The sequence below is a fragment of the Pseudoxanthomonas sp. UC19_8 genome, assembly GCF_042700505.1.
GTDB lineage: Bacteria > Pseudomonadota > Gammaproteobacteria > Xanthomonadales > Xanthomonadaceae > Pseudoxanthomonas_A > Pseudoxanthomonas_A winnipegensis.
This window is the reverse complement of the sequence record NZ_CP170559.1, coordinates 4,238,640-4,295,223: the sequence shown is the minus strand read 5'-3', so window position 1 is coordinate 4,295,223 and position 56,584 is coordinate 4,238,640. Positions and strand designations below refer to the sequence as shown.

At 70.1% G+C, this 56,584-nt stretch carries 45 protein-coding genes and 5 pseudogenes (2 of these 50 only partly in view); 30 read left to right on the top strand and 20 right to left on the bottom strand.

Annotated elements, in window-relative coordinates; translation table 11 throughout:
- Nucleotides 1–559: the 3' portion of a pyridoxamine 5'-phosphate oxidase family protein gene (locus tag ACFJIT_RS18890; protein WP_379654585.1), read on the top strand. The gene continues 452 nt to the left of window position 1, outside the view; the window shows 559 of its 1,011 coding nt (coding positions 453–1,011); the start codon falls outside the window, past its left edge; it ends in the stop codon at nt 557–559.
- A gap of 337 nt (nt 560–896) precedes the next feature.
- Here the strand turns inward: ACFJIT_RS18890 and speA are convergent, their stop codons facing one another.
- Complete coding sequence (gene speA, locus ACFJIT_RS18885) at nt 897–2,786, bottom strand: arginine decarboxylase (protein WP_379654584.1); 1,890 nt, start codon at nt 2,784–2,786, stop codon at nt 897–899.
- A gap of 61 nt (nt 2,787–2,847) precedes the next feature.
- Complete coding sequence (locus tag ACFJIT_RS18880) at nt 2,848–4,725, bottom strand: M48 family metalloprotease (RefSeq protein WP_379654583.1); 1,878 nt, start codon at nt 4,723–4,725, stop codon at nt 2,848–2,850.
- Between the two features lie 89 nt (nt 4,726–4,814).
- Between ACFJIT_RS18880 and speE the strand changes: the two genes are divergently transcribed.
- The 8 genes from speE to ACFJIT_RS18840 all read left to right on the top strand — a co-directional run bounded on the left by speE (nt 4,815) and on the right by ACFJIT_RS18840 (nt 14,522).
- The gene (speE, locus tag ACFJIT_RS18875) at nt 4,815–5,675 is read left to right on the top strand and encodes a polyamine aminopropyltransferase (RefSeq protein ID WP_131660992.1); all 861 of its coding nucleotides are present in this window, start codon (nt 4,815–4,817) and stop codon (nt 5,673–5,675) included.
- 563 nt (nt 5,676–6,238) lie between these two features.
- Nucleotides 6,239–7,354 (top strand): glycerophosphodiester phosphodiesterase, encoded by a 1,116-nt coding sequence (locus ACFJIT_RS18870; protein ID WP_379654582.1) that lies wholly within the window; start codon nt 6,239–6,241, stop codon nt 7,352–7,354.
- A gap of 154 nt (nt 7,355–7,508) precedes the next feature.
- The gene (locus tag ACFJIT_RS18865) at nt 7,509–9,803 is read left to right on the top strand and encodes a TonB-dependent receptor (RefSeq protein WP_379654581.1); all 2,295 of its coding nucleotides are present in this window, start codon (nt 7,509–7,511) and stop codon (nt 9,801–9,803) included.
- A 471-nt stretch (nt 9,804–10,274) separates the two neighbouring features.
- Nucleotides 10,275–10,934, top strand: coding sequence for a kinase (locus ACFJIT_RS18860; protein ID WP_130535469.1), 660 nt, complete (start codon nt 10,275–10,277; stop codon nt 10,932–10,934).
- Nucleotides 10,935–11,214: 280 nt separating this feature from the next.
- Nucleotides 11,215–11,964 (top strand): DUF998 domain-containing protein, encoded by a 750-nt coding sequence (locus tag ACFJIT_RS18855; RefSeq protein WP_379654580.1) that lies wholly within the window; start codon nt 11,215–11,217, stop codon nt 11,962–11,964.
- Between the two features lie 43 nt (nt 11,965–12,007).
- The gene (locus ACFJIT_RS18850) at nt 12,008–12,523 is read left to right on the top strand and encodes a GNAT family N-acetyltransferase (protein WP_379654579.1); all 516 of its coding nucleotides are present in this window, start codon (nt 12,008–12,010) and stop codon (nt 12,521–12,523) included.
- A 193-nt stretch (nt 12,524–12,716) separates the two neighbouring features.
- On the top strand, nt 12,717–12,971 hold the full coding sequence (locus ACFJIT_RS18845; protein ID WP_130521742.1) for an accessory factor UbiK family protein: 255 nt from the start codon (nt 12,717–12,719) through the stop codon (nt 12,969–12,971).
- A gap of 36 nt (nt 12,972–13,007) precedes the next feature.
- The gene (locus tag ACFJIT_RS18840; protein WP_379654578.1) at nt 13,008–14,522 is read left to right on the top strand and encodes a YifB family Mg chelatase-like AAA ATPase; all 1,515 of its coding nucleotides are present in this window, start codon (nt 13,008–13,010) and stop codon (nt 14,520–14,522) included.
- Nucleotides 14,523–14,815: 293 nt separating this feature from the next.
- Here ACFJIT_RS18840 and ACFJIT_RS18835 read toward each other — a convergent pair whose 3' ends face one another.
- The 4 genes and pseudogenes from ACFJIT_RS18835 to aceB form a co-directional block, all read right to left on the bottom strand.
- Nucleotides 14,816–15,922: a DUF2884 family protein gene (locus ACFJIT_RS18835; protein ID WP_379654577.1), complete on the bottom strand. Its 1,107-nt coding sequence runs from the start codon at nt 15,920–15,922 to the stop codon at nt 14,816–14,818.
- Between the two features lie 257 nt (nt 15,923–16,179).
- A complete protein-coding gene (locus ACFJIT_RS18830; RefSeq protein ID WP_130525160.1) occupies nt 16,180–16,551 on the bottom strand; it encodes a hypothetical protein in 372 nt (123 codons plus the stop codon).
- 252 nt (nt 16,552–16,803) lie between these two features.
- A pseudogene (gene aceA, locus ACFJIT_RS18825) lies at nt 16,804–18,136 on the bottom strand (isocitrate lyase).
- Between the two features lie 101 nt (nt 18,137–18,237).
- Nucleotides 18,238–19,872 carry a malate synthase A gene (aceB, locus tag ACFJIT_RS18820; protein ID WP_379654576.1) on the bottom strand — a complete coding sequence of 545 codons (1,635 nt, stop codon included), beginning with the start codon at nt 19,870–19,872 and terminating at the stop codon, nt 18,238–18,240.
- Between the two features lie 117 nt (nt 19,873–19,989).
- Here aceB and ACFJIT_RS18815 point away from each other — a divergent pair, with 117 nt between their 5' ends.
- Complete coding sequence (locus ACFJIT_RS18815) at nt 19,990–20,952, top strand: LysR family transcriptional regulator (protein WP_130521732.1); 963 nt, start codon at nt 19,990–19,992, stop codon at nt 20,950–20,952.
- Here the strand turns inward: ACFJIT_RS18815 and ACFJIT_RS18810 are convergent.
- On the bottom strand, nt 20,882–21,706 hold the full coding sequence (locus tag ACFJIT_RS18810; protein ID WP_379654575.1) for a hypothetical protein: 825 nt from the start codon (nt 21,704–21,706) through the stop codon (nt 20,882–20,884). The genes ACFJIT_RS18815 and ACFJIT_RS18810 overlap by 71 nt on opposite strands.
- Before the next feature lie 106 nt (nt 21,707–21,812).
- Nucleotides 21,813–22,735: pseudogene (locus tag ACFJIT_RS18805) on the bottom strand (alpha/beta fold hydrolase).
- 89 nt (nt 22,736–22,824) lie between these two features.
- Between ACFJIT_RS18805 and ACFJIT_RS18800 the strand changes: the two are divergent.
- A complete protein-coding gene (locus ACFJIT_RS18800; protein ID WP_379654574.1) occupies nt 22,825–23,217 on the top strand; it encodes a MerR family transcriptional regulator in 393 nt (130 codons plus the stop codon).
- On the opposite strand, the gene rsgA is transcribed toward ACFJIT_RS18800, so the two are convergent.
- Nucleotides 23,214–24,302: a ribosome small subunit-dependent GTPase A gene (gene rsgA, locus ACFJIT_RS18795; RefSeq protein ID WP_379654573.1), complete on the bottom strand. Its 1,089-nt coding sequence runs from the start codon at nt 24,300–24,302 to the stop codon at nt 23,214–23,216. The two genes, ACFJIT_RS18800 and rsgA, sit on opposite strands and share 4 nt — an antisense overlap.
- 139 nt (nt 24,303–24,441) lie before the next feature.
- Between rsgA and ACFJIT_RS18790 the strand changes: the two genes are divergently transcribed.
- The 3 genes and pseudogenes from ACFJIT_RS18790 (at nt 24,442) to ACFJIT_RS18780 (ending at nt 27,103) form a co-directional block, all read left to right on the top strand.
- Nucleotides 24,442–25,722 (top strand): pyridoxal phosphate-dependent aminotransferase, encoded by a 1,281-nt coding sequence (locus tag ACFJIT_RS18790; protein WP_379654572.1) that lies wholly within the window; start codon nt 24,442–24,444, stop codon nt 25,720–25,722.
- A 5-nt stretch (nt 25,723–25,727) separates the two neighbouring features.
- Nucleotides 25,728–26,375: an SGNH/GDSL hydrolase family protein gene (locus ACFJIT_RS18785; protein WP_379654571.1), complete on the top strand. Its 648-nt coding sequence runs from the start codon at nt 25,728–25,730 to the stop codon at nt 26,373–26,375.
- 52 nt (nt 26,376–26,427) lie between these two features.
- Nucleotides 26,428–27,103: pseudogene (locus ACFJIT_RS18780) on the top strand (methyltransferase domain-containing protein).
- Between the two features lie 72 nt (nt 27,104–27,175).
- Here ACFJIT_RS18780 and ACFJIT_RS18775 read toward each other — a convergent pair.
- Together ACFJIT_RS18775 and ACFJIT_RS18770 are read right to left on the bottom strand one after the other, a co-directional pair.
- Nucleotides 27,176–29,350, bottom strand: coding sequence for a TonB-dependent siderophore receptor (locus ACFJIT_RS18775; protein WP_379654570.1), 2,175 nt, complete (start codon nt 29,348–29,350; stop codon nt 27,176–27,178).
- 179 nt (nt 29,351–29,529) lie between these two features.
- Nucleotides 29,530–30,312 carry a polysaccharide deacetylase family protein gene (locus ACFJIT_RS18770; protein WP_379655808.1) on the bottom strand — a complete coding sequence of 261 codons (783 nt, stop codon included), beginning with the start codon at nt 30,310–30,312 and terminating at the stop codon, nt 29,530–29,532.
- Nucleotides 30,313–30,370: 58 nt separating this feature from the next.
- On the opposite strand from ACFJIT_RS18770, the gene grxD reads away from it, so the two are divergent.
- Entirely contained in the window at nt 30,371–31,300 is a 930-nt protein-coding gene (gene grxD, locus ACFJIT_RS18765) for a Grx4 family monothiol glutaredoxin (RefSeq protein WP_130535454.1), read from the top strand.
- Nucleotides 31,301–31,583: 283 nt separating this feature from the next.
- Here the strand turns inward: grxD and ACFJIT_RS18760 are convergent, their stop codons facing one another.
- Nucleotides 31,584–32,138 (bottom strand): DUF924 family protein, encoded by a 555-nt coding sequence (locus ACFJIT_RS18760; protein ID WP_379654569.1) that lies wholly within the window; start codon nt 32,136–32,138, stop codon nt 31,584–31,586.
- A gap of 329 nt (nt 32,139–32,467) precedes the next feature.
- Here ACFJIT_RS18760 and ACFJIT_RS18755 point away from each other — a divergent pair, with 329 nt between their 5' ends.
- Complete coding sequence (locus ACFJIT_RS18755) at nt 32,468–33,412, top strand: DegV family protein (protein ID WP_286575662.1); 945 nt, start codon at nt 32,468–32,470, stop codon at nt 33,410–33,412.
- A 63-nt stretch (nt 33,413–33,475) separates the two neighbouring features.
- On the top strand, nt 33,476–33,811 hold the full coding sequence (locus ACFJIT_RS18750) for a hypothetical protein (RefSeq protein WP_130525173.1): 336 nt from the start codon (nt 33,476–33,478) through the stop codon (nt 33,809–33,811).
- Between the two features lie 195 nt (nt 33,812–34,006).
- Here the strand turns inward: ACFJIT_RS18750 and ACFJIT_RS18745 are convergent, their stop codons facing one another.
- On the bottom strand, nt 34,007–34,924 hold the full coding sequence (locus ACFJIT_RS18745; protein ID WP_379654568.1) for a DMT family transporter: 918 nt from the start codon (nt 34,922–34,924) through the stop codon (nt 34,007–34,009).
- A 102-nt stretch (nt 34,925–35,026) separates the two neighbouring features.
- On the opposite strand from ACFJIT_RS18745, the gene ACFJIT_RS18740 reads away from it, so the two are divergent.
- The 3 genes from ACFJIT_RS18740 (at nt 35,027) to ACFJIT_RS18730 (ending at nt 39,285) form a co-directional block, all read left to right on the top strand.
- On the top strand, nt 35,027–36,442 hold the full coding sequence (locus ACFJIT_RS18740; protein ID WP_379654567.1) for a PLP-dependent aminotransferase family protein: 1,416 nt from the start codon (nt 35,027–35,029) through the stop codon (nt 36,440–36,442).
- Between the two features lie 329 nt (nt 36,443–36,771).
- Entirely contained in the window at nt 36,772–37,917 is a 1,146-nt protein-coding gene (gene cfa / locus ACFJIT_RS18735) for a cyclopropane fatty acyl phospholipid synthase (RefSeq protein WP_379654566.1), read from the top strand.
- A gap of 192 nt (nt 37,918–38,109) precedes the next feature.
- On the top strand, nt 38,110–39,285 hold the full coding sequence (locus tag ACFJIT_RS18730) for an arabinose transporter (RefSeq protein ID WP_379654565.1): 1,176 nt from the start codon (nt 38,110–38,112) through the stop codon (nt 39,283–39,285).
- Nucleotides 39,286–39,307: 22 nt separating this feature from the next.
- On the opposite strand, the gene fghA is transcribed toward ACFJIT_RS18730, so the two are convergent.
- Genes fghA through ACFJIT_RS18715 form a run of 3 tightly spaced genes read right to left on the bottom strand, consistent with a single transcriptional unit; the run spans nt 39,308 to nt 41,593 of the window.
- Nucleotides 39,308–40,141 (bottom strand): S-formylglutathione hydrolase, encoded by an 834-nt coding sequence (gene fghA, locus ACFJIT_RS18725; protein WP_379654564.1) that lies wholly within the window; start codon nt 40,139–40,141, stop codon nt 39,308–39,310.
- Nucleotides 40,142–40,151: 10 nt separating this feature from the next.
- Complete coding sequence (locus ACFJIT_RS18720; protein WP_130521714.1) at nt 40,152–41,261, bottom strand: S-(hydroxymethyl)glutathione dehydrogenase/class III alcohol dehydrogenase; 1,110 nt, start codon at nt 41,259–41,261, stop codon at nt 40,152–40,154.
- A gap of 56 nt (nt 41,262–41,317) precedes the next feature.
- Nucleotides 41,318–41,593 (bottom strand): metal/formaldehyde-sensitive transcriptional repressor, encoded by a 276-nt coding sequence (locus ACFJIT_RS18715; RefSeq protein WP_130521713.1) that lies wholly within the window; start codon nt 41,591–41,593, stop codon nt 41,318–41,320.
- A 293-nt stretch (nt 41,594–41,886) separates the two neighbouring features.
- On the opposite strand from ACFJIT_RS18715, the gene ACFJIT_RS18710 reads away from it, so the two are divergent.
- Nucleotides 41,887–42,600, top strand: coding sequence for a response regulator (locus tag ACFJIT_RS18710; RefSeq protein ID WP_130521739.1), 714 nt, complete (start codon nt 41,887–41,889; stop codon nt 42,598–42,600).
- On the top strand, nt 42,597–44,132 hold the full coding sequence (locus ACFJIT_RS18705; RefSeq protein WP_130525179.1) for an ATP-binding protein: 1,536 nt from the start codon (nt 42,597–42,599) through the stop codon (nt 44,130–44,132). Before ACFJIT_RS18710 ends, ACFJIT_RS18705 begins: the two co-directional genes overlap by 4 nt.
- A gap of 191 nt (nt 44,133–44,323) precedes the next feature.
- On the opposite strand, the gene ACFJIT_RS18700 is transcribed toward ACFJIT_RS18705, so the two are convergent.
- A complete protein-coding gene (locus ACFJIT_RS18700) occupies nt 44,324–45,742 on the bottom strand; it encodes a glutamate--cysteine ligase (protein ID WP_379654563.1) in 1,419 nt (472 codons plus the stop codon).
- A 405-nt stretch (nt 45,743–46,147) separates the two neighbouring features.
- Between ACFJIT_RS18700 and ACFJIT_RS18695 the strand changes: the two genes are divergently transcribed.
- Nucleotides 46,148–46,855 (top strand): VIT family protein, encoded by a 708-nt coding sequence (locus tag ACFJIT_RS18695; protein WP_379654562.1) that lies wholly within the window; start codon nt 46,148–46,150, stop codon nt 46,853–46,855.
- 285 nt (nt 46,856–47,140) lie between these two features.
- Here ACFJIT_RS18695 and yihA read toward each other — a convergent pair whose 3' ends face one another.
- A complete protein-coding gene (gene yihA / locus ACFJIT_RS18690) occupies nt 47,141–47,779 on the bottom strand; it encodes a ribosome biogenesis GTP-binding protein YihA/YsxC (RefSeq protein WP_131659162.1) in 639 nt (212 codons plus the stop codon).
- 220 nt (nt 47,780–47,999) lie between these two features.
- Here yihA and ACFJIT_RS18685 point away from each other — a divergent pair, with 220 nt between their 5' ends.
- From ACFJIT_RS18685 to ACFJIT_RS18660, 6 genes and pseudogenes are all read left to right on the top strand, one after another.
- A complete protein-coding gene (locus ACFJIT_RS18685) occupies nt 48,000–48,827 on the top strand; it encodes a c-type cytochrome (RefSeq protein ID WP_379654561.1) in 828 nt (275 codons plus the stop codon).
- A 137-nt stretch (nt 48,828–48,964) separates the two neighbouring features.
- Nucleotides 48,965–49,606: a thiol:disulfide interchange protein DsbA/DsbL gene (locus ACFJIT_RS18680; RefSeq protein ID WP_379654560.1), complete on the top strand. Its 642-nt coding sequence runs from the start codon at nt 48,965–48,967 to the stop codon at nt 49,604–49,606.
- A gap of 89 nt (nt 49,607–49,695) precedes the next feature.
- Nucleotides 49,696–50,506: pseudogene (locus tag ACFJIT_RS18675) on the top strand (thiol:disulfide interchange protein DsbA/DsbL).
- Between the two features lie 40 nt (nt 50,507–50,546).
- Complete coding sequence (locus tag ACFJIT_RS18670) at nt 50,547–51,287, top strand: endonuclease/exonuclease/phosphatase family protein (RefSeq protein ID WP_130525215.1); 741 nt, start codon at nt 50,547–50,549, stop codon at nt 51,285–51,287.
- Between the two features lie 239 nt (nt 51,288–51,526).
- Nucleotides 51,527–53,489, top strand: a pseudogene (locus ACFJIT_RS18665) (transglycosylase SLT domain-containing protein).
- A gap of 97 nt (nt 53,490–53,586) precedes the next feature.
- Entirely contained in the window at nt 53,587–54,816 is a 1,230-nt protein-coding gene (locus tag ACFJIT_RS18660) for a multifunctional CCA addition/repair protein (protein ID WP_379654559.1), read from the top strand.
- Between the two features lie 63 nt (nt 54,817–54,879).
- Here the strand turns inward: ACFJIT_RS18660 and ACFJIT_RS18655 are convergent, their stop codons facing one another.
- Nucleotides 54,880–55,380, bottom strand: a complete 501-nt coding sequence (locus ACFJIT_RS18655; protein ID WP_379654558.1) for a hypothetical protein — start codon at nt 55,378–55,380, stop codon at nt 54,880–54,882.
- Nucleotides 55,381–55,445: 65 nt separating this feature from the next.
- Nucleotides 55,446–56,336, bottom strand: coding sequence for a LysR substrate-binding domain-containing protein (locus ACFJIT_RS18650; protein WP_379654557.1), 891 nt, complete (start codon nt 56,334–56,336; stop codon nt 55,446–55,448).
- A 97-nt stretch (nt 56,337–56,433) separates the two neighbouring features.
- Between ACFJIT_RS18650 and ACFJIT_RS18645 the strand changes: the two genes are divergently transcribed.
- A protein-coding gene (locus tag ACFJIT_RS18645) for a YeiH family protein (RefSeq protein WP_379654556.1) crosses the window boundary here: on the top strand, nt 56,434–56,584 show its 5' portion. 905 nt of this gene lie beyond the right edge of the window; only the first 151 of its 1,056 coding nucleotides appear in the window; the start codon lies at nt 56,434–56,436; its stop codon lies off the right edge, out of view.

Here is a 56,584-nt window from a genome sequence, read left to right as displayed (position 1 = left end):
GCTCACGCCCGTCCAGGCGGCCGCCCGCAGCCGCTTCCTGGTCCTGGCCACGGTCAATGGCGCCGGCCAGGCCGACCTCAGTCCCAAGGGCGATCCGGCCGGCGCCCTGCTGCAGGCGGACGAGGCGGCGCTGTGGCTGCCCGACCGCCCCGGCAACCGGCGCGTGGACAGCTTCCGCAACCTGCTCGAACAGCCGCGCCTGTCGCTGGCCGCGCTGGTGCCGGGACAGACGCGGCTGCTGCACGTCCGTGGCACGGCCACGCTGACCACCGATGCCGCGGCCCGGGCCCGCCTGGCCGTCGGCGACAAGCCGCCCAAGCTGGTGACCCGCATCGCCCCGGCGCACTGGACGGTGCGCGACAGCGCCGCCCTGGCCGCCGCCGCGCTATGGCCGGCAGCGCAGCCTCCCGACGACCTGGCGCCCGCGGAAATCTTCAAGGCCCATGTGCGGCTCAACCGCAGCAGCGGCCTGCAGGCGGCGATGGTGCGTGCGGCGGTCGCGGTGCCGGGGCTGGTGCGGCACGGGCTGGATCAGGACTACAAGAAGAACCTGTATTAGGCGGCGCGATGGCCTGCCAGCGTCGTTCCCGCGTTCGCGGGAACCCATGGACGTTGGCGCAGGGCGCGCAAGGCGCTGGTTTCCCGCGTTCGCGGGAACGACGGCGGGGGGATCGTGCAGGTCAGCGCGTCACTGCGTGTCGTGCATGGCGCGGACGTCCATGGATCCCCGCTTTCGCGGGGATGACGAGGTGAAGTATTGCTGCGGCTTTGGTGTCGCTTCGGCGTGATGTCGCTTGGGCTTCTAATCCCTAATCCCTAATCCCTAATCCCTAATCCCTAATCCCGAATCCCCAATCCCAAACGCGCACCGCCCCAGATCGCAGGCAAAAACAGCCCTACGCCAACGGCTCATCCGAAAGATACGTATACCCCGTCAGCCCCGCCTCCAAGGCAGCAGACAGCTCCTGCGCGCGTTCGGCCGACAGGTCGGCGGCGGCCACACGCTGGGCGTAGGCGCTGCGCAGCTCGGCCAGGGAATAGCCCACGTAGTCGAGCATCACGTCGGTGGTATCGCCGCGGCGCTGCTGGGTGATGCGCGTGGTGCCGTCCTGGCAGGTGACCTCCACCGCGTCGGTGTCGCCGAACAGGTTGTGGATGTCGCCCAGGATCTCCTGGTAGGCACCGACCAGGAAGAAACCGATGCGGTAGGACTCGCCCGGCTTCATCGCATGCAGCGGCAGCGAGCTGTCCAGACTCTCGTTCTCGACATAGGTCTTGACCATGCCGTCCGAGTCGCAGGTCATGTCGCAGACGATGCCGCGGCGCTGCGGGCGCTCGTCCAGGCGCTCGATCGGTACGATCGGGAACACCTGGTCGATGGCCCACACGTCCGGGATCGACTCGAACACGCTGAAATTGACGAAGTACTTGTCCACCAGCCGGTCGTTGAGCTCGTCCAGCACCGGGCGGTGGCTCTTTTCCTCGTGGCTCAGGCGCGCGCGCACGCCGTGGGCGATGGCGTAGAACAGATCGTCGATGCGCGCGCGGTGGGTCAGGTCGATCTGCCCCAGCGCGTAGGCGGCCAGGCCCTCGGCGTGGAAGTGCTGGGCTTCCTGGAACAGCTCCACCGCCGGGCGCGTGTCCAGCTCGTCGTGGATCTCGCGCAGGTGGCGCACCGCGGCCGGTTCGTCGTCGTGCGCGTCGGGCACGCGGCCCTCCGGCGCCTGCTCGACCTCGGACACGTTGGCGATCAGCACCGCGTGGTGGGCGGTCATGGCGCGGCCGCATTCGGTGACGATGCGCGGCGGGGCCAGGCCGTGTTCCTCGCAGGCCTCGGCCAGCGGCTGGACGATGTTGCCGGCGTAGGAGCCCAGCCCGTAGTTGATCGAGTAATAGCTGCGCGAACGCGTGCCTTCGTAGTCGATACCGAGCCCGCCCCCGACATCGACATGGCTGATCCGGGCGCCCAGCGCGGAGAGCTCGACGAAGTAGCGCACCGCCTCGCGCATGCCGTTGGCGATGTCGCGCACGTTGGAGATCTGGCTGCCCATGTGGAAATGCAGCAGGTTCAGGCAGGCCGCGTACTCGGTGTCGCGCAGGGTCTTCCACAGGTCCAGCACCTGGCGCGGGGACAGGCCGAACTTGGCCTTGTCGCCACCGCTGTTCTGCCACTTGCCCGCGCCCAGCGAGGCCAGGCGCATGCGCACGCCCAGGCCGGGCATCACCTCCAGCGCCTTGGCCTCCTCCAGCACCAGCTTCAGCTCGGAGGGCTTCTCGATGACGATGAAGGTCTCCAGGCCCAGCTTGCGGCCGATCAGCGCCAGCCGGATGTACTCGCGGTCCTTGTAGCCGTTGCACACGATCAGGCCGCCGGGGCGCGAGAGCGCCAGCACGGCCATCAGCTCGGGCTTGCTGCCGGCCTCCAGGCCGAAGCCCTCGCCATGGTGCGAGGCCAGCGTGCCGGCCACGCCGCGGTGCTGGTTGACCTTGATCGGATAGACGGCGGTGTAGCCGCCGGCGTAGTTCCAGTCCGCCTGCGCCTGGGCGAAGGCCGCCTGCAGCTTGCCCAGGCGCTGGCCCAGGATGTCGGGAAAGCGCACCAGCAGCGGCAGCTTGGCGCCCTCGGCGCGCGCGGCGTCGACCACCTCCGGCAGCGCCACCACCGGGCCGCCCGGGCCCTGCGGGGCCACCGTGATGCGCCCGGCCGCGTCCACGTCGAAATACCCATCGGCCCAGTGCGGGATCGAATAGGTCTTGCGTGCCTGGTCGGTGGACCACTGCGTCATCGGTGCTGCCTGGAAACGTGAGGGGCGCGCATTCTATCGCCCCCCTCCTTTCGCCGCTGTGTCAGCGCCCCCGCCGCCAGATCGGCGTCCCGGCCGCCTTGCGCAATCGACCGGCATAGCGACGGCGATCGGCACCGTCGAACACCTGGATCGAACCGGGTAGTTCCACCGCATCCAGCACGCGCTGCAGCGCTTTTCCGCGGCTGAATATCAGGCCGCGCAGCTGTACCAGCAGCAGAAAGTGCTCGCCTGCATCGTCGTCGGGCAGGGCCTTGCGCACCAGCCAGGCGCGCCGCACCACGTTGGTCTTGACCAGCGCCTGTCGCAGTCGCGCGAGCGCCTCGCCCTGGAGGCCGTGCGGCAGGAACCGATCCTCTCCCGACAACGTGAAGCGGCGCTTGGTCAGTGCGCGCTGCCGCCGCTGCCAGCCCTCGAACTCGGCTTCCACGGCCCGGGCCAACGGCGCGTCACCCCTCGCCTGGTAGAAGGCATGGAGGCGCTGCAGGACCGCACCGGTATAGCCGGCATCCAGCGTAATGGCCTGCCGCAGATGCGCCACACCGGCCGCGTCGTCCCGGTCCAGCAGCAGCGCCCCAAGGCGGAGCTGGCCTTGCAGATGCGTCGGCACCTGCGCGACCGCCGCCTGCAGCGCCGCAAGCTGGTCCTGCTCGTCCTGCTGGAAATGCCCGGCCAGCAGCAGGTATTCCACCTCCTGCTCCGGCGAGCGCTGCATCCGGGCCAGCTCGGCCACGCGCAGGGCCTGCTCCTGGCGCCGCTGGTATTCGGCCATCCAGTTGCCCTGCACCTCAGCCTGCCAGCGCTGGCTGAATTGCTGCTCCAGGCGCGGTAACAGGTCGCCCAGCAGGGCCTCGGCTGCCGATTGCGCCGGCTCGGTCAGGGCGATCTGCGTCGCGCCAAGGGCAGAGAGGCGGACGCTAAGCGGTGGGTGCGTGTCGTCCAACCCGGCATCATGGGCCAGCGCGCCTTCCAGCCATTGGGCGTCGCCCGGATGCCCATGACGCAGCGCCGCGCCCATGTCGCGATACAGCAGCTCGGGCGGGTGCGGCCGTTCTCGCACGGTCTCATGCACCGCGGGCAGGAAGTCCTGATGCAGGCGAGCGCCCAGCACGCTGGTCTTGACCAGGGCATCGGCCACCGTCTGGCCACCGGACACCCGTGCGGCGATCCGGTCCGCCGCCAGCTCGTTATCGCGCGCCAGTACGAAGCTGTAGGCATTGAAGTAAGGCGCGTACCAGCCGAAGAACTTGCGGAACATGCCCGCCGCCCAGGCGTCGCGTACCTCCAGCGCGTGCAGCAACCTGAACCAGCTCAGCCGCACCCGATAGATCCACGCCCCGAAACGGCCGTGACCGCCGCCCAGGTGGCCGAATTCGTGGGCGATCACCGCAGCCAGCTGCTCGCGGCTCAGCGCCTGCATCAGAGGCAGGCCGAGCACCAGGAAGTGTCGATGCCCCAACAGCCCCAACACGCGCGGCACGCTGGCCGCCGCCGCATTCAGGTCGGTATCCACGATGATGCCCGCCAGCGCCGGCGCGCCCGCCGCCCTGCGCAGGCGCTCGACCTCGGCCTCCAGCAGCGGCGCCTCGCCCGGCGCGATCCGGTAGCCGTCCGGGGGCTCGATCCGCACCCACAGCGCGCGCAGCACCGAATAGCCGAAGATCAGCGGAATCAGGATCAGCTTGAACAAATGGGCGACCAGCGCCGGCTTGATCGCCGCCAGCACCACCACCAATCCGACCGAAACGCCCAGCGCCCCGACCACCGAGCCGGCCAGCACCGCGAATCCCAATCCCGCCAGCCCGGCCAGCTGAAGCCGGTACAGCAGCGGCGCGGCCACCGCGCGGCGCTGCAGGCGCTCCACGAGCGCTCGATATGCCTCGACAGACTGCATCCTGCGTCCCCTGTTCGTGAACTCCATCCCCCACGGCGGATGCTAAGCCACAGACCCGGGAACGCAACAGGCGGTGGGCTACAATTGCGCCCCTTTTTTGCCCGGACCGCCCCCCGATGAGCGACAACGACGCCTGGTACATCGAACACTTCCAGCCCACCGGCTCGGCGATCGGTTTTCGCCTGAAGGGCAAGCTGGACGAAGTGCAGTCCCCGTTCCAGAAAATCGAGATCTACGACAGCACCGACTGGGGCAAGTTGATGGTGATCGACGGGGCGATGATGCTCACCACCAAGGACAACTTCTTCTACCACGAGATGATCAGCCACCCGGTGCTGTTCACCCACCCGAACCCCAAGCGCGTGGTGATCATCGGCGGCGGCGACTGCGGCACCCTGCGCGAGGTGCTCAAGCACCCGGGCGTGGAAAGCGCGACCCAGTGCGACATCGACGAGCAGGTCACGCGCATGGCCGAGAAGTACTTTCCCGAGCTGTGCGAATCCAACGGCGATGCCCGCGCCGAGCTGCTGTTCGACGACGGCGTGGCCTACATGGCCAACTGCCCGGCGGGCAGCGTGGACGTGGTGATCGTGGACTCCACCGACCCGATCGGCCCGGCCGAGGGGCTGTTCAACCAGGCCTTCTTCGAAAGCTGCTTCAAGGCGCTCAAGCCCGACGGCCTGCTGGTGCAGCAGTCCGAATCGCCGCTGGCGCTGCTGGACCTGATCCGCGACATGCGCGCGGAGATGGGCAAGGCGGGCTTCAAGTCGTTCAAGACCCTGCCCTTTCCGCAGCCGTGCTACCCGACCGGCTGGTGGAGCGTGACCATCGCCTCCAAGGACGCCGGCGCGGACTTCGCGTTCCGCGTCCAGGACGCGCAGGCCAAGCCGTTCCAGACCCTGTACTACACCGCCCACCAGCACACCGGCACGCTGGTGCCGCCGCCGTTCGTGGCCCAGGCGCTGGGCGAAGGCTGATCCCAGCGCGCGCCCGGACAGGACGCGAGCGATGCAACCCAACGCCGCGCGGGGCAGCCCGCGCGGCGTTTTTCGTTGCGAGCATCTGTTGGCGAAGCTTGGCAGCGGATGGAACCAAGTCCTTTGGGTCTTGCGGGCTTCGCCCGCGTCCTCCCCCCAGTCGCTAGCCGCGACTTCGAGCTCTCCCGGTGGGAGGGGGCTCACAAAGAAAAGGGATCAGAACTTCTTCCGACCGAAGCCTTATGACTTGACGCGCGAGGCGGCGGGCCGGCGGGCGGGGGCCGCGCCTAGCGAGGCAGGAAGCCGAGCGCCCGAGTCAGGGCAGGATGCCCTGACCGAGGGAAAAGCGGACGCCGCCCGCCGGCCCACTGCCCTTCCGAAGCCGAGACGCCCACTCGCCGCGCCGTGCTGCGATCCCACGATCCCGCGATCGGCAAAAGAATCCCTGTCTCCGGAGGAACTCCGGCCCAGCAAGTAACGCAATGTCACCCACGCGCCATCCCCGCATGCGAGGCTGCACGGTCACGCAGGGGCGACCACGCGCGCCTGCTTCCAAGGAGTGCATGATGCGATCGACCCTGTTCTTGATGGCCTGCATGGGCGCCACCCTGTCCTTCCACGCCGCCGCACAGGACACGCCACCGACCCCGGTGCCGAACGACCGGCCCCTGGTGATCGGACACCGCGGCGCCAGCGCCCTGCGGCCCGAACATACCCTGGCCTCCTACGCCAAGGCCATCGCCGACGGCGCCGACTACATCGAGCCCGACCTGGTCTCCAGCAAGGACGGCGCCCTGCTGGCGCGCCACGAGAACGAGATCGGCAGCACCACCGACGTGGCCGCACACCCCGAGTTCGCCGCCCGCCAGACCACCAAGACCATCGACGGCCATGCCGTCACCGGCTGGTTCACCGAAGACTTCACCCTGGCCGAACTGAAGACCCTGCGCGCGCGCGAACGCCTGCCCAAGCTGCGCGGCACCGCCTTCGACGGCCAGTTCCAGCTGGTCACCCTGGACGAGATCATCGACTTCACCGCCGCCGAGTCGGCCGCGCGCGGGCGCGTGATCGGGCTGATCCCGGAGATCAAGCATTCGACCTACTTCCAGCAGCAGGGCCTGCCGATGGAGGCCAAGGTCGTGGCCACGCTCGATGCGCACGCCTACACGCGCAGCGCGCCGGTCGTGATCCAGTCCTTCGAGATCGCCAACCTCAAGCGGCTGCACGCCCTGCTGGGCGATACGCATCCCAACGTGCGCCTGGTCCAGCTGATCGACGCGCCGAACGAGCGCCCCGGCGACGTGCTCGCCGCCAACGGCAGCACCACCTATGCGCAGATGCTCACCCCGCAGGGCCTGAAGGCCATCGCCCAGTACGCCCAGCTGCTTGGCCCCGCCAACCGCATGCTGCTGCCGCTGGACGCCCAGGGCAACCTGGGCAAGCCCACCGCGATCATCGCCGACGCGCATGCGGCCGGACTGAAGGTGGTGCCCTACACCTTCCGCCCCGAGAACGCCTTCCTGCCCAAGGACCTGCAGCAGGGCCGCGCACCGGCCACGCGCAGTGATGCCGGTTCGATCCGCGAGATGCGCGCCTTCCTCGATGCCGGCGTCGATGGCTTCTTCACCGACGACCCGGCCCTGGGAAGACAGGCAGTAGACGACTGGCATAAACCCTGAGGAACGCGTAGCGCCTGCGCCGCAGTACGTCACAACGCGCGTATCGCCCGACACGCGCGCAACGCCGCGCCAACTTCGTAAGAAAGTCTTCATGTTCGTCGGTCAAGGTGTTCGGGCGCCTACGCGCCCTCCCTTGACCAACGACGCTTCGAACATGCACATCCGCTCCCTGACGGTCGCGGTGTCGCTCGCCCTGTGCGCTGCGAACGCCTACGCCACCGACGACACCCCGCCCGCCGCGCCGGCCGACGCCGACACCACCGCCAAGACGCTGGACAGCGTGTCGGTCATCGGCCGCGGCGAAACCCGCCAGGTGCAGCGCATCACCCAGGTCGACAAACAGGTGCTGCCGCCGGGCACCAGCGGGCAGAAGCTGCTGGACAAGCTGCCGGGCGTGTCGGTGCAGTCCAACGACGCCTTCGGCGCCAACGAGGAATCGCAGTCCATCACCCTGCGCGGCTTCGACAAGAGCCGCCTGGGCTACACGCTCGACGGCATCCCGCTGGGCGACAACAGCTACGGCAACTACAACGGCCTGAGCATCTCGCGCGCGCTGATTCCCGAGAACCTGGCCGGCGTCGAACTGTCGCAGGGCATTGGCTCGCTCGGCGTGGCCTCCACCAGCAATCTGGGCGGCACCCTGCAGTACTACTCGCAGGACCCGGACACCGAGGCCGGCGGCCGCCTCCAGCAGACCATCGGCAGCGACCACCAGAACCGCACCTACCTGCGCGCCGACACCGGCGACCTGCACGGCTTCTCGGCCTACGTCTCCGCCGTGCGCCAGGACGCCGACATGTGGGCGCCGCCGCACCAGGCGCAGAAGACCAAACAGTTCAACGCCAAGGCGGTGTGGAACGTGGGCGACAACCGCTTCGGCGCGTTCATCGCCACCTCGCGCGTCAACCAGCCCAACTATTCCTACCTGTCCAAGAGCATGCTCGCCCGCGGCCTGGGCCGGGACTGGAACATCTACGCCCCCGACTGGGACCGCGCCGTGGCCGCGGCCTACTGCGCGCCGGCGACCTACAACGCCGCGCGCTGCCGCTTCAGCGGCGGGGTCAACAGCATCGACGATGCCTACTACCAGAGCCGCGCGCTGCGCGACGACAACCTCTACGCGCTCGATGGCGACATCGCCCTGGGCAGCGAGGCGCACCTGAAGCTGCTGGCCTACCACCACGAGAACCGCGGCCAGGGCCACTGGTGGGCGCCGGGCCAGGCCTCCTACCCCAACACGCCGCAGGCGCTGCCGATCTCGATCCGCTCAACCAACTACACCATCAACCGCACCGGCGGCACCGCGGCGCTGGACTGGCGCTGGGGCCTGCACGAGCTCGAGGCCGGCCTGTGGTACGAGTACAATGACCACAACGTCGAGCGCAATTTCTACTACGTCAGCGGCCCGTTCCTGGACGACTTCTACCTCAACCGGCCCAACCGCCGCCTGTTCGACCAGGACTACACCATCCGGACCCGCCAGTTCTACATGCAGGACCGGATGCGCTTCCTCGACGACCGCCTGACCGTGGACGTGGGCATCAAGAGCCCGCGCACCGAGATGACCGCCAAGGCCAAGCCCGGCGTGGAAACGCTGCTCGCCAGCGGCACCCTGGTGGCCAAGAAGAGCGCCCTGCCGCAGGTCGGCCTGGGCTTCAAGTTGAACCAGGACAACGAGCTGTTCGCCTCCTACGCGCAAAACATCGCCGCCTTCGTCGGCGGCGGCAGCGGCGGCCCGCTGCAGGTCACGCCGCAATCCTTCGCCGCGGCCAAGGGCCTGGAGCCGGAGAAGTCGCGCACGCTGGAAGCCGGCTGGCGCACCTTCGGCGAGCACTACCAGGCCTCGCTGGCGGCCTACCACGTGCTGTTCGACAACCGCCTGCTCTCGCTCAACCCGTGTTCGAGCATCGAAGTCGGCACGCGCCCGGAGTGCGTCACCAAGTTCGTCAACGTCGGCTCGGTCAAGAGCAACGGCGCCGAGCTGACCTTCATCCTCAAGCCCGGCGCGGGCTTCGAGTGGTACAACGCGCTGTCCTGGAACAAGAGCACCTACGAGGACAACTACGTCTCCGGCGGCCAGGTCGTGCCGGTGGCCGGCAAGATCACCGTCGACACCCCGCAGCGCATGGCCTCCAGCGAACTGAGCTGGCGCGGCGGCGGCTGGAACGTCAGCCTGCGCGGCAAGTACACCGGCAAGCGCTACTACACCTACACCAACGACCAGTCGGTGCCGGGCGTGACCACCTTCGACTTCGGCACCGGCTACGACTTCGGACCCGGCCTGGGCCTGCGCAACGTGCGGGTGTCCTTCAACGTGGCCAACCTGACCGACAAGCGCTACGCCGGCCAGCTCAGCTCGTTCGCCCCGACCGACCCGGCCGGCACGCGCTATGCCATCCATGCCGATGCGCCGCGGCAGTACTTCCTGACCTTCGGCGCGGACTTCTGACCGCCCAGGCCAGATTGGTGTGACCCCGGGCGGGGCGCGGACGTAAGTCCGCGCCCCGCTTGCGTTTTGGGGGGTCTGGGCCGGGGCAGGACGAGGCCGCCCGGAGGACGGGGGGCTGATTTCCGGCGTCTGCGGCCGGCCTGGGAAAGCCCTCGCCGCCATGGCGGCTCCCACCCTGTAGAGCGGAGCTTGCTCCGCTGGGGCTTTCCCACGAATCGAACGAAAAGCAGCGGAGCAAGCTCCGCTCTACAAGGAGGCCGCGGCTTACCGAGCCCTCGTGGCCCCAGGCGGACGTTTGGCGCTTCGGAGCCCGCCCGATCACCCCCTCCAGCGGAACAGTCTCTGTCGGAATTTCGTTACACCCTCATGTCGGAAAGCCGTTAGAATTGTTTGCCGAACCAAAAAGTTCAGTAATTCCGCAGCTGTTGGTCCCCGGACTCCCCACCGGCCCACGCGCGAGGCAACCGACTTATGAATACCGCCCTGCTCCCCTTCCACCCCGGCGCGCGCCTGCCGGCGACCGCCAAGCTGCTCAAGCGCGGCGAGCGCGTCCTCGAACCGGACGTCTACGTCACGCCCTACGAGGGCCGCCCGGTGGTGGTCAAGGATTACCGCCGCTATGCCGGCACGCCGATGGCCCTGCTGGCCCGGCTGCTGGTCTGGCGCGAGGCGCGCATGCTCCGGCATCTGGCCGGCTGGCGCCATGCGCCGATGCTGCTGGGCACGGCTGGCGGCCTGCTGCTGGGTATGGAATTCGTCTCCGGCACCGTCCTGGGCGGCGATGCGATGGACGCCGGCAAGACGGTGTTCCGCCAGCTGCGCGCCATGATCGCCCAGCTGCACGCCGCCGGCATCACCCACAACGATCTGCACACCTCCAACCTGATGGTCAGCGGCGGCACCCTGGTGCTGCTCGACTACGCCTCGGCCATGCGCCTGCCGCGCTGGATGATGCGCCTGCCCCTGCTGCGCGAACTGCGCCGCTCGGACCTGGCCAACGCGCTGAAGATCCAGCGCCGCCTGACCGGGCGCGAGATCACCGGCATGCGCGCACGCGTGGTCGCCCAGCGCCCCTGGGTGAGCGGCGTGCGCAACGGCTGGAAGCGCTTCTACGCCTGGAGCAAGGCCTGAGCCCAGCGCCGCCGCCCTGCGCGGCGGAGCTCGTCCTCGGAATTTCGGGCCCGCTCCATGGGCGAGCGAGCCCGAGCAGGAACGACGTGGGCCACCGCTTGCGAGCCTGCCTCCAGAATCAGTTCGTGTCGGGCTGGATAGCGAAGACGCCTGCTTGCCGGACTGCACGCAGCCGTCGCCGAGCGGCTGCCTGGCGCTGGCCTCCGCATAGCGCGCACCGCGCTGCGCTCACCGCGGTCCTGAGATGATGGCGAGATCGCCGTATTCGAAGGACCATCCGGTGAACAGAAGGCAGGACCATCCCGCGGTCGCGACGGACGACAAAGCACGCGCATCCGTCCCCGAGCCGCAGCCGTCCCGCGCCGCTCGACGCCTCGCCGGCGCGCTGTGGAGCGCCGCCGGCGTGATCTACCTGGCCGCGGAGTACGTGGCGTCCACCGCCTTTCCCGGCTACAGCTATGCGACCAACTACATCAGCGACCTCGGCGTGCCCGAAGTGGGTGTCGTGGACGGCCGGCATCTCGATTCGCCGCTGAGCTGGGTGATGAACACTGGCTTCGTCCTGCAGGGCGTCTTCTTCCTGATCGCGGCCCTCCTGGCCGCTCGCGCGCTGACGCGCAGGCCGCGCAAGACGACGCTCTGGGTGACGCTGTCGGCGCTGCACGCTTTCGGCATCGTGCTCGTGGCCGCCGTGCCCGGCAGCCAGCAGGCCATCCAGTCCGGCATGGCCGTCTTCCACGGCATCGGCGCCGCACTCGCGATCATCTGCGGAAACCTGGCCGCGGCGGCCGGAGGCTTCGCGCTCGGCGGGCGCGGGTTCCGCGGCTTCAGCGTCGCCATCGCCGTGTTCGGTCTTCTCTCGCTGGTCGGGCTGTTTGCGCACAACGCGCTCGGGATCGCGGCCATGGCGGACGGCCTCTGGGAGCGTGGGAGCGTCTACACGATCATCCTGTGGGAGCTCGTCGCCGGCATCGTCCTGATCGCGCTCAGCGGCTCGGGTCGGGCTGACGGCGGCTGGCGATCGCGCTGACCAACGCCGCAATGGTGATGCGATCGCGTCGGGTTTCGGACCCATGACCCAGATAAAGCCCTCGAACATCGAGCAGCGTAAGCCGCCAAAACTCCGGAGGGCCGTTGGCGCCGACCATCAGGCCCTGTCGGCCCTGGCGTTGCGCTCGAAGGCATACTGGGGCTATTCGCCGCAGTTTCTCGAAGCCTGCCGCGCCGAGCTTTCCTGGAGCGCGGAGGCGTGCGCATCCGGGCGCTTCTGGGTCGCCGTCGCGAACGACGATCGGATCCTCGGCTTCAGCCTGATCGGCCGAACGCCTCCCATCGGGGAGTTGTGCGCGCTCTTCGGCGATCCCTCCGCGATCGGCACCGGAAGCGGACGGCTGTTGCTGCAGAACGCGCTTCGCGATGCGGCGGCCCTTGGATTCGAGCGCCTCGTCCTCGACGCCGATCCGGGCGCCGAGGCGTTCTACGCCCGTTTCGGTGCCGTCAGGATCGGCCTGGTCCCAAGCGGTTCCGTCCCGGGGCGCTTGCTCCCGCACATGGCGTTCGACCTCGCTGAGACGTCCTGCGGCAGTTGAGACCAGCCCGCGGCCGGGCCGCATCGGAACCGTCGCCTCTGGCGCGTGACCGCTAACGAACGGTCCTTCCACGATAATGTGCGCGAACCGGCGCGCGCGGCATCGGACTTTTCCGACCCGCCGGCGCGCGCCCGGCCGATGGTGGCGCGCGCAGGGCGCATGCGACCTTGGCCACGAGCCCACGGAGCCTGCCATGATCGATCTCAATCCCCTCGATGACCTCGCCCGCCGCCTGAGCGAGCTGGTGCCGCCGGGCCTGCGCGAATCGCGCGAGGACCTGCAGCGCACCTTCAAGAGCGCCCTGCAGTCGGGCCTGGCCAAGCTGGACCTGGTCACGCGCGAGGAGTTCGAGGTGCAGCGCGCCGTGCTGCTGCGCACCCGCGAGAAGCTCGACGCGCTGGAGCGCGAACTGGCCGCGCTGGAGGCGCGCGTCGCCCCGCGCAGCTGACGGTTCCCTCCTTCCGGCGGACACGGAGCGTCCCCCATGAGTCTGGCCCTGGTCCATAGCCGGGCGCGCTGCGGCGTGCAGGCGCCCGGCGTGCAGGTCGAAGTGCATCTCTCCGGCGGCCTGCCGGCCACGCACATCGTCGGCCTGCCCGAGGCGGCCGTGCGCGAGAGCCGCGACCGGGTGCGCGCGGCGCTGCTGTGTGCGCAGTTCGAGTTCCCCGCGCGGCGCATCACCGTCAATCTGGCGCCGGCCGACCTGCCCAAGGACGGCGGCCGCTTCGACCTGCCGATCGCGCTGGGCATCCTGGCGGCCAGCGGCCAGCTCGACCGCCAGGCCCTGGCCGGCTGGGAATTCGTCGGCGAGCTGGGCCTGACCGGCGAGCTGCGCAGCATCGACGGCGTGCTGCCGGCGGTGCTGGCCGCGCGGGACGCGGGCCGGCGCCTGATCGTGCCGGCGGGCAATGGCGCCGAGGCCGCGCTGGTGGCCACCGGCCAGGCCTGCACCGCGCGCACCCTGCTGGAGGTCTGCGCCATGCTGTGCGGCACGCGCGCACCGGCGACGGCGGTGGCCGAGCCGGTCACGCCCTGGCCCGTGCCGGACCTGCGCGATGTCCGCGGCCAGCTGCATGCGCGACGCGCGCTGGAGGTCGCCGCGGCCGGCGGGCACCACCTCCTGTTCGTCGGCTCGCCCGGCTGCGGCAAGACGCTGCTGGCCTCGCGCCTGCCCGGCCTGCTGCCCGAGGCCAGCGAGGACGAAGCGATGGAAAGCGCCGTCATCGCCTCGGTCAGCGGCCGCGGGCTGGACCCGGCGCGCTGGCGGCAGCGCCCGTTCCGCAGTCCACATCACACCGCCAGCGCGGTGGCGCTGATCGGCGGCGGCGCGCTGCCGCGACCCGGCGAGGTCTCGCTGGCCCACCACGGCGTGCTGTTCCTCGATGAGCTGACCGAGTGGGACCGGCGCGCGCTCGAAGTGCTGCGCGAGCCGCTGGAGTCGGGCACGGTCACCGTCGCGCGCGCGGCGCGCAGTGCGGAGTTCCCCGCGCGGTTCCAGCTGGTGGCCGCGATGAATCCCTGCCCCTGCGGCTGGGCCGGCGATGCCAACGGCCGCTGCCGCTGCACGGCCGAGCGCATCGCCCGCTATCGCGGCCGCATCTCCGGCCCGCTGCTGGACCGGATCGACCTGCAGATCGACGTCGCACGCGTGCCGCCGCAGGCGCTGCGCCCCGACGCACCGGCCGGCGAAGACAGCGCCACCGTGCGCGAACGCGTCACCGCCGCCCGAGCGCGACAGCTGCAGCGCGCCGGCGTGCTTAACGCACGCCTGGATCAGGCGCAGACACTCACCCATTGCCGGCTGGCACCACCCGACCAGGCGCTGCTGGAGCGCGCGATCGATCAGATGCGGCTGTCCGCACGCGCCATGCAGCGCACGCTGCGCGTGGCCCGCACCATCGCCGATCTGGCCGAAAGCGAAGACATCACCACCGCGCATCTGACCGAAGCCCTGGGCTATCGCCAGCAGGCGATGACGCCGCAGGTCGATGCGGCGTGAGCAGGACAGCGAGCGCGATATCTCCTGCGTCACAGCAGTTGCAGTGGCATCAAGCTGTGGCGTCAGGATGGGTCCTCAGGACAGCCACATCGCCGCCAATGGCCAAAAAGGCCACAAGGGCGGCTCACACCTGTAGAGCGGAGCTCGCTCCGCTGGGGCCTTCCCCACGAACCGAACGAAGCGCAACCGAACGAAGCGCAGCGGAGTCCCCAAGCGGGGATTGCCACAAGCTCCGCTCTACAGGCAGGCCGCTGCGGGATTTGAGGAGACAGGTGCTCCCCCGTAGCGCGCGGTCAAGGATGAGGCAAGGCTTTGGGCTTGATCGTGGTGTCGCGCGGGGCGTCTTCGCGCGCGGCGGGCGGCTTCTTCGAAGCGGCATCCTCCCTGTGGTCCGGCGCGTCACGTTTTCCGGCGTCTTCCGCCGCATCGGCCGCATCGGCGGCGGCGTGGCCCTCGATCGGTTCCAGCAGTTGGAGGGGCTTGCCCTCGTAGCGGAACTCCAGCGCGTCCTGCAGCGCGCGCAGCTGGTCGACCTGGTCGCACATCGCTTCGGCCTGGGCCTCGATGGCCTCGCTGCGCGCCTCGAGCTTGGCGTCCAGTTCGTCGCCCAGGCGGTCGGCGCGCTCGTCGATCGCATCGCTGCGGCCGGTGAAGATCTGAAACAGCAGGTGGCGGGCGATGCTGCCCTTGAAGGCCTCGGCCTGGTCTTCAACGTAGCGCTCGAAGTTGCCGCCGAAGGCGTCCTGCTCCCAACGGCCCTTGCCCAGCGTGCCATCCACATAGCCATGGGCCTGGGTGCGCATGCGCGCGATCTTGCGCGCGTTGAAGGAGCTGCCGGTCATGATCTCGATCACGCCGCCCAGCGCGTCGTAGCTGAGGTCGACGACCTCGTTGGCCAGCCCGGCCACCTTCGGCATCAGCGCGCGGGCCTGGCTCTCCATCTGCCACAGCCGCTGCGCATCGGCGGCGCTGACGGGGCGCAGCTTGCGGTCCACGCTCAGCTCGCCGCCGTGGAAGAAGATCTCGCGCGGCGAGCCGCTGTCGCGGTACAGCCAGATGCCGCCGCTATCGGCCAACACGTTGAAGTCGGTCTCCAGGCCGCACTGGCGCGAGGACACGTGCGGGCGGCGGTCGTGCCGGCCTTGCTGCGCAGGTTCGGACTGGGGCTTGTCGGCAGGCGTCTGCGGCACCTTCTCGGCAGAAGCCTGGGTCTGCGGCGCCTTGTCGGCGGGCGTATTCGCCTGCTGCGCCCATGCAGCAGGCGCCAGGCATGCCAGCATCACCACCTGCCATCGCTTGCGCATCTTTTTAAACGTCCTGTCTGCCAACTGGCAGCCAGCTTCCGCGCGGCCGCCGGATGCGGGCGCGTGCCTGAAGTCACGAGGACCGATGGCGGGCATGCTTGATGGGAGCAACTGTCTCTAAGGTCAAGCCGCGGCTTCCTTGTAGAGCGGAGCTTGTGGCAATCCCCTTTTGGGGACTCCGCTGCGTTTCGACCGGATCATCGGCAAGGCCCAGCGGAGCGAGCTCCGCTCTACAGGTGGGAGCCGCCCTTGTGGCCTTTTTGGCCATTGGCGGCAAGGGGCTTTAGTGGGAAAGCCCCTCGCCGCCATGGCGGCTCCCAACCGGATCCTGTCGCCCCAGGCTGTGCCTCGGGTCAGGCGTCTTCGCCCATCGCCAGGACCAGCTGCAGGTCGTCGCGCTCGCCCTGGATGCGCAGCTGGCCCTGGGCTTCGCCGGCCAGTGCGCCGAGCCTGGCGCCGCAGTCGGCCAGGTCGGCCCACTTGAGCTGCCACACGAACGGCGTGGGACAGGCGCTGTCCAGCATCAGCCGGGAGACCGAGTCGGTCACCTCCAGGCTGACGTTGGGCACGCCGGGGATGGCATGGCGGCGACCGACCGCGTCGGGGCGCGGACTGGAGGCCAGGTGATCCAGCATGGAGGCCAGCATGGCGATGCCGGGGCGATCCCCGCGGAACATCAACGCATCCTGGCCGCGATAGCGGTTGTCGTGACGGGCTCGAAGCATGGCGCACCTTTCTCAGTGGGTGAACGACGCTGGTGGGTATTCGATGACGCTGAAGCGATGTCGCGGGTGTTGCCAAAGCACCCGACGCCAGCGCGTGCAATGTCTCTGATCGAGGGCGGGGCCTCCCAGCCCGCGTCGCGCCAGCCCCTCGCGCCCCTGCACGCGAGGGTCGCCTGCGCCACGCCGCTCCTCTCAAGGTTCATCGCACGCGCCGGTGCCGGGCGCGTCCTGCCTGGATCAAGGCGCCAAGGCTCAGGCCGCCTTGTGTTCGTAGAACTGCTCCTCCTCGGTCGAGCCGGTCAGCGCGGTCACGCTGGAGCTGCCGCCCTGGATGACGGTGGTGACGTCGTCGAAGTAGCCGGCGCCGACTTCCTGCTGGTGGCTGACGAAGGTGTAGCCCTGCTCGCGGGCCTCGAACTCCGGCTGCTGCACCTGCTCGACGTAGTGCTTCATGCCCTGGCCGCGCGCGGTAGTCGTGGGCGAACTTGAAGGTGTTGAACCAGTTGATGTGGATGCCGGCCAGGGTGATGAACTGGTACTTGTAGCCCAGCGCCGACAGCTCGTCCTGGAAGCGGGCGATGGTCGCGTCGTCCAGGTTCTTCTTCCAGTTGAACGAAGGCGAGCAGTTGTAGCTCAGCAGCTTGCCCGGGCTGGCCGCATGCACGGCCTGGGCAAACTCGCGGGCGAAGCCCAGGTCCGGGGTGCCGGTCTCGCACCACACCAGGTCGGCGTGCGGCGCATAGGCCACGCCGCGGCTGATGGCCTGTTCCAGACCGTTCCTGACGCGGTAGAAGCCCTCGCTGGTGCGCTCGCCGTTGACGAAGGGCTTGTCGTTGGGATCGAAGTCGGAGGTCAGCAGGTTGGCGGCCTCCGCATCGGTGCGGGCCAGCACGATGGTCGGCACGCCCAGCACGTCGGCGGCCAGGCGCGCGGCCTGCAGCTTCTGGATGGCCTCCTGGGTGGGCACCAGCACCTTGCCGCCCATGTGGCCGCACTTCTTCACCGCCGCCAGCTGGTCCTCGAAATGCACGCCGGCCGCGCCGGCGATGATCATGTTCTTCATCAGCTCGTAGGCGTTGAGCACGCCGCCGAAGCCGGCCTCGCCGTCGGCGACGATGGGCAGGAAGAAGTCGATCGCGTCCTGCTCGGCCAGCTTGCCGTCGCAGAGATTCTTCCACTGGATCTCGTCGGCGCGCTGGAAGGTGTTGTTGATGCGGCGGACCATGGTCGGCACCGAGTCGTAGGCATACAGCGACTGGTCGGGATACATGGTCTCGGAGGTGTTGCCGTCGGCGGCCACCTGCCAGCCGGACAGGTAGACCGCCTCCAGGCCGGCCTTGGCCTGCTGCATCGCTTGGCCGGCGCTGATGGCGCCGAAGGCGTTGACGTAGCCCTTCCTGGCCTCGCCGTTGACCAGCTTCCACAGCCGCTCGGCGCCGCGCTTGGCCAGGGTGTGCTCGGGCTGCACGCTGCCGCGCAGGCGCACCACGTCGGCGGCGCTGTAGTTGCGCTTGACGCCGCTCCAGCGCGGGTTGGTGTTCCAGTCCTTCTGCAGGGCGTCGATCTGTTCCTGGCGAGTGCTCATGGTGCTTCTCCGGTCGTTGACGGATGCCCGTCGAATGGGGTGCAAGCGGAATGCGGGTAAGGGCTGGGCGGGCTTCTTCGATCCGAAGCCCGAGCCCGGCTTCAATCGATCTGCGCGTAGGCCGGCAGGGTCAGGAACTCGGCCAGCGTGTCGCTGCGCGAGAGCTGGTCCAGCAGGGCGATGGCCTGCGGCACCTTGGCCGCGCCGGGCAGCGCCGCATCGCCCAGGCGGGTGGGCAGGCGCTTGAGCGTGGTCTCCAGCAGCGCCAGGTCGATGGCGGTGCCGTCGTCCAGGTGCAGGCCGTCGGTGTGCAGCCACTGCCAGATCTGGGTGCGCGAGATCTCGGCGGTGGCCGCGTCCTCCATCAGCCAGTGGATCGGCACGCAGCCGTTGCCATCCAGCCAGGCGGCCAGGTAGCGCACGCAGACCTCGACATTGCCCTCGAACCCGGCGCGGGTGATGGTGCCGGTGGACGGGCGGATCAGGTCGTCGCGGCCGACGTGCACATCGGCGCGGGCCACGCCGTGCTGGTTGGGGCCGGGCATGTGCGCATCGAAGATCTCCATCGCCACCGGGATCAGCGCCGGGTGCGCGACCCAGGTGCCGTCGTGGCCGGCGGTGACCTCGCGCAGCTTGTCGGCGCGCACGCGGGCCATGGCCTGCTCGTTGGCCGCCGGATCGTTGTTGATCGGGATCTGCGCGGCCATGCCGCCCATGGCGTGCGCGCCGCGCCGGTGGCAGGTCTGGATCAACAGCTCCGAATAGGCCTTCAGGAACGGCTGGGTCATGGTGACCTGGCCGCGCTCGGGCAGCACGCGGTCGGGGTGGGCGCGGAAGGTCTTGATGTAGGAAAAGATGTAGTCCCAGCGGCCGCAGTTCAGGCCGACGATGCGGCTGCGCAGCGCGTACAGGATCTCGTGCATCTCGAAGGCCGCCGGCAGCGTCTCGATCAGCACGGTGACCTTCATCTGCCCCTGTGGCAGGCCCAGGGTCGCCTCGATGTGCGACAGCGCGGTCTCCCACAGCGCCGCCTCCTCCATCGACTGCAGCTTGGGCAGGTAGAAGTAGGGGCCGCGGTCCCTGGCCTGCAGCGCGCGGGCGTTGTGGAAGGCGAAGGTGGCCACGTCGAACAGGCCGCCGGCGATCGGCGCGCCATCGACCAGCACGTGCTTCTCGTCCAGATGCCAGCCGCGCGGACGCACGATCAGCACCGCCTGCTCGTCGGCCGGCTTGAGCGCGTAGCGCTTGCCCGGCTTGTCGCCGGCCGCCGGCGCCTGGAAGGTCAGGTCGCCGTCGACCGCGCCGATCAGCGCGCGCTGGCCGGTCAGCAGGTTGGCCCAGGTCGGCGAGGTCGAGTCCTCGAAGTCGGCCATGAACACCTTGGCGCCGGAGTTCAGCGCGTTGATGACCATCTTCGGGTCGGTCGGGCCGGTGATCTCCACGCGGCGGTCGGCCAGGGCGGCCGGGATCGGCGCCACGGTCCAGTCGCCCTCGCGGATCTGCGCGGTGTCGGCGCGGAAGTCCGGCAGGGCGCCGCCGTCGAACGCGGCCTGGCGGGCGGCGCGGGCGGCCAGGCGGGCCTGGCGCTCGGGCTCGATCGCCCGGTGCAGCGAGGTCAGCAGGCCCAGCAGGCCGGCCGGCAGCAGCGCGTCCTGGCCCGGGGCCCGGACCGTCAGCGCCAGGCCGGGCGTGGCGCCGCGGGCGGTGGGCGACAGGGCGAAGGCGGTGGCGGACATGGCGGTGTTCCTCGTCGTTTCAGCTGGGCCGCCACCGTGCTCCGGGGGTTAGTATTTGACAACTTAGTTTTATCAATTCAATTCATAAGTTCTGCTCATGAGAACGGATTCAGACCCATGCCAGCGAACGTAACCCCTCGTTTTTCCTATAAATCCGATCGGCTCAAACCGCTGCGCGCGTTCTGCCAGGTGGTGCGTCTGGGCTCGGTTTCGCGCGCGGCGGAGGCCTTGTTCGTCAGCCAGCCGGCCATTTCGCTGCAGCTGCAGGCGCTGGAACGGGAGTACGGGACGCGGCTGTTCGAGCGCAGCGGGCGGCGCCTGACCCCCACCCGCGAGGGCCAGCTGCTGTACGAGATGGCCCAGCCGCTGGTCGAAGGGGTGGACTCGCTGGCCTCGGATTTCCGCCACAAGGTCAGCGGGCTGGACGCCGGCGAGCTGAACATCGCCGCCAACAGCTCGACCATCCTCTACCTGCTGCCGCGGATCGTGGACGCCTTCCGCCGCGAGCACCCCGAGGTGCGCCTGACCCTGCACAACGCCATCAGCGCCGACGGCACCGACCTGCTGCGCCAGGACGCGGTGGACCTGGCGGTGGGCTCGATGGTCGACGTCGCCGCCGACCTGAGCTACGAGCCGGTCTACCGCTTCGAGCCGATGCTGATCACCCCGCACGACCACCCGCTGGCGAAGAAGGACAAGGTGACCCTGGAGGACATCTCGCCCTACGGCCTGATCCTGCCGCCGCGCCGGCAGATCACCTACCGGCTGGTGGACCTGACCTTCCAGCAGGCGCGCGTGCCGTACACCGTGGCGCTGGAGGTCGGCGGCTGGGAGGTGATCAAGCAGTACGTGGCCATGGGCATGGGCCTGTCGATCGTCAGCTCGATCTGCCTGGGCGAGGCCGACCGCGGCCGCATCACCGCGCGCTCGCTGAGCGCGTACTTCCCCTCGCGAAGCTATGGCGTGGTGGTGCGCAAGGGCAAGTACCTCTCGCCGCAGGCGCGGGCCTTCATCGCGCTGATCCGGCCGGACCTGTTCCACCCGCGCGACCACGACGAGAGCGGGCATTCGGAGCGCTGAGCGTCCTGCGGCCACGTCCCTGCACCAGCAGCCCTGCGATCAGCAGGACCGCCAGCACCAGCGAGGCGCCGCCGGTGCCCAGCTCCAGGCCGCCATGCGCGACCGGCTTGGTCAGCAGGTCGCCGAAGGTCGCACCGAACGGCCGGGTCATCACGAACGCAATCCAGAACAGCAGCACCCGGCTGACCGGCGTGAAGCGGTAGGCCAGTGCCGTGGCGGCGATCACCGCCGCGATCAGCCCGGCGCTGGCGGCGAAGCCCAGGCCGGAGGAATCGGCCAGAAAATCCCCCAGCGCCGTGCCCAGCGTGTTGCTGACCAGGATCGCCATCCAGTAGTAGCCCTCGGCCCGGCGGCTGGCGATGCGCTGCACCGACAGATGCCCCTCGCTGTGGTACCAGGCGGCCAGCACCCCGCCCAGCAGCGCCACCAGCAGCAGCGCGCCGCGCAGATAGCCCAGCCCCAGCGTGCGGTCCAGGAAGTCCGACATCGCCGTGCCCGCGGTGCTGGTGGACAGGATCACCAACCAGTACAGCCCGCGATGGAAGCCGCGCGCCCGCAGCTGCGCCAGCAGGGTCAGCGCGAACAGGCCCAGCAGCAGCAAGGCCCCGGGCCCATAGCCCAGCCCGAGCGTCATGGTGAGCCAGTCGCCGCCGGTCTCGCCCAGCGTGGTCGCCAGGATCTTGAGGATCCAGAAGCCCAGCGTGACTGCGGCGACCTTGTTGGCGACCGCCGGCGGCGTGCCGTATTCGGACATGTCCAGCCCTCGGCCTCGAGTAGGGCAGACACGGTCGCAGCCGCGCTGTCGGATTTCGGTCGCACCTCACGCCGTGGGCCAGCGGTCGCCGAGCTCCAACGCCTCCTCAGTCTCGACCGGCCGAGGCGGACGCGGCCGAGCGGATGAACGCGAGCAGGTCACGATTGAAGCGGTCCGGTTCTTCCAGGAAAGGCGCATGGCCGGACTGGGCGTAAAGCACGCTGCGGATCCGCGGATTGAGCCCTTTGGCGCGCGCGATGCTCGGCTCGGCCTTCACCAGCGCATCGCGCGCCCCGTAGAGCAGCAGCACCGGGACCTTGGCCCGGCCCAACCCGCCGGCGGCGTCGACGGTCATCGACGGGACGGCTTTTTGCATCTCCCACGACGCCAGCGCCGCATTGGCCAGCAGCAGCGAAAAGGTGTCCGCATCCGGCTGCCGGTGGAAGCACAGCCGCAGGAAGGCGCGTTCGCCCTGCAGATGGGTCTTCAGGTCCGCGGCAACCATGTCGCGATAGACCTCCGGATGCGCCACGAGCTGCTCGGGCTTGAGCTCGATCACGCCATCGACATAGACCGCACCGCCGATGGCGCCGTCGCCGTAGGCGGCGAGGTAGTTCGAGATCACCGCACCGCCCAGCGACCAGCCGACGAGCACCGGTCTGCTCGCCTTCGTGGACGCGATGACCGCCGCCAGGTCGTCGGCCCACCGGCGCCCGTCGGTGTAGACCGCGGCGTCGGTGGGCTTGCCGGACAGGCCGTGTCCTCGCAGGTCGTAGGTGATCAACCGATGGCGCTGCAGCCGGGGGTCGAGCAGTTGCTTGTCCCAGTTCAGCCGGCTGCCCAGCAGGCCGTGGATGAAGATGACCGGAGCACCGTCGGGATCGCCGGACTCCTGCACGGCCAGCGCCACGCCATCCGGCGCGGAGACGGTGTACTCCCTGTTGCGGCGAGCGCGGCCGGCGCGCCGGTCAGCAGCGCAAGCCCGACGATCAGCGCGCCGAGCGCGCGGTGAAGCCTGGACGAAAGCATGGCGAATCCTCATCGATGCCTGGGAGGCGCGCAGTCTCGAGCCTCACACTGATGTGAGAGTCAAGCGCGGCCCGTGCTAGCGTTCGCCCATGCCCAAGGCCCGTCCCCAAGCTGAACTGTCCATCGGCGAACTGGCCCGCGAGACGGGCGCCAGCCTGCGCTCGATCCGGCACTACGACGACCATCGGCTGCTGTCGTCGGTCCGCGCCGAGAACGGCTATCGCGTGTTCTCCGCCCTGGCCGTGACCCAGGTCCGGCAGATCCAGCGCCTGATCGGCGCAGGCTTCAGCCTGGCCGAGATCCGCGAGTTTCCCGATTGCATGCGGATGATCGAAGGCGCGGCGGCCTGTTCGGAGACGACCGAAGTGCAGCGCCGGCGACTGGCCTCGATCGAGCGGCAGATCGCCGAACTCGAACAGCGACGCAGCCGACTGCGCCAGATGCTGGAAAAGGGACAGCAGGCGGATCGCGATCCGGCCTAGCGGCGGGACGACTTCCCAGCGGGACGCCGCCCTGTCTTGCCCTGCTGCTCGGCCACGCGCTTGGCCAGCTTGGCCGCCGCGGTGGTCACCTCTTCCTGCAACTTCAGGTAATTGGCCAGCCGGCCGGGATCGAGCTCGCCGGCCTCGATCGCCGCCTGCACCGCGCAGCCCGGTTCGCCCTGGTGGGCACAATTGCGGAACCGGCACTGCGCAGCCAGCGCCTCGATGTCGGCGAAGCCGCCCTCGGCCAGGTCTTCCTCGCCGGTGGGCTTGAGCTCGCGCATGCCGGGGGTGTCGATCAGGCAGGCGCCGGAGGGCAGCGGGATCAGCGCGCGGTGGGTCGTGGTGTGGCGGCCGCGCGAATCGGTCTCGCGCACCGCATTGGTCTTCATCTTCTCCACGCCCAGCAGCGTGTTGGTGAGCGTGGACTTGCCCGCGCCGGAGGAGCCCACCAGCACCGCCGTGCGGCCCGGCCCGAGCCAGCCGTGCAGCTGCGCCACGCTGGCCGCGTCCTTGGCGTTGACCGTGCGCAGCGGCACGTCCTGCGCGGCCAGGTCGGCGAGCACCTCGAGCGCGTCCTCGGCGTACTCGGTGCGGTCGGCCTTGGTCAGCACCACCACCGGCTGCACGCCCCCGCCGCCGACCAGCATCAGATAGCGCTCGATGCGGCGCGGATTGAAGTCGGCGTCCAGCCCGCAGACGATGAAGACCACATCGATGTTGGCCGCGATCACCTGCTGGTGATAGTGCTCGCCGGCGGCGGCGCGCTTGATCGCCGTGCGCCGCGGCAACAGGGCGACGATGCGCTTGTCTTCCTCCACCAGCACCCAGTCGCCCACCGCGGGGCGCTCGTGCGCGGGAAAGCGCGGGCGCTGCCAGTCCGGCAGGGATTCGGGCCGCAGCGTCTGCTCGGGCAGCAGCCCGCGCGCGACCACGTAGCCGGAGCGATGCTGCTCGATCACCCGCGCCGGCCGGGCGCCGGGATGGGCCTGGATCAGCGCCCGCCACGCCGGGTCCTCGGGCGCGCCAGGCCAGGGCCAGCCAATCCGCCGCAGGTCGGCATCGTCGAAGACAGCATCGGTCATGGCGGCGATTCTACGGGGTGGCCCGTCGGCGCCGCAGGCGAGTGGCCTGGCCCGCGGCCATGGTTTCCGCTGAAACGCCCGCAGCACGGGCCATCAGGCGTATGCTTTGGTCGTTTTTTCACCTCCACGCGCCCGTGCCATGTCCTCCGCCCCCGTCAAGCCCCTCGCCATCCGTGAACGCCTGTCCGAAGTCCGCTACGAGATCCGTGGCGAGCTGGCCCGGCGAGCCCGCGAGCTGGAGGCCCAGGGCCGCAAGCTGATCAAGCTCAACATCGGCAACCCCGGCGCGTTCGGTTTCCGCGCGCCCGAGCATCTGCAGCACGCGATCGCCGACGACATGGGCCGCACCGACCCCTACACCCACCAGCAGGGCCTGCCGGCCGCGCGCGAGGCGGTGGCCGCCTACTACGCACGCCGCAACACGCCCGACGCGCATCCGGACCGGGTGTTCATCGGCAACGGCGTGTCCGAGCTGATCGACCTGTCGCTGCGCGCGCTGCTCAACCCGGGCGACGAAGTGCTGGTGCCCTCGCCCGACTATCCGCTGTGGTCGGCCGCGACCATCCTCAACGACGGCCGCCCGGTGTACTACCAGTGCGATGCGGCCAACGGCTTCCTGCCCGATCCGTCGGAGATCGAGACGCTGGTGTCCAGCCGCACCCGCGCCATCGTGCTGATCAACCCCAACAACCCCACCGGCGCGACCTACCCGCGCGAGCTGCTCAAGCGCATCGTCGCCATCGCCGCCAAGCATCAGCTGCTGCTGATGGTCGATGAGATCTACGACCAGATCCTCTACGACGGGGCCATCTTCGAGCCGCTGGCGCCGCTGGCCGGCGAGGTGCCGTGCATCACCTTCTCCGGCCTGTCCAAGGTGCATCGCGCCTGCGGCTGGCGCGTGGGCTGGGCGCTGCTGTCCGGCGACGCGCAGCGCATCACCCCGCTGCAGCACGCCATGGACCTGCTGGGCGCGCTGCGCCTGTGCGCCAACGTGCCGGGCCAGTACGCGGTGGAAGCGGCCATCAACGGTCCGGACACCATCAGCGCGCTCACCGCGCCGGGCGGCCGCCTGTACGAGACCCGCCGCGCGGTGGTTGAGGCCTGCACGGCCAGCGAGCACCTCAAGCTGTGCGCGCCGGCCGGCGCGCTGTATGCGTTCCCGGCGGTGGTGGGTGATGCGGCCAAGGGCTTCGACGACTACGCCTTCGCGCTGGAGCTGATGGAAGACGAGGGCGTGCTGGTGGTGCCTGGCTCGAGCTTCAACGTGCCCTACCGCAACCACTTCCGCGTCACCCTGCTGCCCGATGCGGTGGCCATGCGCGAGGTGTTCACGCGCATCGATCGCGCGCTGGCCAAGCGCGCGGAGGCGGCCACCAAGGTCGTGCCGCTCAAGCCCAAGTCGCGGCCGGCCGCGGCCTGAGCGCCATGGCCGGCGTGCGCCCGGCGGCGGGCAGCATCGCGCCGCACGGCCTGCGCTATCTGGCGCTGGGCGATTCCTACACCATCGGCGAGGGCGTGGCCGAAAGCGAGCGCTGGCCGGTGCAGCTGGCCCGTGCGCTGCGCGCCGACGGGCTGGGCGTGGACGATCCGCAGATCATCGCCACCACCGGCTGGACCACCGACGAGCTGCAGGCCGCGATCGATCGAGCCGCGCCGACGCCGGGCTTCGACCTGGTCACGCTGCTGATCGGGGTCAACAACCAGTATCGCGGACGTCCGCTGGACGAGTACCTGCGACAGTTCCAGGGCCTGCTGGAGCACGCCATCGCGCTGGCCGGTGGACGCGCGCGGCGCGTGGTGGTGCTGTCGATTCCGGACTGGGGCGTGACCCCGTTCGCGGCCGCCTCCGGGCGCGATGTGGCGCAGATCGCCGCGCAGATCGATGCGTTCAACCGCGAGGCCCGGCTCGCCTGCCAGCGCCGGCACGTGGCGTTCGTGGATGTCACCACCGTCAGTCGCCAGCAGGGGGCCGAAGCTGCGATGCTGATCGGCGACGGCCTGCATCCTTCCGGCGCGATGTATCGGCTGTGGATGCAGCGCGCGTTTCCCGCCGCCCGGGATGCGCTAGCCTAGCGCGCTCCCGCCCCTGCGCCGAAGGATCGACGTGAGCGAAGCCACCCGTCCCATGCCGCCCCAGCAAGCGTTGGCCATCGCCCGCGCCTTCCTGCCACGCCGGCCCTGGGGCAATCGTCACGACTACTACTACACGCGCATCAAGCTGCGCACCGATCCGCTGTATCCCGGCGTGCTGGCCGCGCTGCGCGAGGCGCCCGGCCCGGTGCTGGACCTGGGCTGCGGCCTGGGCCTGCTGGCGCATGCGCTGCGCGCGGACGGCCAGCCGCGCCGCTATCACGGCGTGGACATCGACGCGGACAAGATCGCGCGCGCCGGACGGATCGCGCGACGCAGCGGCCTGCACGACGCCCGCTTCGAGGTGGTCGACCTGGCCGGCACGCTGGCCCGAGCACCGCGGCAACGTGTGCATCCTGGACATGCTGCAGTACCTGCCCGAACACGTGCAGGCGGGCATGCTGCAGCACGCCGCGCGCATGCTCGCGCCGGACAGCAAGCTGGTGATCCGCAGCGCGCTGGGCGACGACAGCGGGCGTGGCCGCACCTCCAGGATCACCGACCTGATGGCGCACTTCACCGGCTGGATGCAGGAAGTGCCCAAGCGCTATCCCACGCGCGAAAGCCTGGAGCACCACCTGACCAGCGCCGGCCTGAGCGCCAGCTTCGTCCCGCTGTACGGCAACACGCCGTTCAACAACTGGCTGATCGTGGCCCAGCGCCGCGGTTGAGCCGGCCTGGGCGCGCTGCGCGCGCCAGGCCCTTCCACGCGGACGGCGAGGGCCGCACGCGATGCCGGCCGCTCAGAACCGCCAGGACAGGGTCAGCTCCACATCGCGCGGATCGCCGTAGATCCACTGGGTCTGATAGGTGACGTTCGCGTAGTAGTGCCGGTCGAACAGATTGCGCACATTGACCTGCGCCGACAGCGCCTGGTTGATGTCGTAGCGGGCCATCAGGCTCGCCAGCAGCACGCTGCCCTGCTCCAGCCGCAGCGTATTGCCCTGCGGACCGACGCCGCGCTCATAGAACGACGACTGCCAGTTGAACCCACCGCCGATCCGCCAGGGGCCGGTCTGCCAGGTGGTGAACACGGTGGCCTCGCGGCGCGGGCTGGTCGGGCTGACATCCTTGCCTTGCGCGTCGTCGGCGTCGAACTGCGCCCAGCCGAAGCTGATGCGCCATTGCTCGGTCAGCTCGCCATCGAGCTGGAACTCCACGCCCTGGCTGACCGTGCCGTCGGCGGCGCGATAGGCCTGATCGGTGGTGCCCGGCACCCGTTGGCCGGGATCGGCCACGGCGAAGTTGTCCTGCTCGATGCGGAACAGGGTCAGCCCGGCATTGAGCCGCCCGCCGAAATACTCGCCCTTGGCGCCGATCTCGTAGTTGTTGCCTTCCAGCGGTTCCAGGTAGCGGCCGTTGCGGTCGCGGTTGTTCTGCGGATTGAAGATGCTGGTGTAGCTGGCATACAGCGAATGATGCGCGTCCAGGTCGTAGATCAGGCCGGCATACGGCGTGGTGCGGCCGCGCTTGGCGTAGGAGCTGGCAGGCGCCAGCCGGTCGGTGTTTTTCCAGTCGCTGACGCGGGCGCCGACGATGGCCTTCAGGTCATCGGTCAGGCTGAAGCGGCCGGCGGCATAGGCGCCGACCTGGCGGATGTCGTTCTCGCTGCCCTTCTGCAGCGGCGTCCAGGCCGGCTGCGGCATGGTGCCGGTCCAGGCGTAGACGCTCTCGGCCACCAGCGGTTGCAGCGGCAGGTTGTACCAGCTGCGCGCATTGCGGTCGGTCCAGGTCGCGCCCGCGACGATCTCGTGCTCGCGCCCCCACCAGGTCAGCGGCAGGCTGACGTAGGCATCGAGGCTGTCCTGCCTTGTGTAAGTGGGGTAATCCCCGCCGTAAATGCTGTCCAGGCCCAAACCGGTGATCCGGTCCGGATAACCGTAGTAGCCGTACAGCACCGACTTCCAGTCGGTCTCGAAGCGCTGGTGCGAATACTCCACGTGCAGCTGCGCCCCGCCTTCGAAGCGATGGAGCAGCCCGGCGAACGCGTTGGTGGTATCGGCAACGCCGCGCGCCCAGCGCGGGGTGAACGAATCCGAGCGCGAGAAGCGGGTGCGCGTGCCATCGCTGAACCAGGCCGGCACGCCGCCCCAGGTGGTGCCACGGCCGTCGTTGCGCTGCTTGCTGACACCGGCGTAGCCATGGATGGCATCGCTGAAGTCCGCATCGACGATGCCGTACAGCAGGCCGGAGGTCTTGCTGTAGTAGTCGCGGAACGAATCCTTGTCCTCGTAGCTGGCCACCACGCGGCCGCGGACGTTGCCGGCCGCGTTCAACGGCGACTGCACATCGACGGTGCCGCGATAGCGATCCCAGCTGCCGGCCGAGAGGCTGGCGTTACCGGTGAACACGTCGCTGTCGGCATGCTTGCGCACCAGGTCGATGGACGCCGCCGGGCTGCCGGCGCCGGTGGTCAGGCCATTGGCGCCGCGGACGATTTCCACGCGGTCGTAGATGGCCAGGTTCTGCTGCACATCGCCGGCGTACTGGGTGGGGATGCCGTCGACCCGGTAATAGTCGATCTCGAAACCACGCGCGCTGATGTAGGTACGCTCGGTATCCCAGGTCGGCGAATTGAAGCCGGCAACCGCGTCGGTGACGTCCTGGAAGGTCTGCAGATCGCGATCGATGATCTGCTGCTGGCTGATCACCACCACCGACTGCGGCGTCTCGCGCAGCGACAACGCCAGCTTGGCCGAACTGCGCGCGAGGTCGGCGGTGTAGGAGTCGCTGCCTTCGGTGGCGTCGCCACGATGGCCCTCCACCTTGAGGCGATCCAGATCGACCGCCTCCTGGGGGGCGGACTGGGCGGCCACCAGAAGCGGCCAGGCGCAGGCGATGGCCAGCAGCGAACGGGACAGCGAACGTACGGAAACGACCTGCGCGGCGAGGCGCGCAGGGCAGCAGCGATGGGACATCGTCGAGAGCCTCGGGACCGGTGGGAGATGCCGTCGTGGACGGCAGCTGGCTGGGCATCGGGCCTTGTAGGCAAGGCGCCGCCGGTCGCTGGCTTCAGCGCGGAATGGTCCGCTCGCGTTAAAACGCTGTCAAGAATGCTTGCCGGCGCAACCGAGTCGCTCTTGGTATCAACGTGCGATCAAGGAAGCTCGGCACGCAGGCGGCGCGCGCGCAGCGCTTCCAGCACGCGCCGCAGGATCTCCACGTTGTGACCATGCGCGGCGCCCTCATGCAGCAGGACGATGGCGCCGGGCTTGAGGTCGGGGACGAGGCGCGCCAACACCTGGTCGGGCGTGCAGCGCACGCCGTCGAAGCCACGCGCGCTCCAGGCCACGCGGGTCAGGCCGTGGCGGGCGAGCACCGGCGCGATGAAGGGATTGGTGTGGCCGACCACCGAGCGGAACCAGCGCGGCGGCGCGCCGGCCAGCTCGGTCAGGCTGCGCTGGTTGGCGGCGATCTCGCGCTCGAGCGTGGCCGGCCCCAGCCGCCAGAACGCGGCCTGCGGATGGCTATCGCTGTGGTTGCCCAGGCCATGGCCGCGGCGGACGATCTCGCGCACCAGGTCGGGCCGGGCGCGGGCGCGCTCGCCGACGACGAAGAAGGTGGCCTTGGCGCCGTGGGCATCGAGCAGGTCCAGCATCGGCCGCGTGTCGTCGGAGGGGCCGTCGTCGATGGTCAGCCAGACCCGGGGCTGCGCACCTGACAGGCGCACCAGGGCCGGGCAGAACAGCTGCGAGCGCGGGTGGAAGGTGGACCACAGCACCGCGCCATGGCTGACCAGCAGCACGGCCAGGCCCAGCGGCCAGCCGACCAGCCACCACAGCGCCAGGGCGACTACTTGTGACAGCGCCAGCAGCCCCAACCTGAAGTAGGGCCTGGGCGTGGCGCGATGCTGCATTGCTTCGGGCTCCATCCCGCGCATCATGCCACGCGGGTAAAATTCCCCTCCTTTCTCGTCGTCCAAGCCGCCGGTAGCCCTCATGTCCCTCGATCCCGCCCTGCGTTCGCGCATCGATTCCCTGCTGCAGTCCAACCGCGTGGTGCTGTTCATGAAGGGCCAGCCGACCATGCCGCAGTGCGGCTTCTCGGCCAAGGCGGTCGGCGCGCTGTCCACGCTGGGCGTGGACTACGCCCACGTCAACGTGCTGGCCGACCAGGAGATCCGCGAGGGCATCAAGGTCTATGGCGACTGGCCGACGATCCCGCAGCTGTACGTCGATGGCGAGCTGGTCGGCGGCAGCGACATCATCGAGCAGATGACCAACTCCGGCGAACTGGCCGCGCTGCTGGGTGTGGCCGCGCCTGACCGCACGCCGCCGTCGATCACCGTGACCCCGGCCGCGGCCGAGATGCTGGCCAATGCCGTGGCCGACGCCGGCGGCAGCGCGGCGCTGGTGCTGTCCATCGACGCGCAGTTCCAGCCGAACTTCCAGCTGGGCCCGTTCGACGCCAACGCCATCGCCGCCGAATCCAATGGCGTGCGCATCCAGTTCGACCTGGCCAGCGCGCGCCGCGCCGAGGGCATCACCATCGACTGGGTCGACGACATCCGCGGCAAGGGCCTGGCCATCGACAACCCGAACGCGCCGCGCCCGGTCAATCAGCTCTCGGTGACCGAGGCCGCCGCCAAGGTCGCAGCCGGCGAGCTGCTGCTGGTGGATGTGCGCCCGGCCGATGAGCGCGCCATCGCCTCGGTCAACGTGCCGTTTAAGACCTTCGACGGCAACGGCCGTGCCGAGCTGGAGGCCCTGCCCAAGGACACGCAGCTCGCGTTCCTGTGCCACGCCGGCGGGCGCAGCCACCAGGCCGCCGAACAGTTCCGCGTGCTCGGCTTCTCCAACGTGCACAACGTGGCCGGCGGCATCGAGGCCTGGTCCAACGACGTCGATCCGAGCGTGCCGCGCTACTGATCCGTACGCGCGCATGGCCTACGCCACACGCCCCGCTTGGGGCGTGTTGTCGTTTGGGTGATCGATTCAAGGGAGCGGTCCTCGCCCCCTCCTGTAGAGCGGAGCTTGCTCCGCTGCGTTTCGGTCGGGTCGCGGGGAAGGCCCAGCGGAGCGAGCTCCGCTCTACAAGGCGTTTCGGTCGGATCATGGAAAAGGCCCAGCGGAGCGAGCTCCGCTCTACAAGGGGCCGCGACGTGATCGGGAGAGACTGTAGCTCGCAAGGCCCACAAGGCCACTCCCGAGACTAGAAGCCGCCGCCCGCATCCAGCCAGGCCTGCTCCTCGGGCGTGCTGGTGCGGCCCAGGGCCGCGTTGCGGTGCGGGAAGCGGCCGAAGCGCGCGATCACGGCCTGGTGCGCATGCGCGAACTCCAGGTGCTTGGCGTCGCCCAGCGACTTGAACAGCGCCACCGCCCGCGCCTGCAGCGCCGCGTTCTCGGCATGGCTGAAGGGCAGATAGAAGAACGGCCGCAGCGCCAGCTCGGTGGCCTGGTCATGGCCGGCATCGAGCGCGCGCGCGGCGTAGGCCAGGGCCAGGCCGTCGGTGGCGAAAGCGTGGCCGCTGTCGCGCCAGGCGTTGCGCGGAAACTGGTCCAGCAGCACCAGCAGCGCCAGCGCGCCTTCGGCGTTGTGCAGCCAGTCCTCATGCTCGCCGCGCGCGGCGGTGTGGTGATCGGCCAGGAACTGGGTGCGGAAGTTGGCGTCGAACGATTCGTTCTTCGCAAACCAGCGCTCCGGCCCGGCCTGGCGCCAGAACTCCACCACTTCCTGCTGCCGGCTCGGCTTGCGCTTCACCGGCATGCGCGGCGCCTCACCTGACCTGCCTCGCCTGCCTGCTTGCGCCTGGACATGCCGCCTGCCTCAACGGGATGGATGGACCGGCGAGCATAAGAAGCGGGGATGAACGGGACGTGCAAACCCGCCGCGCCCGCCCGGCTGGCTGACAAGGCCGTCATGCGTCGCCTGGCAGCCGCTGGGGTTCGACAACTGCGAAACGTCCTGCAATTTTGCCGTGACCGGATCGTCCACAATGCGCGCCGGGAGGGCGCCGCCACGGATCGACGTGACGCGCCGCAACATCATCAAGACCTGGCAACACGGCTCACGCCGGCTTTCGAAGGGGAAAGCGCATGCGGATCGGGATCGTGGTGGACTCGGCGTGCGATCTGCCCGCCGACTTCATCCGTCAACACAACCTCGTCGTCCTGCCGATCACGGTGCGCATCGGCGATGCCATCCTGGCCGACCATCGCGACGAGGAGGCCACGCTGGAGTTCCTGCGCACGCATGTGGCCGAGCGCGGCCATGAGGCTCAGACCACGCCGTTCTCGGTGGTGCAGATCCGCGACCTGTTCCTGCAGCGGCTGGCGATCGACTACGACCACGTGTTCTGCCTGACCATCTCGCGCCTGCGCAGCCAGATCCACGACAACGCGATGCAGGCGAGCTTCGCGATCCTCAACGACTACAAGCCGATCCGCCAGGCGGCCGGGCACACCTCGCCCTTCGCCCTGCGCGTGATCGACACGCTCAACGTGTTCGCAGGCCAGGGCGTGGCCGCGATCGAGGCCGTGCGCCTGCGCGATGCCGGCGAGAGCGTGGCCAGGATCCGCACCTCGCTGGAGGCGCTGGCCGAGAACACCTACGGCTACATGATTCCGCGCGATCTCTACTACCTGCGCGCCCGCGCCCGCACCAAGGGCGACCGCAGCGTCGGCCTGCTCAGCGCCGCCCTGGGCAGCGCGCTGGACATCAAGCCGGTGCTGCGAGCCTACCGCGGCGTGACTGAGCCGGTGGCCAAGCTCAAGGGCTTCGAGCCCTCGGCGCAGAAGCTGTTCGAATTCACCGGGCAGAAGGTGCGCGAGGGGCTGCTGACGCCGGTGGTCAACCTGGGCTATGGCGGCGAACTGGCCGAGCTGCACGCCCTGCCCGGCTATGCGCGCCTGCGGCAGACCTGCGAGGAACACGGGGTGCGGCTGTACGAGTCGGTGATGAGCCTGACCGGCATGGTCAACGTGGGCAAGGGCGCGCTGGGCGTGGGCTTCGCCGCGCCGCCGCACACCTTCTCGGCCTGAACACGGGGCGCTGACGCGCGCCGTCCTAGGCTGCGCCTCAATGCCATCGCGGAGGGAACACCCATGACGACCTATTACATCGCCCTGCCTGACCCCGACAAGGCGCGCGGCCCGGAGCCGGAATTCAGCTTCACCTCCAGCAGCGCCGAGGGCTATGCACAACAGCTGCAGGATGCGCTGCGCACCGACGTGCTGTTCGCCCGCTGGCGCGACGCGCAGGACGAGCCGGACCAGGTGCCGCCCTCGCTGGGCGCGGTCGATCCGGCCGCGCATGTGCAGGGCAAGATCGACGACCTACACATCGACCTGGTGGTGGACACCAGCCTGCCGAGCGAGGTGCTCAAGCATCGCCTGGGCCTGCTGGCCGGCAGCGGCTGGCGGCTGCACGACGTGCGCTGATGGGGCATCGCCAGGGCTGCGAGAGGCCGCGCCATGCGCGGCCTTTTTCTTTCTAAAAAACCGTCGTTCCCGCGAACGCGGGAACCCAGTGCCTTTAGCGCTTCATGCGAAAGCCACTGGATGGTCAGACATACGTCCGCCGAAAAGCACTTCCCGCTTTCGCGGGAACGACGGTTGAAGCATTGCCGACGGCGTTCACCGGACTGCATCCAGAGGCGCCGAGCGGCGTGAAGGCAGCCGCCACTTCAGGTTGACGCCCAGCGTGCCGAGGATGATCAGCGCCACGCCGAGCAGCTGCACGGCGTCCAGACGATGCCCGTAGAGCGCGTAGTCCAGCACCAGCGTCACCAGCGGATAGACGAAGGCGATCACCGCGATGGTCGCCACCGACAGGTGCCGGTAGGCCGAGTAGAACAGCACATACACGATGCCGCTGTGGACCACGCCCAGGCCGACCAGCCAGGCCCAGTGCATGCCCAAGTGCAGTGCGGTGCCGGAGGAGAAGCCCGCCAGCATCACCGAGCCGACGCAGCACTGGATGGTGACCACCGCGAACGGCCGCTGGCGCCCGACGCTGCGCGACATCAGCAGGGACGCACCGCATAGTACCGCGCCCAACAGGGTCAGCCCGATGCCGGCCAGGTATCCGGCATCGACATGCTGCAGCAGCCGCAGCGGATCGGCCGAACAGACCACGCCGACGAACGCCAGCGCGGTCCAGCCCCAGTCCGCCGGCCGCGTGCGCTCGCCCAGCAGCAGCGCCGCCAGGATCAGCATCACGAACGGGAAGAAGTGATAGACCAGCGTGGCCACGCCGATCGACGAGCGCGCCATGCCGGCGAACAGCGCCACCCAGTTGAGCACCAGCAGCACCCCGGAGATCACCGCGCCGCGCAGCAGCACGCCGTCGCGCAGCACGCCGCGCAGATGACCACGCGCGAGGCCCCAGGCCAGCAGGAACAGCGCGCCGAACAGGCAGCGGTAGAACACGGCGGTCACCGGGTCCTGCCCGCTCTCGTGCACGAACACACCGACCGAGCCGATCAGCACCTCGGCGATCAGCAGCTGCCACAGCGCGGTGCGCGACGCGGCGGGAGAAGAGGCAGGCGACATGACGGCGGCTTCGCGGCAGGAGGAGAGACGTCAGGCTAGGCCGGCCACGCGCGGCAATACAGATTCAGTTAACCTCGAATTTGACCAATACAGATCCGCCCCATGCTGCTCTACGAAACCATCGCCGACGGCCTGCGCCGGCAGATCGCCCAGGGCACGCTGCGCGCGGGCGAGCGCCTGCCGTCGGTGCGGCAGCTCGCGCAGGCACACCAGATCAGCGCGGCCACCGCCGTCCAGGCCTGCCTGCAGCTGGAGCGCGAAGGCCTGGTGCAGGCGCGCCCGCGTTCGGGCTATTTCGTCCATGCCGCGCCCTCCGCCCTGCCCGCGCTGCCGACGCCGCGCCGGCGCGCGCCCGGCGAGGTGGCCAACCCGGCGCTGCAGCGGCTGCTGGAGCTCCCGCAGCGCCCGGGCCTGTTCCCGCTGCACGCGGCGGTGGCCGACCATTCCCTGCTGCCGCAGGCGTCCCTGAGCGTCGCCCTCGCCCGCACCACGCGGCGGCGACCCACCGCCGCGCTGGAATACGCCCCGCCGCAGGGCGACCCGGCGCTGCGCCGGCAGATCGCGCTGCGCTACGAACAGACCGGCACGCCGATGCAGGCCGATGAGGTGGTGGTGACCGCCGGGGCGACCGAGGCGCTCAGCCTGGCCTTGCGCGTGGCCACCTCGCCCGGTGATGTGGTCCTGGTTGAGACGCCGACCTATTACGGCATCCTGCAGACGGTGGCCGCGCTGGGGTTGAAGGTGCTGGAAGTGCCCAACCGGCTCGGTCAGGGCATCGATGTGGCGCGGCTGGACCGTGTGCTGCAGCAGACCGCGGTGCGCGCGGCGATCCTGGTGCCCAACTTCAGCAACCCCAGCGGCAGCCTGACCTGCGATGCCGACAAGCAGGCGCTGCTGGCCAGCTGCGCGCGGCATGGCACCGTGGTGATCGAGGACGATGTGTACGGCGAGCTGGCCTGGTCCGGCCAGCGCCCGCTGCCGCTGCGCCACTGGGACACCGGCGGCAACGTCATCACCTGCGGCTCGTTCTCCAAGACGCTGGCGCCGGGGCTGCGCGTGGGCTGGCTGGCCGGCGCCGCCTGGACCGAGGCGCTGGGCCGGGCCAAGTATTTCTCCAGCTCCAGCAATGCCAGCCTGCCGCAGCTGGCGGTGGGCGATTACCTGGCGCGCCACGGGCTGGAGCGCCACCTGCGGCGCCTGCGGCGCGCCGTGGCCGACAACGGCCAGCGCATGCGCGATGCCGTCGCCCGCTACTGGCCCGCCGGCACCCGCTGCAGCGCGCCGGCCGGCGGGCTATCGCTGTGGCTGCAGCTGCCCGCCGGCGGCGACGGCCTGGCGCTGTTCGATGCCGCGCTGGCCGCCGGCATCGGCATCTCGCCCGGCGTGCTGTTCTCCAGCCGCGGCGATTACGGCGACTGCGTGCGCCTGAGCTGCGGCATGCCCTGGGATGCGCGCCTGGACCAGGCGATGCGCCAGCTCGGCAGGCTGGCGGCCAGGCAGACCGCTTCGGCGCGCTGAAGCAGGGGCGGCGAGGCCAGCCGAGCGCACGTCGGTCGCGACGCGTTGGCACGCATCCAGCCCGAACCCTGCGCTCACCCGCGCTGCAACCCGCCGCCGGAACGCAGCGTTGAACCGGCCGCGCCGCCATGTCCACGACATGACCACGCCGTCAGGCGCACGCTAGGCGTTCCTGACGCGACGCGCGTGCGGGGCGCCGACACTGCCGGCGCCCGCGCCCGCCACCGCGCCATTCGGTCCGTGTCCTGACGACGCGGGATCGCCAGGGCCCGCGGCCCGACGTCCACGCCTGCCACGCGCGAATCCGAAGTTTCCGTGGAGATGCGTGCATGCTCACCTTCGATAGCGGTCAGGCCCCCGTCCAGCGCCACGACGCGCTCTACGACAAGCTGGCCGCGCTGCTGCAAGCGGCGGACGTCAGGCTGGATGGCCACCGCCCCTGGGACCTGCGCCTGCTGCACCCGGACGTTCCGGCGCGCGTGTTCGCCCAGGGCAACCTGGGCCTGGGCGAGGCCTACATGGACGGTCACTGGGAATGCGACCGGCTGGACGAACTCTTCCACCGCGTGCTGCGCGCCGACCTGCCCCGCCAGGTCCGGCCGCTGCAGCTGCTGGGTCATCACCTGCGCGCCCGCCTGCTCAACCTGCAGACCGCACGCCGCGCCTGGCAGGTCGGCGAGGCGCACTACGATCTGGGCAACGACTTCTACGCGGCCATGCTCGACGCGCGCATGACCTACACCTGCGGCTACTGGGAGCACGCGCAGACGCTGGATGAGGCGCAGGAAGCCAAGCTCGACCTGGTCTGCCGCAAGCTGGGCCTGCAGCCAGGCATGCGCGTGCTGGACATCGGCTGCGGCTGGGGCAGCTTCATGGCCTATGCCGCGCAGCATTACGGCGTGGAATGCGTCGGGGTGACCATCTCGCGCGAACAGGCGGCCTGGGTCGAGCAGCGCTATCCGGATCTGCCGATCGAAGTGCGGCTGCAGGACTACCGCGATCTGGAGGGGCGCTTCGACCGCATCGCCAGCATCGGCATGTTCGAGCATGTCGGCCATCGCAACTACGCCACCTTCATGGAGGTGGCGGCGCGCTGCCTGGCGCCGGATGGCCTGTTCCTGCTGCACACCATCGGCAAGACCGTGGCCGGCGCGACCGATCCGTGGACGCATCGCTACATCTTCCCCAACGGCGAGATCCCGACGCTGCAGCAGATCGGCACCGCCTGCGAGGGCCGGTTCGTGATCGAGGACGTGCACAACTTCGGCGCCGACTACGATCGCACCCTGATGGCCTGGCATGCCAACTTCGCCCGCGCGTGGCCGCGCTTCGCCGAGGCGCTGGGCGAGCGCTTCGGCCGCATGTGGCGCTACTACCTGCTGTCCTGCGCCGGCGCCTTCCGCGCGCGCGACCTGCAGCTGTGGCAGCTGGTGCTGTCCGCGCGCGGCCTGGAGGGCGGCTACCGCCGCCCGTAGGCAAGCATGGTGATGCGTTGCCGACCGTCGCCTGGCTGCGCTAGGCTACGTGCGATTTTCGACAGGCTGACGCCTGCCGCGTAAGCGTTCACGTCAACCAACGCGCGCCCCGTCCCTCTCTCCGGACGCAGGTCGCGCGCGGGTTCGTTCTCGGGCACGACCGGCCACCGGCTTACATCCCGAGACCTGTCCATGCATGCACTTCCTTCCGACCGCGCGGCCACCTGGCGCCTGGCACGCCTGTGCCTGGCGACCTTCATCGCCTATCTGAGCATCGCCGTCCCGCTGCCGGTGCTGCCGGTGTTCGTCCGCGACACGCTGCAGCAGTCCAACCTGGTGGTCGGCTGCGTGATCGGCGTGCAGTTCGTCGCCACCGTGCTGACGCGCGGCCACGCCGGCCGCATCGCCGACACCCGCGGCCCGGCCCGGGCCATGCGCCGCGGCTGCCTGCTGCTGGCCGCGTCTGGCGCCACCTACCTGCTGGCCGCCGCATTGCCCGGCGCGGCCTTGCCCCTGCTGATCATCGGCAGGCTGGCGACCGGCATGGGCGAGAGCCTGCTGGTCACCGGCATGCTGGCCTGGGGCATCGGCACGGTCGGCCAGCCGCGCGCCGGACGGGTCATGACCTGGGTCGGACTGGCGATCTTCGCCTCGCTGGCCGTCGGCGCGCCGATCGGCGTGGCGATGGCGCAATCGTGGGGCTTCACCGCCGTGGCCGGCGCCTGCCTGCTGGTGCCGCTGCTGGCGTGGGCGATGACCGCCAGGGTGCCCGCGCCGCAACCGGTCGCCGGCGCGCGCCTGCCGCTGCGCGACGTGCTGGGCCGCATCGCGCTGCCGGCGGTGGGACTGGCGCTGCAGGGCGTGGGCTTCGCCTCCATCAGCACCTTCGCCGTGCTGTACTTCAATGACCAGCACTGGCGCGGGGCCGCGTGGGCGCTGAGCGCCTTCGGCGGCGGATTCGTCCTGTCGCGGCTGCTCCTGGCGCGCAGCATCGACCGCTTCGGCGGCGCGCGCGTGGCGGCGGTCTCGATGATTGGCGAGGGCGTCGGGCTGGCACTGCTTGCCTTGGCCACCACGCCTGCGCTCGCCTTGGCCGGCGCCTTCGTCGCCGGCATGGGCTGCTCGCTGGTGTTCCCGGCGCTGGGCGTGGTGGTGGTGCAGCGCGTGCCGGCGCAGATGCGCGCCACCGCGCTGGGCGGCTATGCGGCGTTCCAGGACATCGCCTATGCGATCACCGGGCCGCTGGCCGGCATCGTGGCCACGCACCTGGGCTATGCGGCGATCTTTGCGCTGGCCACGTTGTCTGCGACGTGCGGCGCGGGCGTGGCGATCGGCCTGGCCCTCCGCACGCGGAGGGCGCAGACCTGAGGCCGCACGCGCTCGTGCGGCCTCAGGCGCGCAGCGCGGCGGCGTGGAAGGCGATGTGCTCGCCGATGAAGCTGGCCATGAAGTAGTAGCTGTGGTCGTAACCGGGCTGCATCCGGAACGTGATCGGGTAGCCGACCTCGGCCGCAGCCTGTGCGAACAGCTGCGGCTTGAGCTGGCCTTCCAGGAACTCGTCGGCATCGCCCTGGTCGATCAGCAGCGGCAATCGCGGCGCCGAGGCCTTGACCAGCTCGGTGGCGTCGTAGGCCTTCCAGGCCTCACGGTCCTCGCCCAGGTAGGCGGCGAACGCCTTCTGTCCCCACGGCACCTGCGTCGGCGCGACGATCGGCGAGAACGCCGACACGCTGCGATAGCGCTGCGGATTGCGCAGGGCGATCGCCAGCGCGCCGTGGCCGCCCATCGAGTGCCCGAAGATCGAACGCGCGTCGCTCACCGGGAAGTTCGCCTCGATCAGCGCCGGCAACTCCTCCACGATGTAGTCGTCCATGCGGTAATGCGTCGCCCACGGCTGCTGGGTGGCGTTGACGTAGAAGCCCGCGCCCTTGCCCAGGTCGTAGCCCTCGGCATCGGCCACCTCCTCGCCGCGCGGACTGGTGTCCGGCGCGACGACGATCACCCCATGCTCGGCCGCGTAGCGCTGCGCGCCGGCCTTGGTGATGAAGTTCTGTTCGGTGCAGGTCAGGCCCGAGAGCCAGTACAGCACCGGCAGCTTCGCGCCGGCCTGCGCCTGCGGCGGCAGGTAGACGGCGAAGTTCATGTGGCAACCCAGCACCTGCGAGCTGTGCCGGTAGACGTCCTGCCAGCCGCCGAAGCAGGCGCGGTGTTCGATGCGTTCCATGGCGGCGGCTTCAGTAATGGATGACCGAGCGGATCGACTTGCCTTCGTGCATCAGGTGGAAGGCCTCGTTGATGTCGTCCAGCGGCATGGTGTGGGTCACGAACGGCGCCAGCTGGATCTCGCCCTTCATCGCGTCCTCGACCATGCCCGGCAGCTGCGTGCGGCCCTTGACCCCGCCGAAGGCGGTGCCCAGCCACTTGCGTCCGGTGACCAGCTGGAACGGCCGCGTGCTGATCTCCTGGCCCGCGCCGGCCACGCCGATGATCACGCTCTGGCCCCAGCCGCGGTGCGCGCATTCCAGCGCCGCGCGCATCACGTTGACGTTGCCGATGCACTCGAAGGAATGGTCCACGCCCCAGCCGGTCATCTCCACGATCACCTGCTGGATCGGCTTGTCATAGTCCTTCGGGTTGACGCAGTCGGTGGCGCCGAACTCGCGCGCCAGCTCGAATTTGGACGGGTTGGTGTCCACCGCGATGATGCGTCCGGCCTTGGCCTGGCGCGCGCCCTGGATCACCGCCAGGCCGATGCCGCCGAGCCCGAACACCGCGACCGAATCGCCCTCGGCCACCTTAGCCGTGTTGTGCACGGCGCCGATGCCGGTGGTGACGCCGCAGCCGAGCAGGCACACGTGCTCCGGGTTGGCCTCCGGATTGACCTTGGCCAGCGAGACCTCGGCCACCACGGTGTACTCGCTGAAGGTCGAGCAGCCCATGTAGTGATAGATCGGCTGCCCCTCGTAGCTGAAGCGGCTGGTGCCGTCGGGCATCACGCCCTTGCCCTGGGTGGCGCGCACGGACACGCACAGGTTGGTCTTGCCGCTCTTGCAGAACAGGCACTGGCCGCACTCGGCGGTGTACAGCGGGATCACGTGGTCGCCCGGCGCCACGCTGGTCACGCCCTCGCCGACCTCGACCACGATGCCGGCGCCTTCGTGGCCGAGCACCGCCGGGAACAGCCCTTCCGGGTCGTCGCCGCTGAGGGTGAAGGCGTCGGTGTGGCACACGCCGGTGTGGGTGATCTTTACCAGCACTTCGCCGGCCTTGGGCGGGGCGACATCGATCTCGACGATCTTCAGCGGCTGGCCGGGACCGAATGCGACGGCGGCACGGGATTTCATGGTGGAAGTCTCCTTAAGCACTAAGAAAAAACGAAGCGGGGCGCGGCGCGCCCGGCTTACTTGAGGTACGAGCGCACCAGGCCGGTCATCTCGGCCACGCGCGCCTCGCGCTGGATGTCGTCATCGGCCGGCTGGCCGAAGGTCTCGCGGATATGGGCTTCCATGACCTCGGACATCAGGCCGTTGACCGCGCCGCGGATGGCCGCGATCTGCTGCAGCACCGGGCCACAGTCGGCGCCAGCCTCCAGCGCGCGCTCCAGCGCCTCGGTCTGGCCGCGGATGCGGCGCAGGCGGCTGAGCACGCGCTTCTTTTCCGTCACCGAATGCGGCATGGCGGCCCCTCGCGGATACTGGGGGATAGTATCCAGAGCCGCACCCGGACATGCAAGCCCGCGTCCGCGCACGCGCCGGCATGTGCGCGACACATGCCGGGCGATGACGCGGCGGGAGGGACGGCTTTCAGGGACCGCAGCGGGGCGGAGACTGGCCGGAAACGCCCAGGCAGCGGGCGCTGGACCACCGCCGGCTGAACGCGACCCGGGACGTGGCGGCGGATGGCACGACTGACAAACGCGACCTAAACTGGCGCAGTATTCAAGCGCTCATGAACGCCATCCTTGCCGATATGGACCCCGAATTCCGCATCCTGGTTGTCGACGACGATCCGGACCTGCGCCGTCTCACCGTCGATTTCCTGATCGGCCACGGTTATCTGGTGGACGAGGCCGACAGCGCCAAGGAGATGTGGGAGACGCTGGAATCCGGGCGCCCCGACCTGATCATCCTGGACGTGATGATGCCCGGCGAGGATGGCCTGAGCGTGGCGCGCCGGCTCAACACCGGCAACGGTCCGGCGGTGCTGATGCTCAGCGCGCTGGGCAACGACACCGACCGCATCGTCGGGCTGGAGGTCGGCGCCGACGACTACCTGGCCAAGCCCTGCAACCCGCGCGAGCTGCTGGCCCGCGTGCGCGCCCTGCTGCGCCGGCAGAAGGCGTTCGGCTCGGCGCCTGAAACGCGCGGCAGCCAGTACGAATTCGGCGGCTGGCGCCTGGACGCGGTGCGCCGCGACCTGCGCGATCCCAGCGGCACCTACATCACCCTGTCCGACGGCGAGTTCTCGCTGCTGCGCACCTTCGTCGAACATCCCCAGCGCGTGCTCAGCCGCGACCAGTTGCTGGACATGGCGCGCGGCCGCGGCACCGAGGTGTTCGACCGCGCCATCGACAGCCAGGTCAGCCGCCTGCGTCGCAAGATCAACGGCCGCGGCCACGCCGAGCTGATCCGCACGGTGCGCAACGAAGGCTACATGCTGCTGCCGGCGGTCACGCGCCTGTGAGGCCAGCGGCCGGAGGCCGCTCCGGCCGCTCGATCTTCTCCCGGACCTTCCTGCTGCTTGCGGCAGCGCTGGTGCTGGCCCAGTGCATCGGTCTGGCGGTGCTGTTCCTGCGCACGCCGGTCTACAACCCGCCGGTACAGCTGCCCGAACTGGTGGCGCTGCTGTCCACGCGCATGCCGGCCAGCAGTCCCAATGTCTCGGTCACCGACGAGCGCGAGGCGCCGGTGCCGTCGGCCGGCATGAACCGCGAAGACCCCTTCATGCGCCGCGTGCTGGCCGGCTGGCTGCGCCAGGATCTGAATCAGATCCGCGTCTACCGCCCCCACCACGACGTGGCCCGCGGCGAACAGGAGCGCCTGAACGACGGGATGGTGCCGCTGTCGATGGGCCAGGAGCCGGCGTGGATGCGCCGGCGCGGGGTGGCGACGATTCCGGGCATGACCTCCGGGCCCTTCGTCCCGTCCCTGCCGCCGCAGGCCATCCCCCAGGACATCGCCGCGCCGGAGGCCGGCCAGAGCTCCCAAGGCAATGCCTTCGCCCGGCAACGCGAGACCCCGCTGGTGCTGCGCTTCGGCGCCGGGCTGGAGAACGGCTTCATCGCCGCGGCCCAACAGGACGACGGCCACTGGCGCGTGGTGCGCTACGCCGGGCGCACGCTGTCCACCGCCTTCAAGCTGCAGCTGCTGGCGCTGTTCTCGTTCGGCCTGCTGCTGATGCTGCCGCTGGCCTGGTGGTTCTCGCGCGCGCTGTCCAAGCCGATCCGCGATTTCGCCGCCGCCGCCGACCGCCTGGGCCGCGACCCGGACGCGCCACCGCTGGAACGGCGCGGCCCGGCCGAGATCCTGCAGGCCACCGATTCGTTCAACGCCATGCAGGCGCGCCTGAGCCGCATGGTCGCCGAGCGCACCCACATGGTCGGCGCGATCGCCCACGACCTGCGCACGCCACTGGCGCGCCTGGCCTTCCGCCTGGACGACATCGACTCGCCGCTGCGCGAACGCGCCGCCGCCGACATCGATGAGATGAAGCACATGATCAGCGTCGCGCTGGAGTTCCTGCGCGACCAGTCCTTCCGCGGCCCACGCGAGCGGCTGGATTTCCGCGACCTGGTCGAGAGCGTGGTCGACGACGCGGCCGACATCGGCCAGGACGTGACCCTGACGGCGGACAGCCAGCGGGTGATGATCGACGCCGATCCGCTGGCGCTGCGGCGCGTGGTCGGCAACCTGATCGGCAACGCGGTCAAGTACGGCACCCGCGCGCGGGTCAAGGTCCGCGCCATCGACGGCCACGCCCTGCTGGAGATCGAGGACGATGGGCCGGGCATCGACCTGGCGCTGGGCGACAAGCTGTTCATGCCGTTCTTCCGCGGCGAGAACTCGCGCAACAAGGAGACCGGCGGCATCGGCCTGGGCCTGGCCTCGGCCCGCGCGATCGTGCTGCGCCACGGCGGCGAGATCGGCCTGGCCAACCTGGACCAAGGCGGCCTACAAGCCTGGGTGACGCTGCCGCGCGCGCGCGACGACGCGTAGCGCGATCGGCTTCGAGGCGCGTGCGGAGCCGCGCCTAGCTCGCCCCACCCGAGCGGGATCGCATTGATCCGCGGCTGACACCTCCGCGTCGTTCCCGCGAAAGCGGGAATCCAGAGACTGCCGCGCGCAGTTAAAGGCACTGGATTCCCGCGTTCGAGGGAATCACGGATCTTGTTGGCGCCGGTTGGCGCTCAGCGGTAGGCGAACTCGCGGAAGACCGGGTCCACGCTACGGCCCCATGCGCCCTCGTAAAGCGCCAGCTTGGCGTCGGCCGCGCTCACGCCCGAATCGACGATGGCATGCAGCGGATCGAGGAAGCCGGTCTCGTCGCGACCCGCGTGCAGGCGGGCGCGCCGCGCCAGGCCGGCGTGGGCGATCTCCAGCGCGCGCCGCGCCAGATCGCGCACGCTGCCGCCGCGGAACGGCAGGCGCAGGCCATGCCGCGGTACGCCGTCGCGCAGGGCGTGGCGCTCTTCGCCGGTGAAGTCGCGCACCAGGTCCCAGGCCGCATCCAGCGCCGCATCGTCGTACAGCAGGCCCACCCAGAAGGCCGGCAACGCGGCCAGACGATCGGGCGTACCGGCATCGGCGCCGCGCATCTCCAGGTACTTCTTCATGCGCACCTCCGGGAAGGCGGTGGTCATGTGATCGGACCAGTCGCGCAGCGTGGGCAGCTCACCGGGCAGCACGGGCAGCCGGCCCTTGAGGAAGTCGCGGAAGCTCTGGCCGGAGGCGTCGTGGTAGATGCCGTCGCGGTAGGAGAAGTACATCGGCACGTCGAGCAGGTAGTCGACATAGCGCTCGAAGCCGAAGCCGTCCTCGAACACGAAATCCAGCATGCCGGTGCGGTCGCCATCGGTATCGGTCCAGATGTGCGAACGGTAGCTCTGGTAGCCGTTGGGCGCGCCGTCGGTGAACGGCGAGTCGGCGAACAGCGCCGTGGCGATCGGCTGCAGCGCCAGCGACACGCGGAACTTCTTGACCATGTCCGCCTCGCTGCCGTAGTCCAGATTGACCTGGACGGTGCAGGTGCGCGTCATCATGTCCAGGCCGAGCTTGCCGACCTTGGGCATGTAGGACTTCATGATCTGGTAGCGGCCCTTGGGCATCCACGGCATGTCCGCGCGCGTCCACTTGGGCTGGAAGCCCATGCCCAAAAAGCCCAGGCGCAGCTCGTCGGCGACCTGGCGCACTTCGTCCAGGTGAACGGTCAGCTCGTCGCCGGTTTCATGGAGCGTCTCCAGCGCCGCGCCCGAGAGCTCGAGCTGACCGGCCGGCTCCAGCGTGACCGAGGCGCCGTCGCGCAGCAGCGCGATGGTGCGGCCGTCCTCCTGCACCGGCTGCCAGCCGAAGCGCGTCAGCCCGACCAGCAGCGCCTCGATGCCGCGCTCGCCCTCGAAGGTGGGTGGGCGCAGATCGTCGGTGCGGAAGCCGAACTTCTCGTGCTCGGTGCCGATGCGCCACGCCTCGCGCGGCCGCGCCCCGGACGCGGCGTAATCGACCAGCTGCGACAGCGTGGTGATCGGGGTATCGGCAACGTGGCTGGGACTGGACAAGGGCGACTCGCAACGAAGAGGGGGGCGATCTGGCGCCGCGGGGGGGACCAGCACAACGGCCGCATGATACCGGGCGATCCCCGCCGCATCGTCGACGCTGGCGTCTCTTGAGCTTTCTGTTGCTGAGCACCCGATCGACTCAGCGGGCATGTGCGACGAGGCTCCACTGGAATCGGTCTGCGCGCGGCACTCGCATGCGGGACTCCTTGACGGCAATCCATGCCAGACACTGGCAGCCTCGACCAACGCACCCGCTCGCGTTAGCCGATACGACATCGATCGGCATCTACTCCGCCACGCAGCGCGGCCCATCCTGCGTAGTCGATCGACCTGCTCTCAGGAACGCACACGCATCGATCGCCCCTGCGCGAGCGCATCGCATTCGCGCCAGGCCTCGCAGTTCGCGCTGGGCGGTCGTGCTTGGCTAGGCTGTGGGCTCCCGATCGCCGGTCATCGCCCATGCGCAAGTTCCACGCCGAAGTCCACCGCAGCAACCGCACCGGCTGGCTGCGCGCCGCCGTGCTCGGCGCCAACGACGGCATCGTCTCCGTCGCCGGGCTGATGGTCGGCGTGGCCGCCAGCGGCGCCGGCCAGGGCGTGCTGGTCGCCACCGGCGTGGCCGGGCTGGTGGCCGGAGCGATGTCGATGGCGGCAGGGGAATACGTGTCGGTCAGCTCGCAGGCCGACACCGAGCGCGCGGACCTCAGGCTGGAGAAGCGCGAGCTGGCCGAAGACCCGCACAACGAGCTGATCGAGCTGGCCGGCATCTACGAGCAGCGCGGCCTGGAGCCCGCGCTGGCGCGTCAGGTGGCCGAGCAGCTGACCGCGCACGACGCCCTGGCCGCCCACGCCCGCGACGAGCTGGGCATCACCGAGGCCCTGCGCGCGCGGCCGGTGCAGGCGGCGCTGGCCTCGGCGGCGGCGTTCTCCACCGGCGCGGTGCTGCCGCTGCTGGCGGCGGTGCTGTTCCCGGCGCAGGCGCGGCTGGCGGTGATCGTGGCCACGCTGCTGGCGCTGCTGGCATCCGGCGCGCTGGCCGCGCGCGCCGGCGGTGCGTCGACGCTGCGCGGGGCGCTGCGGGTCACCTTCTGGGGCGCGCTGGCGATGGCGGCGGCGGATCTGGTGGGGCGCGCGTTCGATGTGTCGCCATCAGGGTTGGGCGGCTGACCATCACCCGTCGCTCCCACCAAAGCGGGAATCCAGTGCCCTGGTTTGGCGCTTGAACGTCCATGGGTTCCCGCCTTCGCGGGAACGACGGCAGGGAGGTTTTGCTACTGGTGCGACGCGCGCCTTGAATCCATCCGCTCGCCGAAGTTCAGTTCTAGCCCGCACGATGAGTTCAAATCTCGTCATCCCCGCGAACGCGGGGATCCAGGGACTTCGGTGCAGGTCGAGCAACGTCCATGGGTTCCCGCGTGCGCGGGAACGACGGTAGAGGGTTTGTCGCGGCGCTTACTCGGCCGCGACGGCCGGCGCGGCCGCCGGCATCAGGTCCAGCCAGGTCTGCACCACGGTGCGTGCCTGGTCCACGCCCTGCTTGGACTCGGAAGAGAACACCTGCACCCCGACGCTGTCGCCGAACGCCGAGGACAGCTCCTTGCGCACCGCGGCCAGGGTCTGCGACTGCTGGCCGCGGCCGAGCTTGTCGCCCTTGGTCAGCAGCACATGCGCCGGCAGGCTGCGCTGCACGGCATAGCCCAGCATCTGCCGGTCGTAGTCCTTGAGCGGATGGCGGATGTCCATCACCACCACCAGCCCGCGCAGGGACTGGCGGGTGGCGAAGTACTGGTCGATGAAGGCCTGCCAGTGCGCCTGCAGGTCCATCGGCACCTTGGCGTAGCCGTAGCCGGGCAGGTCGACCAGGCAGCGCTGCGGCCGGACCTCGAAGAACACCAGCTGCTGGGTCCGGCCCGGCGTCTTGGAGACCCGCGCCAGCGCGTTGTGGCCGGCCAGGGCGTTGAGGGCGCTGGACTTGCCGGCATTGGAACGCCCGGCGAAGGCCACCTCCAGTCCGTCGTCGGCAGGCAGCTGGCGGGCGTTGTGCGCGGACAGCAGGTAGCGCGCGGCGTTGAGATAGTTGGAGACGGCCATGGGCATAGGATCGCACGGCCGTCGCGCGGCACGGCGGCCATGTTGCAGCGCGCCATCTTTTCCGCACATCTGCCCGGCATCTGCGCGCAATTGGCGCACTGCGCGCACCGGACGCGCACTCGCATTGACCGTCCGAGCGGGCCATGACGATAATCGGCCGGCTTCGCGCGGCCCCGAGCCTTGCGGTGCCCGAACCATTGGGAATCACGGAGCTCCAGCTATGCGCCACGCTCGTGTCTTGGGACTGTCCAGCCTTGCCATCGTCGCCGTCGCGGCCGCCGCCTACGCGCAGACCAGCGTGACGCCGCTGCCGGACAACACCCCGGTGCAGGCCCAGCCGCTGGAGATCGACCTGACCAAGACCCACTGGGGCGATGCCAAAGCCGGCCAGAGCAAGGCCGGCACCTGCGCGGCCTGCCACGGTGCCGACGGCAACCCGGCCGCGCCGATCTATCCGCGCCTGGCCGGCCAGAGCGAGCGCTACATCGCCCAGCAGCTGGCGCTGTTCGCCACCGGCCAGCGCACCAGCGGCATGGCCGCGGTGATGATCCCCTTCGCCCAGAGCCTGAGCCCGCAGGACATGCGCGATGTCGGCGCCTACTTCGCCACGCAGAAGGCCGGCGCAGGCGTGGCCGACGACACCCCGATCACCGAGGGCCCGTACAAGGGGCTGAAGTTCTACCAGGTCGGCGAGCAGCTGTTCCGTGGCGGCGATGCCGCGCGCGGCATCCCGGCCTGCATGGCCTGCCACGGGCCCAGCGGCGCCGGCAACCCGGGCCCGCCGTATCCGCATGTCGGCGGCCAGCCGCAGGACTACTTGGTACGACGCCTGCAGGAGTACCAGGCCGGCACGACCGCCTACAAGGATCCGGCCCACTTCCAGATCATGGCCCAGGTCGCCAAGCCGCTGACCGATCAGGAGATCCAGTCGCTGGGCAGCTACATCCAGGGCCTGCACGAGAGCGCCGCCGATGCGGCCGCGGCGCCCTCGGCCAGCGCCTCGGCGCCGGCGCCCGTCGCGCCTGCGGAACCAACCGGGCAGTCCTGAGGTCCAAGCGGCGCACCGCGCCGGCGGCCACGGCGTCATCCCCGTCACCCACGACGCCGGCCCTGCATGGCCGGCGTCGTGCGTTTTGCCGGACAATCCCCCTCCCCACCCTCCCGACCGGAAGGAGCTTTCCCCGCATGAAGCTGCGCTTGTTCGTCCTCGCCCTGCTCGCCCTGTTGCCGCTGACGGCCTGCGCGTCCTCCAATGCCCCGGTGGAGGGCGAGGACTACGACGTCATCGCCGACGGCCAGCCCTTCGCCCCGCTCACAGGCCAGCAAAAGGTCGAGGTGGTCGAGGTGTTCGGCTATGTCTGCATCCACTGCGCGCATTTCGAGCCGCAGTTCGAGGCCTGGCAGAAGCGGCAACCGGCCAGCGTTCGGGTGACCTCGGTGCCGGCGGCATTCGGCGGCTACTGGATCCCCTACGCCAAGGCGTTCTACGCCGCCCAGCAGCTGGGCGTGCTCAAGCAGAGCCACGCGGCGGTGTTCAAGGCCTTGCACGACAGCCATGAGCTGCCGATCCAGAACGCCAGCGACCAGGAGATCGCCGGGTTCTACGCGCGCTTCGGGCCCGACCCGGACAAGTTCGCCGCGGCCATGGAATCGCCGCAGGTCGCCGCGCAGCTGGAGAAGGCGCGCGCCTTCGGCATGGCCAGCGGCATCCGCGGCACGCCGACCCTGGTGATCAACGGCAAGTACCGCATCACCACGGTCGACCCGGACGACGTGCTGAAGGTCGCCGACTTCCTGATCAAGCGCGAACTGGCCGCCGCCAAGTAACGCGCACATCCCTTCTTTACGTGCGCGGCGGCACCATGCCCCGCGCGCCCACCCGCTTCTTCGCCTGCTGCTATGGAGTCGCACCGACCATGAAGACCCGTTTCGCCCTGGCCCTGGTGGCCCTGTTGCCCGTGCTGGCCGCCTGTTCCAAGGAGGACGCCTCCGCGGCGACCGCCGCGAGCACGCCCGCCGCTTCCAACCCGGCCGCCTCCGCGCCAGCCGCCCCGGCTGCGACCGACACCAGCGCCCCCGCCGCCAGCGCGCCAGCCGAGGCCGCCGCCCCCGATGCGCCCAACAACAATCCGATCGTGCCGCCGCAGGGCCCGGCGCCGGTGGAAGGTACCGACTACTCGGTGATCGCCGACGGCCAGCCCTTCGAGCCCGCCGACGGCAAGATCGAGGTGGTCGAGGCGTTCAACTACATCTGCCCGGCGTGCGCGCAGTTCGAGCCGGGCTTCAACCAGTGGAAGGCCAAGCAGCCGGCCGACGTGAAGGTGGTCTACGTGCCGGCGCAGTTCCGTCCGGACTTCCGCGAATACGCCAAGGTCTACTACGCCGCGCAGGCGCTGGGCATCGAGAAGAAGAGCCACGACGCGATGTTCAAGGCGATCCACGTCGACCACGCGCTGCCGGGCGAAGGCGAGCCTTTCGACGCGGACAAGGTGGCCCAGTGGTACACCCCAGTACGGCGTCACCGCCGAGCAGTTCAAGCAGGCCATGGGCAGCTTCGCGGTGGCCGGCAAGCTGAGCAAGGCCAACCAGTTCCTGATGCGCGCCCAGATCGGCGGCACGCCGTCGCTGATCGTGGGCGGCAAGTACCTGGTTAAGGGCCGCTCGATGGCCGACATGCTGCGCATCACCGACCACCTGATCGCCAAAGAGCGCCAGGCCGCCAAGTAAGCCGATGACCGAAGTCTCCCCCGATGCACGCCGGCTGCGGATGTTGAGCGCCAACATCCAGGCCGGCTCCAGCACCCGCCGCTACAGCGACTACTTCACCCGCAGCTGGTCGCACGCGCTGCCGGTGGGCGCCAAGCGCAGCAGCCTGGACGCCATCGCCGACCTGGCCGGAGGCCATGACATCGTCGGGCTGCAGGAGGCCGACCCCGGCAGCCTGCGCTCCGGATTCACCAACCAGACCCACTACCTGGCCCAGCGCGCCGGCTTCCAGTACTGGAGCCACCAGCCCAACCGCAACGTGGCGCGCGTGGCCGGCAGCGCCAACGGACTGCTGAGCCGGCTCGAGCCGGTCAAGGTGGCCATGCATCCGCTGCCCGGGCGCATCGCCGGGCGCGGCGTGCTGCTGGCGCATTTCGGCAGCGGCGAGGAAGGCCTGGTGGTGGCGGTGGCGCATCTGTCGCTGGGCAACGGCTCGCGCCGCCAGCAGCTGGGCTATATCGCCGAGCTGCTGGCCCCGCATCCGCATGCAGTGCTGATGGGCGACTTCAACTGCGTGCCGACGGTTCCGGAAATGGATCTGCTGTACGAGCGCACGCATCTGCGTCCGCCGAGCTTCTGCGTGCCGACCTTCCCCAGCTGGAAGCCGGCGCGCGCGATCGACCACATCCTGGTCACCGACCAGCTGGCCCATGCCAATGCGCGGGCCGTGCCGGCGGCCTTCTCGGATCACCTGGCGCTGGCGCTGGACATTGACGTCCCCGCGCAGGCGCTGCGGCAGTAGGGCTTCTGAATATCCCCCGGGCGGCCCGCCTGTAGAGCGGAGCTTGCTCCGCTGCTCTTCGGCCAGATCATAGGGAAAGCCCCATCGGAGCAAGCTCGGCCGCGCTTCGTTCGGTGTGTGGGGAAGGCCGCAGCGGAGCAAGCTCCGCTCTACAGGTGGGGAGGCGCCGTTGGCGCTCCTTCCAAACCCACACCCACCGCGGAAATCCGATTCATGCACGCCTGATTATCATCACGCGCATGATGCGATCGCTCCTGCTGTTGGCCGTTACCTCGCTGTGCCTCTGCGCGCCCGCCGCCGCGCAGGACCTGGATGCACAGCGCCCGCTGGTCCGCGCCGCGCTGGAGGCCGCCGACCGCGGCCAGCCCAGCGATGCGCTGACCAACCCGGCCTTGGCCAGCAGCCCGGTGCGCGGCTGGATCGAGTTCGCCCAGCTTAAGCGCGACATCGACACGCTCGACCCCGCGCGCGCGCAGGACTTCCTGCGCCGCTACAGCGGCCAGCCCGTGGCCAACGCCCTGCGCAGCGCCTGGCTGCCGTCGCTGGCGCGACGCAAGGACTGGCCCACGCTGCTGGCCAACTGGCAGCCCACCGACAACCCCGGCCTGCGCTGCGCGCGGCTGCAGGCGCTGTGGGTACAGGGCCGCACCGATGCGGCCTGGGTGAGCGAGGCCCAGGCGCTGTGGCGCGGGGCCAGCAAGTCCCTGCCCGACGGCTGCGACCCGGTGTTCTCCGCGCTGGCCACGCAGGGCCAGCTCAGCGATGCGCTGCGCTGGGAGCGCATCGACGCGGCGGCGGCCGCGGGCCAGACGGGCGTGATGCGCGCGGCGGCCAACGGCATGAGCGCCGGCGCGCGCAGCCAGGTGCTGGCGTATGCGAGCTTTCTCGATGCGCCGGGCCCCCAGGGCCTGCGCCTGGGAACCGTCCGACCGCGCCCGCGCCATGGCCACCGACGGCCTGGAACTGCTCGCGCGCAAGGACCCCGACGCGGCCGAAGGCCTGCTGCCGCAGTACGTGCAGGCCCTGGGACTGAGCGAGACCCAGCGCGGCCAGGTGCTCTACCAGATCGCGCTGTGGACGGTGGCCTCCTACCTGCCCGACTCGGCGCGCCGCCTGGCCGCCGTGCCCGCCGCCGCCTACGACGAGCGCCTGCACGAATGGCAGGCGCGCGAGGCCATGGCCCGCGGCGACTGGCCCGCGGCGCTGCAGGCCATCCGCGCCATGCCGGCCGGGCAGCGCGGCGATGCGCGCTGGCAGTGGTTCGAAGCGCGCATGCTCGACAAGACCGGCCAGCCCGGCGCGGCCAGGGCGCTTTACGCGCAGGCCGCCCGCACCAGCACCTTCCACGGCTTCCTGGCCGCCGACGTGCTCGACCAGCCCTATGCGCTGTGCCCGCGCGAGCCGCGCGACAGCGCGCAGGCGCAGGCGGCCGTGGCGCTCGACCCCGCGCTCGTGCGCGCGATGGAGCTGTGGAAGCTGGACCGCGCCGCCTGGGCCACCGCCGAATGGAACGACGCGCTGAGCCGCTTCAACGACGATCAGCGGCGCATCGCGGTGGAAGTGGCGCAGCGCAACGGCTGGTTCGACCGCGCGGTGTTCGCCCTGGGCAAGAAGCCGGAGGAGATGCAGCTCTACCGCCTGCGCTTCCCGCTGCACCACGACGCCACCATCCGCACCCAGTCCCAGCGCAATGCGGTCGATCCGGCCTGGGTGGCCGCCGAGATCCGCGCCGAGAGCGTGTTCAATCCCAACGCCCGCTCGCCGGCCAACGCCCTGGGCCTGATGCAGGTGGTGCCGGGCACCGCCGCCGAGGTGGCGCGGCGCAACGGCATCGCCTACGGCGGCGCGCAGAGCCTGTACGACGCCGACACTAATATCGCCATCGGCGCGGCTTACCTGCGCGAGCTGCTGGGCAAGTACGGCACGCCCTACGTCACCATCGCCGCCTACAACGCGGGCCCGACACCGACCGCGCGCTGGCAATCGCAGCGGCCCGGCTTCGACCCTGACATCTGGATCGAAACGATCAGCTACAAGGAGACCCGCGAGTACGTGGCCCGCGTGCTGGCCTTCAGCGTGATCTACGACTGGCGCCTGGGCGGCGACGCGCTGTCGCTGGACGAACGCATGCAGGGCCGGCTGGATGGCAAGCGCAAGCGCTTCGCGTGCGGCGCGCAAACAGGAGCGAGTGAAGAGGAGTGAGAAGTGAGCGAAGACAAGGCATGCTGGCATCCTGGTTCGCCTGAAGCCCCTGCCCGCTCCACTCACTTCTCACTCCTCTGCACGCACTCCTGGGTTCATGAAGACCTATCTCGTCGGCGGCGCGGTCCGCGATGCCCTGCTTGGTCTGCCACCGGGCGATCGCGACTGGGTCGTGGTCGGCGCCACGCAGGCGCAGATGGAGGCGCAGGGTTTCCGCGCGGTGGGGCGCGATTTCCCGGTGTTCCTGCATCCGGACACGCAGGAGGAGTACGCGCTGGCGCGGACCGAGCGCAAGTCCGGACGCGGCTATCGCGGCTTCGTGGTCGACGCCGACCCGGGCGTGACGCTGGAGGAAGACCTGGGCCGGCGCGACTTCACCCTCAACGCGATCGCGCGCGATGCCAACGGCGCCCTGGTCGATCCGTATCACGGCGTGGACGATATCGAGGCGCGCGTGCTGCGCCACGTCGGCCCGGCCTTCGTCGAGGATCCTCTGCGCGTGCTGCGCGCGGCGCGCTTCATGGCGCGCCTGGCGCCGCTGGGCTTCCGCGTCGCGCCCGAGACCCTGGCGCTGATGCGGCAGGTCGCCGACAGCGGCGAACTGGACGCGCTGGTGCCCGAGCGCGTCTGGCAGGAGCTGCGCAAGGCGCTGGCCTCGCCGCGCCCCAGCGCCTTCCTGCGCACCTTGCACGAGGCCGGCGCGCTGGCGCATGTGCTGCCGGAAGTGGACGCGCTGTACGGCGTGCCGCAGCGCGCCGAGTTCCATCCCGAAGTCGATACCGGCGTGCACCAGGAACTGGTCAGCGACATGGCCGCGCGACTGGCGCCGGGCGATGAGGTGATCGGCTACGCCGCGCTCACCCACGACCTGGGCAAGGCGCTGACGTCGGCGGACGTGCTGCCGCGCCACATCGGTCACGAGCAGGCCGGCATCAAGCCGCTGCTGGCGCTGTCGGCGCGGCTGAAGGTGCCGACCGAACACCGCGAGCTGGCGGTGATGGCCTGCCGCGAGCATCTCAACGTGCACCGCATCGACGAGCTGCGCGATGCCACCGTGCACGATCTGCTGGCGCGCTGCGACGGCTTCCGCAAGCCTGCGCGCATCGCTCAACTGGCCCTGGTCTGCGAATGCGACAAGCGCGGACGGGCCGGCAGCGCCGAGGACGCCTATCCGCAGGGCGAAACGCTCAAGCGCCTGCATGCGGCGGCCTGCGCGGTGAGCGCGCGCGATGTGGCCACCGAGGGCCTCAAAGGCCTGCAGATCGGCGAGGCCGTGCGCAAGGTGCGCATCGCGGCGATCGGCGCCGCGCGTTCGACGGCCGGCTGAGCCCGGCGCGCGACTAAGCGCCGTCCCACACTCGCCGCGACCCGACGAGCGCGGACGGCAGGCTCAATGCCCGTTGTAGCGGGCCGAGAAGCGGCCGTTCTCGACCTGTAGGAACGGTCCCTGTTCGCCGCCTCCGGTCAGCCTCAGCCGACCGGAGAAGGTGCCTTGCACGCCATCGGCATCCATGGCCGTCACGGTCATCACGAAGCTGGCGCCGTCCATGGCATCGCCGGTGTAGGTCGTGGTCCCGTTGGGCGTCTGGACGTAGTACGACGCATAGAGCTGATCGACGCCGCTGCGATAGGTCCCGGGCTTCACCTCCGGCGCCACGAGCTGGAACATGAAGCCGGGCGAGGACGGATCGTCTTCCAGGTGTCCGCCGACGGTCACGAAGTGCACCGTCGGCTCGGACGGCGGGTCGTTGGCGCCCAGATGCTTGTCGAAGCGCAACGGCTTGCCCTCCAGCTTCAGCGTCAGGAACTGCTCGGGGGCGCCGCCGCAGGCGGACAGCAGCACGGCGAGGCCTGCGGCGAGCAGGAGGAATCGCCCTGTGTTGATCGGCATCGCTTAAGTCCTTCTTCGCCCATGGCGTCCATGCCTTCCAAGCTTGGCCGAGACGGCCGCGCCGCTCAAGCTTCCCGCCGCTCCATGGCCGCCAGGAACGCCGCCAGCGCTGGCGAGCGTGGACGGTTGGCCAGCTCCAGGCGATAGAGCGGACGCTGCAGCGCCGGACCGGGCGGCAGCGCCAGTGCGCGCAGGCGCCCGACCGCGATGAGATCGGCGACCACCGCGGCCGGCAGGATCGCCACGCCGTCGCCGGCGGCCACCGCGCGGGCGATGGCCTCGTTGCCGCCGATCTCCAGCGTGCGCGCCGGCACGATGCCGCGCGCGGCCAGCAGCGACTGGGCGACCTCGCGCGTGCCCGAGCCGGCCTCGCGCACCAGCCAGCGCTGCGCGGCCAGCTGTCGGGCGCTGGCCCGGCGCTGCGCGCCCAGCGTCGAGGTGGCGGCGACCACCGCCTGCAGCGGCTCGTCGCGCCAGCGCGTGGCCAGGATGCGTTCGTCGTGCGGCGGACCTTCGACGAAGCCCGCGTCGATACGGCAATCGATCAGCGCTTCGGCGACCTCGCCGGTGTTGCCGACCACCAGCGCGCTATCCAGCTGCGGATGGCGCGCGGCATGGCGCGCGAACGCCTCGGCCAGCCAGTACGCCGCCACCGTGGTGCTGGCGCCGATGCGCAGGCCGCCGCGCCGCAGCCCCACGCGCTCGCGCACTTCCTCCAGCGCCGCGCGTTCCAGCGCGAAGATGCCGCGCGCGTGGCGATACAGCGCCTGGCCGCTCTCGGTCAGGCGCACGCCGCGGCCGCCGGAGCGGTCGATCAACGGCAGGTCGAGCTGATGCTCCAGCTCGCGCAGCGCCTTGGACACGGCCGACTGGCTGACGAACAGCGCCTCGGCCGCGCGCGAGAAGCCGTCGTGTTCCACCACCGCGGCGAAGACCCGCAGCAGGTGCAAGTTCAAGCCATGAGTTGAATTCATGGAAATTGGAGAATGATGTATTGGACGCATCCTAGCCTTGAGCCGAGCATGGCGCATCCTTCAAGGCCATTGACGCGTCATGTCCGGTTCCACGTTCCCGCATCCGCATTCGCTCACGCTCGGCACGCGGCCCGGCCCCTGGCCCGGCCTGCTGCTGGCGCTGGGCATCGCGCTGGCGGGCATCGGTCTGGCGCAGCTGCCGTGGATGCAGCACGCCGGGCTGGGCGCGC

Excerpts from the sequence above, each read along its gene's own strand:
- ACFJIT_RS18840 (WP_379654578.1), top strand. The coding sequence starts at position 13,008 with ATGAGTCTGGCCCTGGTCCATAGCCGGGCGCGCTGCGGCGTGCAGGCG.
- ACFJIT_RS18785 (WP_379654571.1), top strand. The coding sequence starts at position 25,728 with ATGGCCGGCGTGCGCCCGGCGGCGGGCAGCATCGCGCCGCACGGCCTG.
- ACFJIT_RS18755 (WP_286575662.1), top strand. The coding sequence starts at position 32,468 with ATGCGGATCGGGATCGTGGTGGACTCGGCGTGCGATCTGCCCGCCGAC.
- ACFJIT_RS18845 (WP_130521742.1), top strand. The coding sequence starts at position 12,717 with ATGATCGATCTCAATCCCCTCGATGACCTCGCCCGCCGCCTGAGCGAG.
- ACFJIT_RS18775 (WP_379654570.1), bottom strand. The coding sequence starts at position 29,350 with ATGTCCCATCGCTGCTGCCCTGCGCGCCTCGCCGCGCAGGTCGTTTCC.
- ACFJIT_RS18720 (WP_130521714.1), bottom strand. The coding sequence starts at position 41,261 with ATGAAATCCCGTGCCGCCGTCGCATTCGGTCCCGGCCAGCCGCTGAAG.
- ACFJIT_RS18655 (WP_379654558.1), bottom strand. The coding sequence starts at position 55,380 with ATGCCGATCAACACAGGGCGATTCCTCCTGCTCGCCGCAGGCCTCGCC.
- ACFJIT_RS18830 (WP_130525160.1), bottom strand. The coding sequence starts at position 16,551 with ATGCTTCGAGCCCGTCACGACAACCGCTATCGCGGCCAGGATGCGTTG.
- fghA (WP_379654564.1), bottom strand. The coding sequence starts at position 40,141 with ATGGAACGCATCGAACACCGCGCCTGCTTCGGCGGCTGGCAGGACGTC.
- rsgA (WP_379654573.1), bottom strand. The coding sequence starts at position 24,302 with ATGACCGATGCTGTCTTCGACGATGCCGACCTGCGGCGGATTGGCTGG.
- ACFJIT_RS18790 (WP_379654572.1), top strand. The coding sequence starts at position 24,442 with ATGTCCTCCGCCCCCGTCAAGCCCCTCGCCATCCGTGAACGCCTGTCC.
- ACFJIT_RS18835 (WP_379654577.1), bottom strand. The coding sequence starts at position 15,922 with ATGCCCGCCATCGGTCCTCGTGACTTCAGGCACGCGCCCGCATCCGGC.
- speE (WP_131660992.1), top strand. The coding sequence starts at position 4,815 with ATGAGCGACAACGACGCCTGGTACATCGAACACTTCCAGCCCACCGGC.
- ACFJIT_RS18810 (WP_379654575.1), bottom strand. The coding sequence starts at position 21,706 with ATGTCCGAATACGGCACGCCGCCGGCGGTCGCCAACAAGGTCGCCGCA.
- yihA (WP_131659162.1), bottom strand. The coding sequence starts at position 47,779 with ATGGCCGTCTCCAACTATCTCAACGCCGCGCGCTACCTGCTGTCCGCG.
- cfa (WP_379654566.1), top strand. The coding sequence starts at position 36,772 with ATGCTCACCTTCGATAGCGGTCAGGCCCCCGTCCAGCGCCACGACGCG.
- ACFJIT_RS18870 (WP_379654582.1), top strand. The coding sequence starts at position 6,239 with ATGATGCGATCGACCCTGTTCTTGATGGCCTGCATGGGCGCCACCCTG.
- ACFJIT_RS18865 (WP_379654581.1), top strand. The coding sequence starts at position 7,509 with ATGCACATCCGCTCCCTGACGGTCGCGGTGTCGCTCGCCCTGTGCGCT.
- ACFJIT_RS18670 (WP_130525215.1), top strand. The coding sequence starts at position 50,547 with ATGTTGAGCGCCAACATCCAGGCCGGCTCCAGCACCCGCCGCTACAGC.
- speA (WP_379654584.1), bottom strand. The coding sequence starts at position 2,786 with ATGACGCAGTGGTCCACCGACCAGGCACGCAAGACCTATTCGATCCCG.
- ACFJIT_RS18770 (WP_379655808.1), bottom strand. The coding sequence starts at position 30,312 with ATGCGCGGGATGGAGCCCGAAGCAATGCAGCATCGCGCCACGCCCAGG.
- aceB (WP_379654576.1), bottom strand. The coding sequence starts at position 19,872 with ATGTCCGCCACCGCCTTCGCCCTGTCGCCCACCGCCCGCGGCGCCACG.
- ACFJIT_RS18740 (WP_379654567.1), top strand. The coding sequence starts at position 35,027 with ATGCTGCTCTACGAAACCATCGCCGACGGCCTGCGCCGGCAGATCGCC.
- ACFJIT_RS18710 (WP_130521739.1), top strand. The coding sequence starts at position 41,887 with ATGGACCCCGAATTCCGCATCCTGGTTGTCGACGACGATCCGGACCTG.
- ACFJIT_RS18680 (WP_379654560.1), top strand. The coding sequence starts at position 48,965 with ATGAAGCTGCGCTTGTTCGTCCTCGCCCTGCTCGCCCTGTTGCCGCTG.
- ACFJIT_RS18715 (WP_130521713.1), bottom strand. The coding sequence starts at position 41,593 with ATGCCGCATTCGGTGACGGAAAAGAAGCGCGTGCTCAGCCGCCTGCGC.
- ACFJIT_RS18685 (WP_379654561.1), top strand. The coding sequence starts at position 48,000 with ATGCGCCACGCTCGTGTCTTGGGACTGTCCAGCCTTGCCATCGTCGCC.
- ACFJIT_RS18815 (WP_130521732.1), top strand. The coding sequence starts at position 19,990 with ATGCCAGCGAACGTAACCCCTCGTTTTTCCTATAAATCCGATCGGCTC.
- ACFJIT_RS18760 (WP_379654569.1), bottom strand. The coding sequence starts at position 32,138 with ATGCCGGTGAAGCGCAAGCCGAGCCGGCAGCAGGAAGTGGTGGAGTTC.
- ACFJIT_RS18800 (WP_379654574.1), top strand. The coding sequence starts at position 22,825 with ATGCCCAAGGCCCGTCCCCAAGCTGAACTGTCCATCGGCGAACTGGCC.
- ACFJIT_RS18860 (WP_130535469.1), top strand. The coding sequence starts at position 10,275 with ATGAATACCGCCCTGCTCCCCTTCCACCCCGGCGCGCGCCTGCCGGCG.
- ACFJIT_RS18750 (WP_130525173.1), top strand. The coding sequence starts at position 33,476 with ATGACGACCTATTACATCGCCCTGCCTGACCCCGACAAGGCGCGCGGC.
- ACFJIT_RS18850 (WP_379654579.1), top strand. The coding sequence starts at position 12,008 with ATGACCCAGATAAAGCCCTCGAACATCGAGCAGCGTAAGCCGCCAAAA.
- grxD (WP_130535454.1), top strand. The coding sequence starts at position 30,371 with ATGTCCCTCGATCCCGCCCTGCGTTCGCGCATCGATTCCCTGCTGCAG.
- ACFJIT_RS18660 (WP_379654559.1), top strand. The coding sequence starts at position 53,587 with ATGAAGACCTATCTCGTCGGCGGCGCGGTCCGCGATGCCCTGCTTGGT.
- ACFJIT_RS18745 (WP_379654568.1), bottom strand. The coding sequence starts at position 34,924 with ATGTCGCCTGCCTCTTCTCCCGCCGCGTCGCGCACCGCGCTGTGGCAG.
- ACFJIT_RS18880 (WP_379654583.1), bottom strand. The coding sequence starts at position 4,725 with ATGGAGTTCACGAACAGGGGACGCAGGATGCAGTCTGTCGAGGCATAT.
- ACFJIT_RS18695 (WP_379654562.1), top strand. The coding sequence starts at position 46,148 with ATGCGCAAGTTCCACGCCGAAGTCCACCGCAGCAACCGCACCGGCTGG.
- ACFJIT_RS18730 (WP_379654565.1), top strand. The coding sequence starts at position 38,110 with ATGCATGCACTTCCTTCCGACCGCGCGGCCACCTGGCGCCTGGCACGC.